This is a genomic window from Aeromonas sp. FDAARGOS 1418 (genome assembly GCF_019048585.1).
GTDB classification, from domain to species: domain Bacteria; phylum Pseudomonadota; class Gammaproteobacteria; order Enterobacterales; family Aeromonadaceae; genus Aeromonas; species Aeromonas caviae.
Map to the genome: position 1 here is coordinate 700,001 of NZ_CP077387.1, position 57,671 is coordinate 757,671.

A 57,671-nucleotide genomic window follows, 5' to 3' on the forward strand; every position below is an offset into this window, starting at 1 on the left:
CCGGCAACCCCGCCAGCTTGCGCTCGGCTTCGATAACCAGTTCGGTGGCCCCCTTCAGCAGCACATGCTTGCCCGGGGCGAACTGGGCGATGAGTTCATGGGTATAGTCACGGCTGACGGTGCCGGGCGTTGCCAGCAGACCGATGTAGCCGTTACGGGTCAGGGCGGCGGCAGGCTTGATCGCGGGGACCACGCCGACCACGGGAATGCTGAGTGCGGTACGCAGGGATGGCAGGGCAATGGTGCTGGCGGTATTGCAGGCGATCACCACCAGATCGATGGCGTGCTCGGCCACCATGTGGCTGACCAGTCCGGTACAAGCCTCGATGAGGGCCGCCTCACTCAGCTCGCCATAGGGAAAGTGGGCATTGTCGAAACTGTAGAAATAGTTGTGCTCCGGCAGAGCGCGACGGATCTCCCCATAGACGGTCAGACCGCCCATACCGGAGTCGAACACGAGAATATTGGCCACCTGAGCTCCCCCTTGAATGCGAGGCCGCGATCATACTCCCGCCCGGCGCCAATAGAAAAGGCCCTGCCAATGGCAGGGCCCCTGATTTTTCAGATCCAGACAAGGGGATCAGAGTGCGTAGTCAACCGTCACATAGTAGGCACGCTCGTCAGCCGGGTAACCCACCGAGGTCTGGTATTCCTTGTCCAGCAGGTTGCTGATCTTGCCGGAGACCTTCCAGGACGGTGCAACCTGGTAGCCCACCGCCAGGTTCCACACGCTGTAACCGCCCAACTGGGTGGTATTGGCCGCGTCACCATAACGCTCACCCTGGTAGATCCAGCTCAGGGAGCCATCGAACTGCTGCCACTGCGCCTGGCTCACCCACTTGGCCCCCTTGCGGGAGATCAACTGCAACTGCTTGTCGGTGACCTTGTCCTTGGGATCCTTGTATTCGGCGGAAACGCGATGGCTCAGCCAACCGGTCTCGAACTCCCCTTCCAGCTCAACCCCTTCAATCCGCGCCTTGCCGACGTTTTGCGGCGTCCACATGCCCTGGCTGTCCGGTGCCCACTGGATCATCTGCTCGAAGTCGTTGCGATAACCGGTCAAGCGCCACTCCACACCAGCGGTCTGTCCGTCCAACATCAACTCGTGGCTTTTCGACTCTTCCGGCTTCAGGTCAGGATTGCCGGACCCCGGGTAGTAGAGATCGTTGAAGGAGGGGGCACGGAAACCGGTGCCGTAACGGGCACTGAGCCGATAATCCTCAACGAAGCGCCAGCCAGCGCCGGTTTGCCAGGTGTTGTGACGTCCGAACTGCTCGTTGTCATCGCTGCGACCGCTCAGCTCGGCCTGCCAGACCTGGTTGTCAAACTGGGCCAGGGCATAGAGCCCGGTGTTGTCACGCTCATCGGCGTCACTCGGGAAGGCGACGCCAGAGGAGCGGGAACTATCGTCCAGCATGTCGCGCTGCCAGTCGGCGCCCCCCCCCAGGGTCCAGCTCTCGTCCAGTTTGACGCTGTTGACCCAGTTCAGGGTGTATTGACGGGTATAGAGTCGATCAGCGGACTGATCGCGGCCGCTGGTATCCGGGTAGTCGTAGGCATCCTGTTTGGAGAAGGCGCCGCGCAGTTCGCTCAGGTAGCGCTCGTCGTGATAGCGGGAGCCGAGCTGGTAGCTCTGGTTCTCGGTCCAGGTCTCGTTGCGTTGATGAAACGCCGGACCCCAGGCGGAAGCGGCAGAGGATCTGTCGTACTGGGCAATGTTGCGGAACCAGCGGGTCGTACCGAACAGATCCCAGTTGCTGGCCAGCGCCTGCTGATAATCCACCATGGCGTTATAGCCCCGGTGTCCATGCTTGTCGCCATCGTTTACCCCGACGATGGGATGCACGTTGTAGCCGGTCTCGTCATCGAAACCACCAGCGACCTTGATCTGACCCGCATCACCCACCTGGCTGGCGCTGCTGAAAGCAGCCTGACGCTGCTTGTGGGAGCCCGCGCCCAGGTTGAACTTGTGCTGATTGGTCCCCTGGTCCGGGCGAGTGATGATGTTGATGACCCCACCGATGGCATCGGACCCATAAATAGTGGCGCGTGCACCGCGGATATATTCGATCCGCTCCACCTGGTTGAGGGGCAGGTTGTTGAGCTCGGTCATCCCGGCGGTCAGAGAGGCGCTACGCACCCCGTCCACCAGCACCAGGGTCTGGGAAGAGGTGCCACCACGTACCCGCAGCGAGCTGAGCTGGCCACGGCCGCCGTTGCTGACCACTTCCACGCCGGGCAGGGTCTTGACCACGTCTGTCACGGTCTGGGCTTGCAGGCGATCGATCTCGTCACGGGTCACCACGTTGACGGGAGCCAGCACACTGGAGGCAGGCTGGGCGACACGGGTAGCGGTCACCACCATGGTGGGATTGACGGGGATGGTCAGTTGTTGGGCAAAGGCAGCCGTTGGCAACAGGGCAGCCGCCAATAATGTCTTGGACATGAGAGATCCTTAAGTTCGCGTAAGCATCTACTTCGTGGCCGGTTTCTCTCGGCCCGAAATACGAACTTTGGCAGGTCTTCGGGCTTGGGGGCTGATGGCCTACGGCGACGGCTTCCCACCTGACGGCAGTGCCCTGATGTCGCTTCGTTCCCCCTTACCGCTGCGCGCCAGCTCCGGATTCTCACCGGATTCCCTTTTAAGCATGATGCGCCAAAGCGGGGGGATTATAGGCAGAGCTGTCTTGGATGTATAGCCATCTGGATTTCTAATGTCGTTTTTACCCAAAGCCGGTGCCAAGTGGCGCAGATCCTCGCCCCCTCTCATACCTTGAGGCTCGTTGACCGTCATTCGAGAGGGTCAAAAACAAGAAATGTTGAGCCAGATCCCACGGCTTTTTGGTAACATGCGGCAAACGTTTGACATCCGAGGAAGCCGTAATGACGACCCCCCCTATGATCGGCCTGGTAATGGGCTCCGACTCTGACTGGCCCGTGATGCAGGCCGCCGCCCGCATCCTCAAGGAGCACGGCGTGCCCTATGAAGCGCGCGTCGTATCCGCCCATCGCACCCCGGATCTCCTGTTTGAATATGCCGCCAGTGCGCGCGATCGCGGTCTGCGCGCCATCATCGCCGGCGCCGGCGGCGCAGCCCACCTGCCGGGCATGCTGGCCGCCAAGACCACGATCCCGGTGCTGGGCGTGCCCATCCCCACCCGCCAGCTCAAGGGGATGGATTCCCTGCTATCCATCGTGCAGATGCCCAAGGGCGTGCCGGTCGCCACCTTCGCCATCGGCGAGGCGGGTGCCGCCAATGCCGGTCTGTTCGCCGTGTCCCTGCTCTCTGTCGCCCAGGATGGCGACGCTCCCCGTTATCACCAGCAGCTCGACGGCTTCCGCGCCAAGGAGCGCGACCGGGTGCTGGCGCTCACCCTGGAGGAGCCGGCATGATACTGCCCCCCGCCACTTTGGGTATGCTCGGTGGCGGCCAGCTCGGCCGCTACTTCGTGATGTCTGCCCACCGTCTCGGCTACAAGGTGATCGTGCTGGACCCGGACCCCATCAGCATCGCCGGTGCAGCCGCCGACGAGCAGATCGTTGCCGCCTATGACGATGCCGATGCCCTGCGCGATCTGGCCAGCCGCTGCGACGCCATCACCTGCGAGTTCGAAAACGTGCCCGCCGCCTCCCTGGCCCTGCTGGAGCAGTACAAGCCGGTGCGCCCGGCCGCGAGCGCAGTACGTGTCTGTCAGGATCGCCGGGAAGAGAAAGCCTTCCTGACCCGCGCCGGTGTACCGGTTGCCCCGAACCTGACCCTGCTGCCGGGCGAGCCGCTGCCCGCCCTGCCCGGCGACCTCTTCCCCGCCATCCTCAAGACCGCCCGCGAGGGCTACGATGGCAAGGGGCAGTGGACTATCCACAATGCGGGCGAATTGCCAGCGGCCCTGGCCGCCAGCGGTGTCCCTTGCGTGCTGGAAAAACGCCTGCCACTGGAGGGGGAGTTTGCCCTCACCCTGGCCCGCAGTCCGAGCGGTGCCATCAGTGCACTGCCCCTGGTGCAGAACTGGCACAGCGGCGGCATCCTGGATCAGACCCGCTCCCCGGCCAATGTGCCCGCCCTGGAGCGCGAGGCCCAGCGCATCGCCGAGCACATCATCGCCGCCCTCGACTATGTGGGCGTGCTGACGGTGGAGTTCTTCCTGGTCGGCGGTGAGCTACTGGTCAACGAGATGGCCCCCCGGCCCCACAATTCGGGCCACCCCAGCATCGATAACGCCGGTTGCAGCCAGTTCGAGTTGCAGGTGCGCGCCCTGTGCGATCTGCCGTTGCCGGTACAGGCAGAGGTTCAGCCCTCCATCCTGCTCAATCTGCTCGGGGATCTGTGGCAAGACGGCACGCCGGACTGGGCCGGCGCCCTGGCCCTGCCCGGGGTGCACCTTCACCTCTATGGCAAGGGCGAAGCCCGCCCCGGCCGCAAGATGGGCCACGTCACCGTCACTGGCCGCGACTGGGCGGCGGTCGAGGCCACCGCGCACCAGCTGCGCGCCCTGCTGGGTCTGCCTCCGCGCTGAGTCCACCCCTTGACATGCAAAGACCCGGGCCAAGGCCCGGGTCTTTTTTTATGACTTGAGAAGCGAGAGGGGTCAGGCCCTGTCGACAGCCGCAACGGGAGCCGGTAGGCGGATGGTGAGGGAGAGCACCAGGGCCACCACCAGCAACACCAGAATGAGGTTGAAGGTCGCCATGAAGCCGCCGAACAGGGAGGCCACGATGGAGCCGATGATGCTGCCCAGACCAAAGCCCAGGTAGATGACGCCGTAGTTCTTGGTCAGGTTGTTGAGGCCGAAGAAGTCGCTCACCAGCGAGGGGTAGACGGTGATCGTACCGCCGAAGCTGAACGCCACGCAGGCCACTGCCACGAAGAAGAGGTTGGCATTGAGCGGCACGAACAGCAGCAGCGCCATGCCCGCCAGGGTAATCAACTGGGCGATGGTGATGACCCGGATACGGGACATCTTGTCGGAGAGGATGCCCAGCACCAGCCGGCCGCCCAGGTTGGCCATGGCGATGATGGCGACGGCGTTGGCGGCGACCACGGCCGGCAAGCCCACCATCTTCTCGCCGATGTCCTTGGCTACGCCGATGACGTAGAGACCGCTCATGCAGGCGGTGAGGAACATCAGCGCCAGCATCCAGTACTGCGGCTTGCGCATCGCCTCGGCCAGGGTGAAGTCGCGATTCTCGCTCTGCTGCACGGCGGAGGCCTGCTGGGGCGCATCCTTCATCAGCATGCCACCCACCAGCACCATGGACATGGCGATCAGCCCCCACAGCTGGAAGGTGGTCTCAAGGCCATTGCTGGAGAGCAGCAGCAGGTTGATGTACTTGAAACCCAGGCTGCCGAGGCCATAAGCACCGATGGAGCAGGCGGAGATGAGCCCCTTGCGCTCCGGGAACCACTTCACACAGTTGGAGAGGGTCATCAGGTAGCCGGTACCGTCGGCAAAACCGACCAGGATGCCGGCGCAGAGGTAGAGCATCGCCAGGTTGCTGGCATGGGCGGTGAGGAAGAAGCCGATGCCGAGCAGCACGCCGGCGCCCAGGGTGACGTTGCGCACCCCGAACCGCTCCTGCAGCTTGCCTGCCAGGGAGGAGGCCACCGCCAGGGAGAGGCTGAGCAGGCCGAAGGCGAAGGCGACCTGGCTCACCGGCTCGTCCAGCTTGTCAGAGAGCTGGGCGTTGAACAGGCTCCAGGTGTAAACGGATCCCAGCGCGAACTGGGTGATGATGGTCCCCAACAGGGTGAGGTAGCGGGTGCGATTCAGATCGATGGTCATGATGCGTCTCGAGGAATGGCCTTAAGGAAACTGGGGCCACTATAGGCAAGACGCCGCTCCCGCCGACCGATTACGGCATGAAATGCAGATCGGCGGGAATGAATGACAATCAGAGCCGCATCAGCTGACGGAACGCCTTGATGTTGCTGCGGCTGACCGGCACCTCGAACGGCAGGTCATGGAGCCGGATGAGATAGGTGCTGTTGAACCAGGGCACTATCTCGCGGATCTTGTTGATGTTGACGCAGTAGGAGCGGTGGCAACGAAAGAACCCCTCGGCAGGCAACCGACTGACGAACTCGCTGAGGGTCATGGTCATCACGTAGCGATCGGTACGGGTGTAGACATGGGTCAGCTTCTCGTCGGCTTCCGCGTAGTAGATCTGCTCGCAGGGGGTGACGATGATGCGCTCCCCCTTCACCAGATTGACGGTGCGGTTCTGTAGCGTCCCGGGCTCCGCACCCTGGGGCTGGGACTTGCCCGCCAGTTCGAGCTTCTGCAGCAGATTGATGAGGCGCGGCTCGTTGTAGGGCTTGAGGATGTAGTCGAATGCCTCCAGCTCGAACGCCTCCACCGCAAACTCCTTGTAGGCGGTGACGAAGACGATGTGGGGCGGGTGGCTCGACTTGTGCAGGTTCTTGGCCAGCAGCAGGCCGTCGATGGCGGGGATCTGGATATCCAGAAACACCACGTCCACCTCGTGATCCTGCAGATACTTGAACGCCTCCAGCCCGTCTTCGAAGCTCGCCACTATCTCGATGTTGCTGTGCTGCCCCACCAGAAAGGCCAGCTCCTCGCGGGCCAGATACTCATCTTCCACAATGATCGCTTTCAGCATGGCATTGCCTCCTGATCAGGCAGATAGAAACAGACTTCGGTCCCCGGCTCCAGCCGCTTGAGGTGCAGGCCGTCGCCATAGAGCAGCTTGACCCGCTGATGCACGTTCATCAGACCGATGCTGCGGCTCTCCACCCGACCGGCGGCGACCCCGTCGATCACCGCTTGGCTGATGCCGTAGCCGGTGTCGCGCACCGCGACCCGGATGCCGCCCGCCAGCTGCTTCACCTCGATGGTGACCCGACCCGGCGCACTGCGGGGCTGGATGCCGTGCAGGATGGCGTTTTCCACCAACGGCTGCAACAGCAGGCTCGGCACCTGGATATGCACGTCGTCCACCTCGAACACCACCTCCAGCTTGTCGCCGAAGCGGGCCTGCTCGATGGCCACGTAGTCGCGCACCTGCTGCAGCTCCTCCTGGATGTCGATGAGGGTGTCCCCCTTGTTGAGGTTGTAGCGCAGGTAATCCGCGAGGTTCGCGATCAGCTGGCGTGCCTGCTGGGGACGGATGCGGATCAGCGACGAGATGGCATTGAGGGCGTTGAACAGGAAGTGGGGATTGATCTTGCTCTGCAGCGCGGTGAACTCCGCCTTGCGGGTCATCTCCTTGAGCTGCTCGATGCGCGACACCTCCATCTGGGTGGAGATGAGCTGGGAGAGGCCCACCGCCATCTCCTTGAGGGAGCTGGTGATGCTGTGGGTGCGGCGGTAGTAGATCTTGAGGGTGCCGCTGACGGCGCCGTTTTCCCGCAGCGGAATAATGATGACCGAATGGAAATCGGAGAGGTGATACTGGCGCAGATCGTTGTTGATGATGATCTGGTCGAGCAGCACCGCTTTGTGGGTCATGTCGCTGATGGCGTGGTGCTCGTCCAGCTCGTAGTAATCCTTGCCCACCCCCACATAGGCCAGCACGTCGCGGGTATCGGTGATGGCCACCGCATCGGCGCTGATCTCGCTGCGAATGATGCCGCACACCTGGCTAAGGGAGTGGCGATCGATGTTCTGGAAAAACGGCAGCGTCTTGTTGGCGATGTCGAGCGCCAGCTTGGCCTGCTTGGCGGCAATCAGCTCCTTCTCGTCGTCCAGGTCCTGCACCAGCTTGATGATAAGCCCGATACAGAGCGCCCCGGCGATCATCGGGTAGGCAATATGACTGACAATCTCCACACCTACCGCATGGGGCTCGGTCAGTTGCCAGATAAGCAGCATGGTCAGCCCCTCGCAGGCCATGCCCGCCAGGATGCCATAGAGCCAGAGCCGCGACTTGCGACAGCGCAGGTGCAGCCAGGTGGCGAGCAGGCCGGCGATGATGCTGGCGATGAGACAGGGAATGGAGGTGTGGCCATCCATGTCGATGAGGTAGCGATGCAGCCCCGAGATGACCCCGGCCGGAATGCCGACCCAGGGACCGAACAGGATGCCGCCCGAGATGATGGCGATGATCCGCACGTTGATGAGGGCCCCCTCCACCGGAATGCCGGTGTAGGTGCTGAACACCGCGAACAGACAGAAGATGGCCGCCACCAGCACCAGCTCGGCCGGAGTGTGGTCACGCTTCTGGAACAATCGCTGAAACGGCCGGGTGCGGGTGAGAAGAAAGAGCGTCATCAGCATCAGCGCCGCCCGCTCAAACACCGCCAACAACATCATCTGATTTTCGAGCATGGCTCTCCTCCGTCAATGGCATGGCGCCAGGGGGCGGATCATACCCCTTATCTGCCGCCGACTCATGGGCGAATCCGGGGAGAGCGGTTCAGCTTTCGGGGAAAGCGCCGATAAGAGGAGGCCCTCGCCAAGGAGGGCCCAGTCCGACAAAGGAGATAACTATGTTTCAAAAAAGCATGGTGCTGGCAGTGATGATCGGTTGCAGCAGTGCCGCCGTTCACGCCAATACGCAGGTGAGCCAGCTGAACTGGCGGGCCACCGCCAGCAAAGAGACCAACATGGAAGTAGCGCTTACCCACCCAGGCCTCCAGGCCATCAATTCGGATCCGGCACAGGCTCCCGTCCAGATCCTCGCAGCTGACCTGGGCCACCCGGATTTCAACACCACCTATCGCTTGCAAGCCCGCGCACTCTACGGCTCCCTGCCACAGCAGGATGATCTCCGGATCACGCTGGCGCTCAACGGACAACCCCTCGAAGCAAGCCGCGCCCTCCCCCTGGCGCAGGCGACCCGCTATTACCTCAGCTATCAGGCCCCGTCAGCCAGACCGGACCAGGTGGGCGACGCCGCCTATGAGTTGATGGTGTACTGGCTGGGCTGACCACAGGATCCGAAGGCATGTTCCCATGCCTTCATTCCTCCCCGTCCATCACCTGCAGTTGGGTCGCTGCCAGCCGAACGACCTCGTACTCTTGCTGCAAACGGGCCAGCGCCTCGGGCAGCCTGGCCTGATCGAGCTCCCAGGATTCTATTTCGCTGCAGGTCGCCACCAGTTTCAGAGTGCCCATTATTCTGGCGCCCCCTTTCAGGCGATGTATGCGGTCGATGAACTGGCCAACATGCCCCTCCTCCGCAGCCCGTTGCAATCCCGCGATATCGTCGTCACTGGCCCGCACGAACTCGGCTAACAGAGGCACCATCAGGGTCGACTGGTGTGCAGTCAGCGGCCCCAGATACCGCCGGATCTCCTCCATGCAGGCGGGCATCTCACTCTGCTCTTCCCGCTGCATGTGCCGACGCAGGCAGTGATCGAGCGCCTCCAGTCCGACGGGCTTGAAGAGACAGTCATCCATCCCTGCCGCCTGCCCTTCATTGATCTGCTCCTGCCGCGCATCGGCCGTCAGCCCGAGGATCACGGTGCGTCGCCAGCCGTGCAGCCGCTCCAGCTCCCGGCACTGACGAGCCAGCTCGAATCCGTTCATACCGGGCATGTTGAAGTCGGTCATGATGACATCCACCCTGGCTCCGATCAGCAGCCGCAACGCCTCTTCCCCCGACTCGACGGCCGTGGCGTCATGGCCCAGATAGGCCAGCTGCTGGCTGACCAGCAACCGGTTGGCTGGATGATCGTCCACGACCATGATCTTCAGTCGCCGCCCCGGCTCCACCACCGGCTCCTGTGCAGGCGTGGCGGGCATCGCCACGGCATCGGCCACCGGCAGCTTGATCTCGATACTGACCCGGGTCCCCTGCCCGGGCGCACTCTCCAGTTGCAGGGAGCCGCCCATCGTCTCGCACAGGGAGCGGGAGATCATCAGACCCAGCCCAGTACCCGACTGCTGGATTTTCTCGGGTTGGCTGGCCTGGCTGAAGGGCTCGAACAGCCTGGCCTGCTCGGCCTGATCGATGCCGATTCCGGTATCCAGAATGGTGAGCTGCACGGTACACCAGCCATCGCTGACCCGGGAGGCCAGCGTCACCGTGACCGACCCGCGCTCGGTGTACTTGATGGCGTTGCTGATCAGGTTGGAGACGATCTGCTTGTAACAAAGACCATCGATCTGCACCCAGGAAGGATTGCCCGTGACGAGCTCCAGCCGCAGGTTTTTCTGCCTCGCCAGCGCAGTGAATACGGTGATGACCGACGCTGTCAGGGTCACGATGTCATGGGGCTCGGGAGCCAGTTCAAACCGGCCAGACTCGATCTTGGAAATATCCAGGATGTCGCCGATGAGGCTCAGCAGATCGCTGGCCGAGCCATGGGCAATGGCGAGGGAGGCCTGATCCTCCTCGTGCAGCCGACCCCGCTTGAGCGCCAGTTCCAGCAAGCCGATGATGGCATTCATGGGGGTACGGATCTCGTGGCTCATGGTCGCGAGGAAGGTGCTCTTGGCACGGTTTGCCTCTTGGGCCTCCTGGCTGGCCACCGCCAGCTCATCGAGCAGGCGTACCCGTTCGCTGACGTCGATCCAGCCTCCCACCCCCCCCTGCACATTGCCGTCCAGATCGTAGTAAGGCTGAACCCAGTGATAGACGTCGACCCCGCCCGTCGGCAGGACCAGACGGTGATCCCCCTCCTGGGCGCGGCGGCTGTCACAGGAAAGCATCAGATCCCCGTGCAGGGGAGCAAGAAAAGGCCAACGCGTGCGCGCGTCGTCCAGGCCCGTGCCGAGCAGACCGACCTTGGGCTCGCCAAGGAAGCTGGCATAGCTGCTGTTGCACAGCACAAGGGTCCCGTTCAGATCCCGCGCATAGATGGGGTGAGGTGTCCCGTCCACCAGATCGGCGATGAACTTGAGCTGGGTGCTCAGCGCCCCCTCCACCAGCCGCCGCTCGCGGATCTGCTTGCGCAGGGACAGGCCCCACAGGCCAACCCAGATGGTCAGCAGCAGGATCAAGGCGATAAAGGCCCCGAACTCCTGAATCAACTCCTGCCAGGAGACACTCTCCTGTTTGACATTGACCCGCCAGCGGTTGGAGAGCCCTTCCAGCTCATCCGGCGGAATGATGGCAATCACCTTGTCCAGAATGTCCCGCAGTACGGGATGCGCGGGGGTGACCGCAAACGCGGCACCGATGGGGATGGAATCGAACAGCTCTCCCGTGATGAGCAGGCTATCGGGGAATTTGCTGTTGACGTAGTACTTGGCCACCCGCAGCGGCAGTATGGTCACATCGCACACTTCCGTCGCCACACAACGCATGGCGTCTTCAATCGTATCGAACTGCCGCGACGTCAGCTTGCCGTATTCCGCCTCGATGGCCTGGGTCGAGATAAAGCCCCTGACCATGGCCACGGTACCGGTCTTGAGCAGCGATGCAGGGGGGACCTCCCGGTGGCGCAGCCCCACCACATAGGAGAGGGGATCGAGGACAAAGGCCCGGCTGAACAGATAGCGGCTCCTGCGCTCGGCAGAGGGGCTCAACACTCCCGCATCCACCTGGCCGCTATCCAGCAACTGGGTCATCTGCTCCGGTGTCTTCACTGGCACCACCTCGAGCTCCACTCCCAGCTTGGCCCGCATGACCTGCAGCAGATCGGCGACCACGCCGTGCATGGTACCGGTGACGTCATAGAAACTGAGGGGCGGGATGCCGCTGTTCACCGCAATCCGGATTTTCTCCCGCTTGCCCAGCCATTTCCATTGCTCGCGGCTCAGGTCGATCCTGCTGGCACCGATGGAGAGACCGCCCCCATTCCAGCGTTTGGCCACTTCCGCTCGCTTGCCATCAAGGATCTCCCCCAGCGCGATATCCATGATCCTCTTGAGTCGTCGCTCCTTGGGGTTGAGGGCAAAGGCAAAACCGGCGGTATCGATATAGAGCGGCTTCAATAATTGAATGCTGTTCTGATAGAACTTGTTGACGATGAAATTGCCGGAGATCATGTCCACCATGACGGCATCAACCTGACCATATGCCACCGCGGACAATGCACTATAGCGGGACGGGTATATTTTAATTTTGTAGTCAGATAGATAACGCATGATATCCATGAACGGCAAATAATACTCCGGCACGGCTATTGTTCTTATTTCTCGCTCTTTGACCTGAATGTTTTTATAGATGGCAGGGTCGTCAGCAATATATTTGTCAGTCAGCAGAAGATGCTGTTCCCGCTCATAGGAATTGGAGGTACTCAGCAGATCGATCTCCCCCCGCTGGAGCGCTTCAATGGCAGCCGCCCTGGAGGGATATCCCTTCACCAGGATCTCGATGTGCAGCAGATGGGTCAACATGCCGACGATGTCGGCCGTCACCCCTTCATAAGCATTCGCCCTCAGGGTGATGTCCATAGGCGGGTTGTCAGGTCTGGGCACCCCCAGGATCAGCCGCTCGCGCTCCTGCAACCAGCGCCACTCCTCCCCATGCAGCGGCAAGGGGCTGGCATCGAGGTATTCCCCGCCATCCCGCGAATAGACTTGCAGCAGGGGCTCTTCCGGTTCCCGGGCCGCCAGCGGCCACACCCAGACCAGCGCCAGCAGAAGCAACAGCAATTTCGCCCTGTTCACAGCAGTTTCTGCCGTCTGGCCAGACTGATCAGATCAACGATGTTGGTGATGTTGAGTTTCTTCATCAACCGGGTCTTCTAGGTACTGACGGTTTTCTCGCTCAGCAGCATGCTTTGGGCAATCTGCTTGTTGGCATGGCCCTGACAAATCTGCAGCAGCACGCTCATCTCGCGGGAAGAGAGGGTCGACAGCAGATCTTCCCGATCGACCGTATGGGCATGCCTGGCGCCGGCGATGACGTCACGGGGGTAATAGAGTTGCCGCTTCTCTATTTTTGCGATCGCATCCTTCAGCAAATACAAATCATCCAGCTTGGACAAGAACCCCTCGGCGCCAGCTTGCAGGCACCGCACCATAATATGGTGGGTGGACTGTGCAGACAGCACCAGAATCTTGGCACCAATATCCAGCATCTTGATTCTCTTTATCACTTCGATGCCATCAAGCTGAGGTATTCCAATATCAAGAATGACAATATCTGGATGGGTGTTCCTGGCCATGGCGATAGCATCGACACCATTATCAACCTCGCCTAACACATGATGTTCTTCCTGTTTCAACAACATGTTCACGGCCATTCTTATTGCTGGATGATCATCAACTATCAATACCTTCGCCATATATAGATCCGTTATTCAGCCCTGTCCGACGAGCATATTAACTACAAAGCAAGCAACGACACCATACAGCTTGCTCTTGTTTTCAATATGTTAAATAAATATAAAAATGGCATTCTCAAGTTAATCACCATTATAGCTTCATTTATTTTCTATATATTTATCAATATATTGCATTTTATTTGCTTCGTATGGAGCCTGATGGTGGCCGGGTCCCCTCCCTCGTTGATGTCCCCTCCTTCCCGGTTTTTCCTGTGCTCTTCCTCCCGCAATAAAAGACCGAAAAAACATATAAATCAAATACATGAGACACGACAAGCCACTGAAAGGAAAGGGAAATCAATTATTTTATAAAGTTTGCGCCCCATCATCCTTTGAGATTTTTCCTACACAGCATTCGATCGATCCAGGCAAGTCCTATCGCTATCTTAGTCGACGAAAAAACGAGCTGGTCCGAGGAACAACATGTTCCAGGGCCGGCTGCCTCCCTTGGTCAAATCGTCACCGGGGGCAACGACATGCCCATGGCGGGCAATGAATCAACCGGGTGGCCTGCGCCACCTATCGAGAAACGTGTAGGAAATACCAAGATGAAAAAGACTTTGATTGCACTGACAGTTGCCGGTCTGGGCTTTGCCGCTACCGCTCATGCCGCCGTGGAAGCCTCCGCCGTGGCTACCTGGCAGGCCACCGCCAAGAAGGACACCACCTCCGAGTTGATTGTCACCCCGCTCTCCAGCCTCTCCTTCCAATATGCCGAAGGGATCAAGGGGTTCAACACCGTCAACGGCCTGTTCGATGTCAGCATCAAGGGAGATGCCAGCGCCACCTCCTTCACCCTGAAGGCGAAGAAGCTCAACGGCACCCTGAATCACCTGAGCGGCGACTCCACCGTCGACGTGGGCGTGCTGTGGGGCGGCGCCCCGGTCGGCACTACCGCCTATACCACCCTGATCGACACGGCGGCCGGCATCACCGGGGGCAATATCTCCCCCCTCGCCAACGGCTTCCAGAACGATGCGCAGCGCACCACGGCCCAGGGCTCTTTCACCTTCAACATCGAGAGCGCCACCGCCAACGGCAGCAGCACCACCTTTGACGCCCTGCCGGATGGCCTGTGGAGCGGCGAAGTCAACGTCGAGTTCGTGGCGAACTGGGTCTGAGTCATTCACCGCATACCATTCGGGGCCCTGCGGGGCCCTTTTTACTCTCGAGACATCCCATGAATCTGAAAATCATAGCCATATGGTTGCTGCTCATTCCCGGCATCAGCCAGGCGATCAATGTCGGCGCCGTCACCACCTTCATCGATGCAGGCAGCCAGGAGGTCGCCAAACAGATTGAAAATGGCAGCGACCAGGCCAGATTGGTCACGATCAGCGTGACACGCATCACCTCACCGGAAGAGGGAGGGCAGGAGATCCCCATGGAAGTCAGCGGCGAGCTGATGTTGTCACCCAGTCGGCTGATGCTGCCCGCCAATGCCAGAAACAACGTGAGGTTCTTTTACAAGGGCCCGCAGGATGACAAGGAGCGTTACTACCGCATCCGCTGGCTGGACACAGCGCTCTCCGTCGACGATCAGCGCAACGAACGCCGCCAGGCGGTTGCCACCACGTCAGCACAGATAGGCACCATTCTGGTAGTAACACCACGCCAGCACCGGTTCGCCTACGACCTGAAGGACGACACGCTCACCAACCAGGGCAATGCCTCCTATCGCACGGTAGCGTATGGCCCCTGCCTGAAAGGCGAGGAGCTGTGCAAGGAAACCTACTACGACCTGCCGGGCAAGCAACGCCGGTTCAAGCAGGTCAATATGCGCGATCCAAAGAGCCACCTGGGGCTCTGGTTGGGTCAGGAATTCGTCGTCGTCAAATAACCCCCGGAACGGTACTGCCCTCGCCCTCTTGCAGGGTGACGCTCCCCCGTTGCCCACATCTGGAACCATGGTGCTCGATATGTTGAAGAAAGCCTGGCTGCTGCCGCTCTCATGGCTGATCGTGCTGTCAGCCCCGGCCAGCGCCACAGCCCCCCTCAGGATCGCCAACGTCATCATTCCCGCCAGCTTTGCCAGCGCACTGGAAGAGGGGCTGGCGGTGCCGGTGCGCCTCCAATACACGGATGAGGACCATCGGATCGACACCCTGACCGATGACGCCATCGGCAACGCCACCCTGTTGCTCCAGGACGGCGAACTGCATTTGCTGCACCTTGATTTCAGTGCCGGCCAGCAGCAAGGCCTGCTGAACGAAGCCCTCACCGCCATGCTCTCCAGCAAGCAGCAACGCACCTTTTCTGCCGATGGCAGCCTGCGGCTCGATGCCAATGCGAGCATGCAGCTGGACCTCGTCGCCATGCTGTTGACCATTCGGGTGTCACGGGAAGCCTTTGGCCGGGCCAGGCAGCCAGACAACCGGGTGGCATTGACCCCGACGGTCGATACCTTGACGGGGGTGCATCGCTACAATCTGGGCTACTCCTTCATCAACAACCCGCAAAGCGGTCACAGCGACTCCAATTTCCTGCAACTGGACAGCACAGTCGGGCTGGGTGCCCATCATGTCGCCATGGATGCCTCCCTTTACAACCTGGGTGAGCCGGAGCAGAGCGGCGATATCTACCGCGCCATGTACGAACGGGATCTCGATGATCGCCGCATCGCAGCAGGCATGGTCTCGACATGGGACCTGCAGACCCTGGGGGTGGTGACGGGCCTGACCACGGGCCGTATCTACGGGGCATCCTATGGCAACCAGGCGCAGTCTCGCAAACAGACGGCCAACGAATCGACCACGCCGCTACAAGTCTTCATGCCCGCCAATGGCGAGGCCAGAGTCTATCGGGATGGACGCCTGATCGGCCTGCAAAACCTGGCGATAGGCAACCAGAGCCTGGATACCTCAGCTTTCCCCAACGGGGTCTACAACGTCACGGTCGAAGTCCATGTGGACGGACGGCTGACCAGCACGACCACCCAGCGTGTCACCAAGCTGGGCGGCAACCCGGGTTTTACCCGGGAGTGGGGCTGGCAATGGTGGGGAGGCATGATGGAAGGTACCCAGAACAGCGGCGATTCCCCCCTGTTTGGCGTGTCGCTGGCGCGTTCGCTGGACACCCTTGAACTGGCCACCACTACCTATGCCTTCGAGGATGCGGCGGTAGGCGAGGCGCGCGCAAGCTGGCAGGTCACCGATCGCCTCGGCACCCAGTTGCAAAGCATGCTGTCCACCGATCACTCCTGGCGGCTGGCGTCCAGCCTTTCCTTGCAAGCCCATGACAATGCCTCCCTGTGGGTCAGCCAGGAAAAACTGAATGCAGGCGGTGCCCTGGGAGTGAGTGCAACCGAGCTCTACTCTGCCGGCATCACGATCAATCTGGGTGGCTGGGTCAGCGGCATGGGCCAGCTGACCTTCAACACCCTGCACGATCGCCAGATGAACAGCGATCGCAGCTATATAGATTACTACCAGCACCTCTATGCGGGTCGATACGGCAACCTGTCGCTGCGCGCCAGCCTGCAGAGCGACAGTGGCACACTCAATGGATTCAGCAACAAGAGCATCACCCTGGACTACTCCATCCCGTTCGACAATCTGTTCAGCTTTGGCATGAGCAGCAACGAACAGGGTCAGACAACGGCCAACCTCAACTACCAGAAACGCATGGAGGGGTTCATCAATACCGCCACCTTCCAGGCCACCAAGGCGCTCCAGGACGCACAAGGCAGTGACCTGAGCCTCTCCGGCACTCTGGGCTTCGAGAACAAACTCACCGGGGGCACTTTGACCATGGGCCGTAACCAGGGTGGGGATGTGAGCGGTAACCTGATCGCCCGAGGAGCCATCATCACCACTGGAGACGAGATCTTGGCCTCGAGTCAGAGCCACGCCGGCTCTGGCCTGCTCATCGATACAGGTATTGGCAAGGAGGGGCAGATGCTCGCCAGAATCAATGGCCAAGAATACCCCCTCAAAGGTGACAAAACCTTCGTCGCCCTCTCGCCTTTCCAGGAGTATGAAGTCGAGTTGCTCAACAGCAAGACAGCCAAAGACAGCTACGAGATCAATACCGGCAAGCAGAACTACACCCTGTTTCCCGGCAATGTTGCCCGAGTAGATGCCTCCCACTCGGTCAGGGAGATGGTCACAGTGTTTGGCATTATTCGAGCCGAAGACGGTAGCCTAATTGCCAATGCTAGGATCGATAACCATATTGGGACCACGATCACCAATGATGCTGGTGAATTCTCGTTGGATGTAGACAAAGCCAACCCAGTCCTGAGTTTCCGACAGGGCAACAACACCTGCGAAGCAGAACTGGATCTGGCCAAGCAAAGTGGAGCCGCTTGGGTGGGGGATGTGATCTGCCTCGGTCTGCCGACTTACATCATTGCGATGAACTAATCAGAAATACTTGCCATTTTTGACAACCGATTAACCAGATAATGATTACACATCATATATCAGTTATCGATAAAGTATTTCGCCATTCAGGAATGAAATATCTTATCGCTTTTTACACACTATAGTATTGCTACCTGTCTATGGAGAACATGAAACTGTGAACCCTCTGAGAAAACGAAATTTAACGGCTCTGCTGTTTGTCTTTTTCACATTTCCTGTCATGGGGCTTACCGTCAAGAACAGACCGGCTACCGGTGCTGACTTTCTCGTCATGGATAATCTCATTGAGGGGAATGTATATTTTACTACATTCACCAATGGAACAAGGGTGACTGGCTCTACGGCTTTCACTAGTGCCCCAGAACATAGTGGCTTGGTGTATATATCAGATGGTGGAGACCAGTCATTCCCACCAAGAGGTAATTATCGAATATCAGTATGGAGCGAGTCTTCACCGGTAGACAGGCCGTATGATGGTCTGCACTGCTGGAAATACTTGTCTGACTGCATTGACTCTATCAGATACCCCAACTCCACAACTAGAACCACGTCAGGCTTTACAATCAACAGTGCCGTATCCATGGGTGGAAATACCGATCACGCCCTCAACCCAAAAATAAGCATGGCACTGGCGAATTATCTTTTACAGCTGCCAATTGGTGCTTCATATACTGATACGATGAATCGCTGCTATACAACCGTTACCGGGAACACCCCCTGTAAAGATGTTAATGGTGGGACTTCCTTATGGGAAAGAACTCAAGTGACCCTCACCAAGAAAGCACATTTAAAATTCGCCCCCGTGAACTCAAGGTCTGTATTGATGTTGACAAGTAATGGGGAAACTATCCTGCTGCCGGGCTCACAAGACTGTGAGGTCCAGCAAGACGGTGTCGTATGCAAACATATAAACCTGGACTACCAGAATGGAGGAATTGCGGGGATAGACAATTTATCTCTTATTGCTTCAATAACTGATGGAAATATCTCATCAAAAATGTCACCTGGTGACATCAAGGTCAGTTTCAATAAAACCACTTGGTATAATATAGGTGCTCAACTACCTTTTCGTGAACTACTTAATGGAAATAATGTAGGAATCCATGTATATCTTTCTAAAAAAATGCTAACTATTCTCCTCGCTAATGGATATCAGGACAAGTTATCAAAACTAATAAAATTCAATGTTCGGAATGCGGTTTCACCAGGTAGCGGATTTTATGAATTTTTTGGCTCTTCTAATATAGAGTTGGTAAGCAGAAAGCCTCACATAGCAATTTCATCTGCAGATGGACAACTTCACCCGCATAAAGTCGCTACTGTAGGAAAAGAGAATCTCTCATTTGAGTATGTAATTACTGAAAGTGGCTATTCTAATGCAGAATCCATTGACATTTCTCTCCGACAAAATACAGGCCTCACATACAATGGACTCTGTACCTTTTATCCGAGCTACGATAGCGATATAAGAAATGCCGTTGCCATACATTCCAAAATTGTATTACAAGGTAATAATGGCGTTATCAATGCACCAATAAAATGTGATGCAATACCAATAAACATGAGAGAGCTTGGAATGAAATCGTCCACCCCACCAATACTTTGGACAGACCTTGATGGCAAGGGTGGTCTCACACAGAGCTATGATATAAAGCTAGAGTTTGACCTGAAATCGCCTTCGGCAAGAAGAACCACTGAGGGCTTTGAATGGGAGGGAGAGGTTCATCAAAGCGGAACCATTCAAGTAAAGGGAATTTGGAAATGATATATGACTAAACATCCCCCATATCTAAAGAGAAAATGTTCTATAAGAAGACAACTATATGCACTTATTAATTATATTTATTTTTCTTTTTCCACTGCCTGTCTTGGCCCTTGATATCGGGCATATGACAGCAGTATTGGAACCCTCTGACAAGATGCTCTCTCGTACCATCAAGAATGATGGTACTACGCCCAAAATTTATGAGGTTCAGGCGAACAGGATCAGTAATCCTACGGCCAACGGCAAGTTCCAGCCCATGCCCCCTGGAGAACTGCTCTATTCACCCAAGCGTTTTGTGCTGCATGCCAAGCAGCAACAGAACGTGAAGTTTTACTACAAAGGGGTATCTGACGCTCAAGAGCGCTACTACCGCGTGACATTTGTTGAAACACCGGCTGCATTGGCTGGCAGCGACAAGAATGGACACCATAAGGGTACAATGGACATCAAGATTGAACTGCAGTCCATCCTGGTGGTGCGCCCGCGTCAGTCACGTTTTGCATACCAGCTGGACCCGGCACAGAGCACCATCACCAATACCGGCAACACCTATTTCGAGTTCATGGTGAAACGGGGCTGCCAGCAGGCGGACAGCGAGGCGGACAGCAAGTACCTGCTGCCCGGGGAGACCTACCACAATCCCCGGCTCAATCAGCCGGGCAACCAGAAGCTCATCGTCTACCAGTCCCGCTTCATCCCGGTGGGCAAGGATTGCTGGCCAGACTAGGTGCCCGACACCGGACGGTCAGCAATCCCCGGGGTCAGGAGGAGAGCGTCGCCAGCCTGGCCGCAAACCCCATGAAGAAGAGGCCGATAAGGCCGTTGCCGAGACGGGCCGCCGTCTGGCGCTGACGGAAAAAGCGGGCCATCAGGGTACCGCCGAAGATCAGCAGGGTCAGGTAGACGAAGCTCATCGCTTCCAGCATGCCAGCCAGCACCAGGTAGGAGATCCAGGTGTGGGCATAGCTGAAGTCGATGAACTGCACGAAGAAAGAGACGTAGAACAGGATCGCCTTGGGATTGGTGAGGCTCAGGGTGAGGGCCTTGGTAAAATAGCGCTCACCGGGATCCATCTCGGACGCCGGTCCCGCCTTTTTGGCGATGAAGTTCGCGTGCAGGATCTTCACCCCCAGATAAAGCAGGTAGATGGCGCCCAGATAGCGCACCAGGGTAAACAGCAATGGGGTAGTGCGAATGAGGGACGCGATCCCCAGATAGGCGCAGAAAATGAGGATGGCATCGCCGACGAAGACGCCGAGGGCGGCGCGATAACCCGGGCCTATGCCGCGCACGGCACCGGTTCGCAGCACGTAGAGGGAGTTCGGGCCCGGGGCGATGATGATGAAGAAGAGACCGACCAGATAGGTCCAGACGTTGATGACACCCAGGCTTTCGAACATGTTCCCTCCATGGCGGGTGATGAGCCGGATAACGGCGGCAGGCCTTCTATACTAATCCGCCCCGCGCCAAGCACAAGATCTGACCAGCCATCCACACGCCGTCAGCATGAACGGCCTGCGCGCCACGCGAACGCAATCCGGGCGTTCGCCCACTTTGGTTATGTCCAGATACGCCGGGATAGGGCATGGTAGAGGGAGTGATACCCCAGCCATGGACAAGACCTTGAGTACCGACACCCCGATCACCGCCCCGCCCGCGGTGGACAACCCGACTACCACCGCTTATCCGGTGATCGCCGCCATCAGCTTCTCGCACCTGTTGAACGACATGATGCAGTCGGTACTGCTGGCCATCTATCCCCTCCTGAAGCTGGGGCTCGATCTGTCGTTCACCCAGATAGGTCTCATCACCCTCACCTACCAGTTCACGGCCTCGCTGCTGCAACCCCTGATCGGCCTCTATACCGACCGCAGACCCATGCCCTACTCCCTGCCTCTGGGCATGGGCTTCACTCTGGTGGGGCTGCTCTACCTGTCGCAGGCAGGCAGCTTTGGCGCCGTGCTGTTGTCGGCCATGCTGATCGGCATGGGCTCCTCCGTCTTCCACCCGGAATCTTCCCGGGTCGCCCGCATGGCGGCCGGCAACCAGCCCGGTCTGGCCCAGTCTCTGTTCCAGATCGGCGGCAATCTGGGATCGGCCATCGGCCCCCTGCTCGCGGCGCTCATCATAGTGCCGAAGGGACAGGGCAGTGCGGCCTGGTTCTCGTTGTTCGCACTCATCGGGGTCATCGTGCTCAGCTTCGTCGGCCGCTGGTCCAGCCACCATGCCGCCAGCTTCCATCGGCGGATGAGGGCCCATGCTGGCACCGGCCTGAGCCGCCGCCAGATTGGCTGGTCACTGGCTATCCTCGGTCTGCTGATGTTCTCCAAGTTCTTCTACATGGCCAGCCTGAGCAGCTATTACACCTTCTACCTGATGGACAAGTTCCACCTGTCGCTGGAGAGCGCCCAGCTCTATCTGTTCGCCTTCCTGTTTGCCGTCGCGGCAGGGACAGTGCTCGGCGGGCCGCTCGGCGATCGCATCGGTCGCAAGCGGGTGATCTGGATCTCCATCCTCGGCGTCGCTCCCTTCACCCTGCTGCTGCCCCACGTCGACCTGTTCTGGACCTCGGTGCTGTCGATCGTCATCGGCCTCATCCTGGCGTCGGCCTTCTCCGCCATCCTGGTCTACGCCCAGGATCTGGTACCCGGCAAGGTCGGCACCATTTCCGGCCTCTTCTTCGGCTTCGCCTTCGGCATGGGAGGGATAGGGGCCGCCCTGCTGGGCAAATTGGCCGATGCCACCAGCATCGAAACCGTCTATCAGGTCTGCGCCTATCTGCCCCTTATTGGCCTGCTGACCGCCTTCCTGCCCAATATCAGGAGAGGCTAGAGGCCAAGCGGCCGCCAGCGTCGACGGACGAGTCGACCGACCATAAAAAACGCGGCCTGAGCAGGCCGCGTCTGGTTCCATCACTCGGGCCGCCTGACACGGCCCGATCCGCTCGGACTCATCCGCCGAGCCTCTTTGTCAGCACCCCAGCCCGACGACCGGGCCCACTGGAAGTTGTCACCCGAGAGGCCGCTGACGGGGCCGCCGCGGCATCCCTCAGCAGTACTGGCCTGCCACCCAGCCCGACGACCAGGCCCACTGGAAGTTGTAACCACCGAGCCAGCCGGTCACGTCCACTACTTCGCCGATGAAGTAGAGGCCGGGCACGGTGCGCGCCTCCATGGTCTTGGAGGAAAGCGCGTTGGTATCCACTCCCCCCAGGGTCACTTCGGCGGTGCGATACCCTTCGGTGCCGTTGGGCAGGATCTGCCAATCCCCCAGCAGGGTGGCCACCGCCTCCAGCTCCCGTTCGTTGTACTGGCGCATCGGCTTGCTCACCAGCCATCCCAGCTCCACCAGCTTGTCGACGAAACGCTTGGGCAGCTCGCGCCCCAGCACGGTTTTCAGCTCCTGGGCAGGATGGGCCTGGGCCCAGGTCTTGAGGGTCTCTGGAATGTCGAGATCCGGCAGCAGGTTGATGTGGATCTTCTCCCCCGCCAGCCAGAAAGAGGAGATCTGCAGGATGGCGGGGCCGGAGAGGCCGCGATGGGTGAACAGCATGGCCTCCTTGAAGCGGGTGCCGTCCTCGGCGGTCACTGCCACCGGCAGGCTGACCCCCGCCAGATCGGCGAAGGCCTCCTTGTCGGCCTGATGCAGGGTAAAGGGCACCAGCCCGGCGCGAGTCGGCAACACGGTGAGGCCGAACTGCTCCGCCAGCTTGAAGCCGTAAGGAGTAGCACCGAGTTTCGGCATGGAGAGGCCGCCGGTGGCGACCACCAGCGACGAGCAGGCGATCTCCCCCTTGCTGGTGTCGAGCACGAAGCCTTCATCTGTCTTGCTGACGGTGAGGATCTCGGTCTGGAACTGCAGGGTCACGCCAGCCCAGTCGCACTCGGTCAGCAGGATGTCGACGATATCCTTGGCGCTGTCGTCGCAGAAGAGCTGGCCCAGGGTCTTCTCGTGGTAGTTCAGGCCATGCCTGTCCACCAGATCGATGAAATCCTGCTGGGTATAGCGCGCCAGCGCCGATTTGCAGAAGTGGGGGTTGGCCGAAAGGAAGGCATGGGGACCCGCCTGATGATTGGTGAAGTTGCAGCGACCGCCGCCGCTGATGAGGATCTTGCGGCCCGGCTTCTTGGCGTTGTCGAGCACCAGCACGGAGCGACCCCGGTAGCCAGCCTGGGCCGCACACATCAATCCGGCCGCCCCGGCACCGATCACCACCACATCCACCTGTTTCATCGTCACTCACCCATCAAAAGAAAAACGGCCCCTTTACCTTAAAGGACCGTGATTGTACCCGGCAGACACCAGCACAGCGGTACAAGGACACCTGCAAATAGAAAACGGCCCCTTTACAAGGGGCCGTCATTGTACTGACTGAACACTAAGTGTCCACGACTATCAGGCGTTGCCGTCCATGATGCTGGCCGGGGCGCCCTTGGCCAGCTCGGCCAGCTCCTTGTCGATGAAATAGAGGCCCTTGCCATCCTCGCCCACCAGGCTCAGACGGTCGACGATGCTCTTGAACAGCTTCTCCTCTTCGTGCTGCTCGGCCACGTACCACTGCAGGAAGTTGAAGGTGGAGTAATCCTGGGTGGTGAAGGCGACGTGGGCCAGACCGTTGATGCACTTGGTGATGTGATACTCGTGCTCCAGGGTGGTGCGGAAGATGTCACCCAGGGACTTGAATTCGTGGGGAGGCGCTTCAATAGCCCCCAGTACCGGCATGGCGCCGGTCTCGCTCACGTAGGTGAACAGGCGCTCCATGTGCTGGCGCTCCTCGACCGCATGCTGGCGCAGGAAGGTGGCGGCCCCCTCGAACCCCTTGTCCTCGCACCAGGCGCTCATCTGCAGGTAGAGGTTGGAGGAATAGAATTCAAGATTAATCTGCTCGTTCAACTTCTCGATCATGGCTTTGGCCAACATGATGATTCTCCACTGTGATTTGCCCACGATTGTCGCCACTGTTGCATCCTGACGCAACTAGAGACAACCGACGCACCCCGCAGTTGCGACGACTTTTCACCTCATCCTCTCCCCCATACGGTTATAGAGAAGCAAAGAAACATGGTGTAGGTGACATCAGCCATTATGATGGCGCCATTGGTCGGGGAAAGGATTCAATGAGATTCATAATGGCACTGGCGCTGCTCTGGATGACCCAGTTGCAGGCAGCTCCCTCCTTGCTGAAAGAGGCTGAATTGCAGGCGGCGCGCGATCCCGTCGGCTATCTGCAGCGCCTCGACGCCAGTCCCCAGCAGGATATGGAACTGTTCTACGCCAGGTCCCTGGCCCAGGCAGCCCTTGGCCGCTATCCACAGGCACAGCGCGACAATGCCCGCGCCCGCGGTCTGGCCAATGCCCAGCAGGAGACCCTTCGCCTGCTCGACTTCCGGTTGCAGCAGATTGCCCTGACCCTGGATGCCGATACGCCGGATCAGGCGCTCGAGCTGCTCACCCAGCTCTGGCCAGCGGTCCGGCATCACCCCAGGCAGGTCTCGGAGTGGCATGCCCTCAACGGGCTCGCCCTCTACCGTACCCAGCAGATGAAAGAGGCGATCCTCGAGCTCAAGACCGCCTATCACCTCAAGCAGAAAGAGCCGGGTTCCATCCTCTCCACCTTGCAGTGCGGCCGTCTGCTGATGACCCTCGGCAACCTCTATGCGGACCTCAATCTCTACCGTGAGGCCGAGACCTATTATCAGGATGCCCTCGGCCAGATGGTGCAGCTCAACGAACCCAACAGCCAGGCCATCATCCGGGCCAACATGGCCAGGCTCTACATCGACATGGGCCAGCCTGCCAGAGCCAGCCAGTTGCTCGATACCCTGCTGGCCACGCCGAGCCTGTCACCCCACTATCGTGCCATCGTCCTCGGCTACCAGGCCATGGTGTTCAACGCACGGGCGGACTGGCACTCAGCCTGGCGCAGCCTGGAGGAGGCACAAGCCATCTATGACAGGCTGGATAGCCCGCAGGCGGCCTCCCGTCTGACCGAGATCCGGGCAAGAACCCTGCTGGGTCGTGGCGAGAAGCAGCTGGCCCTGCAACTGCTGATGGAGCACACCGCCCCTCTCTCCATGGATGGTCGGGCGATGCAGGCCAGGTTGCTGGCCGATCTGGGCCGCTACCCCGAGGCCTACGGGGCCATGACCCGCTACATGCAGTACTACAAGCAGCACTTCAACCAGACCCTGAGCCAGCACGCGGCTGCCTTCCAGGTCGAGATGGATCTGGCTCGCAGCGAGGCCAGCAATCGCGTGCTGCAGCAGGAGAACGAGAGCAAGCGCCAGCAACTGCTCTACCAGCAGAGTGCCCGCTACTACCAATTGCTGCTGCTGGTGCTGCTGGCCGTCGCCCTGATCCTGCTCGGGCTCACCACCCGCAGGCTCCACCGCAGCTCGCGCCACCTCTACAAGCTCGCCACCTTCGATCAGCTGACCGGTCTGCCCAACCGGCGCGCCCTGCTGGAGAGACTGGGTCAGCAGTGGCTGCACGAAACGCCCCTGACCCTGCTCATCATCGACATCGATCACTTCAAGCAGATCAACGACAAGCATGGTCACCAGGCGGGGGATCAGGCTATCCGGCAGTTGGCCAGGGAGCTCAAGAGCTGGGCGCCGGACCAGCAATTGACCGGGCGCTGGGGCGGGGAAGAATTTCTGGTGGCCATGACCCAGGACGGGGCCACCTGCTGGCGGCTGGCGGAGCAGCTGAGAAGCCGGATCGCCTACCTGGCCGCCCCCCACATGACCATCAGCATCGGAGTGGCGGAACGCTCGACGCAGGATGACAGCCTGAGCCAGCTCATTCATCGGGCCGACATGGCCATGTACCAGGCGAAACGCCAGGGGCGCAACCAGACCGTGCTGGCCCAGTCTCCCCACCTTTCCCCTGAACTGGCCTGCAACGTCGCCTGATGCCCCTCGTGCGGGTGTCAGGGCGTCAGCTCAGTGAGTGACGCCACGTTCACCGGCGCACCGTAATCCACCCCCGGCAGCTCGAAGCCGTTGAGCTGCATGAACTCCTGGCGCAACCCGGCAAAATCCCCCAGGGTGCGGAAGTTCTCCGGCGTCACCTTGGGCCAGAGTGCCGAGACGGCGGCCTGCACCGCTGGCTCAAGCTCGTGGTCATCCATCCGGATCAGCCGGTTGCCATCGGCGACGACCCCTCTGGGCCCGTACATCTTGTCGGCAAACAGCCGCTGCATCTGCTCGATGCAGCCCTCGTGGACACCACGCTCCTTCATCACCCCCATCAACAGGCCCAGATAGACAGGCAGCACCGGAATAAACACGCTCGCCTTGGTCACCAGCGCCTTGCAGACCGACACCCAGGCATGACCGCCAATCCCGGCAAGTTGCAGGTTGATGGTCTCGGCGGTGGCGTGCAGGTGCTCCTTGGCATAGCCGATGGTGCCGTCCCGATAGAGGGGATAGGTGGACTCGGGGCCAATGTAGGAGTAGGCGACGGTCCGGGCACCGGGGGCCAGGCAATCCGCCTGCTGCAATGCCTGCATCCAGCGCTGCCAGTCCTCGCCCCCCATCACGGTGACGGTGTCGCGGATCTCCTCCGGGGTGGCTGGCACCAGCGACTGCTGCACCAGCGCATCGTGCTCCAGATCCAGCCCCCAACCTTGCAGCGGCTGGCCTGTGGTCTTGAGCACCGAGCGTACCTGTGTGCCATCCGGCATCACCCTGACTCCGCTCGCCAGCGAATAGACCACCAGATCCACCTGCCCGAGCTGCTGGCGGATGACGTCGATGGCCTGCTGGCGCATGGTGTCGGAGAAGGCATCCCCAATCAGGTTGACGGCGATGCGACCGGCTTGCTCCGCCGCCTGACGAAACCAGATGTTGTTGTACCAGCCAGCACTGCCGAGCCCCTTGTCGGAGGGACCCCGCTCGAACGAGACGCCCAGGGTATCGGCCCCGGCGCCGAAGGTGAGCGCGATCCGGGACGCCAGCCCGAAACCGGACGATGCCCCCAGCACCAGCACCCGTTTCGGCCCGTTGAACGGCCCCGCCGCCCGCACCTGTTCGATCTGTTGCAGCACGGCGGCGCGACAACCCATGGGGTGGCAATTGCGTGCAACACAACCCTGGATCTGGGGATGAATGATCATGAAGGACTCTCCGGTGCATCGGTGGGACATGAGAAACGGCCATGACAGCGTCACCCGGTTGCAGGTGAGGAGCCCTGGCCGTTTTGCCAAGGGAACTGGCTACAGCATAACCAAGGGGGGCGGGATTACCTTGATGTCGGACGGGATATGGGCTGGAAGAGGGCAGAAAAACAAAAGGGAGCGCGAGGCTCCCCAAAGCGGTATTCAGATGCTTTTTGTTGTTTTGTGTTCATTGCGAAGCACGGGCACATCCTATTCCCCCACCTTCCCGAGGGCAATAGCACGCCTGTGACCGGCGTCAAACTCCTGTTCAAAATATGCACTCCCCGGCCACCTGCACCTCTACGCCTTCCGGTTCGGGGTCAGGCAAATCCTGAAACTGTGGCGACGATGCCGTTTTAGTTTCAGCAGACATTGGTATAGTGGACCCAGGATCAGTGAGGAGAACCCCCATGAATGGAACCTATTACAAACACGTACTGGCCGCGATCGACCTGTCGGAAGACAACCGCAAGGTGATCGAGAAGGCAGTCGACCGGGCCCGCTCCAACGGCGCCAAGCTGTCGGTGATCCATGTGGATGTGGACCTCAAGGATCTCTACACCGAGATGATCGATATCGACATCGACAACGTGCAGGACCAGGTGATCGCCGAGGCGAAAGAGAAGCTGGAAGCCTTCCTGGCGTCGGTGGACTACCCCATCGAGAAGAAGCTGGTGATCTGCGGCGATTTGAGCGAGCGGGTCAACCAGGCGGTCAGGGATTATCAGATCGACCTGCTGGTGTGCGGCCACCGCCAAAGCTTCTGGAGTCTGCTCACCTCGAGCGCGCGCCAGCTGATGAATACCGTGCCCTGCGATCTGCTGGTCGTCCCCTTGCAGAAGTGACCGAACAGGCGTAGTTTGATTTGCCATGAATATGACCTCGTTCAATCACAACTACTGGTGGTGCTGCTCTTAAACAGGCGGCACTGCTTTTCTATGTAATATTTCCCAAAGAAAACACCGTGACCGCCGAGAGGCGGTCATTGTTTTCATCCCTTTGTCGCTTCCCGGCTCACCCAACTGGAGAGAGTGACATGCACAACCCCGTGATCCTGACCGGCGACCGCCCCACCGGCAAACTGCACATCGGCCACTACGTCGGCTCCCTGCGCCAGCGCGTGGCCGCCCAGCACCATTACCGCCAGTTCGTCATGATCGCCGATCTGCAGGCGCTGACCGACAACGGCCACAACCCGGCCAAGGTGACCGATCACGTGCTGGAGGTAATGGCCGACTACCTGGCCGCCGGCCTCGACCCTGCCAAGACCACCTTCTGCCTGCAGAGCGCCCTGCCCGCCCTCGCCGAACTCACGACCTACTACCTCAACCTGGTCAGCGTCGCACGGCTGGAGCGCAACCCCACCGTCAAGGCCGAAATCCAGCAGAAAGGGTTCGAGCGCAGCCTGCCCGCCGGCTTCCTCGTCTATCCGGTCAGCCAGGCCGCCGACATCACCGCCTTTCGTGCCACTCACGTGCCGGTGGGCGAGGATCAGCTGCCCATGCTGGAGCAGACCAACGAGATAGTGCGCCGCTTCAACACCCTGGTTGGCAAAGAGGTGCTGACCGAGTGCCAGCCCATCCTGAGCGACACCGGCCGCCTGCCCGGCATCGACGGCAAGGCCAAGATGTCAAAGTCCCTTGGCAACACCATCGAACTCGGCATGTCGAGCGACGAGATCAAGCAGGCGGTGTTCGCCATGTATACCGACCCCAATCACCTCAAGGTGAGCGATCCGGGTCAGGTGGAGGGCAATACGGTGTTCGCCTATCTGGATGCCTTCCACCCCGACAAGGCCCTGGTGGCCGAGATGAAGGCCCACTACCAGCGCGGTGGTCTGGGGGACATGCGCTGCAAGCAGGTACTCAACGACTGCCTGCAGACCCTGCTTGCTCCGATGCGGGAGCGGCGCGAGGCAGCTATCGCCGACAAGCGCCAGCTGCTGCGCCTGTTGCAGCAGGGTACCGAGCAGGCCCGGGCCCTCACCGACGAGGTGCTGGCCGAGGTGAAGGGGGCGATGGGGCTGGACTACTTCTCCGGATTGGCGTGATCTGCCCCCTGCGGCGCGGGATGGCCGAGCGCATCCGCGCCGTAGCGCTCCCTCGCCAGCCGGTGCAACAACCCCTTGAACCAGCCGATCGCCTCGTCATGGGCACTGAGCGGGTGGCCCGCCATCAGGTAGACGATGGGGATGGCGGGTTCCAGCTGGTGCAGGCGCAACGGATAGTGGCGACAGAAGTGGCGCCCGATCATCTCGGGCACCACCACCAGGTAGCGGCCGGTCGCCATCAGCGGCGGTACCGCCATAAAGCTCGGCAGCCTGACCCCCAGCTCCCGCTCCACCCCGAAACGGGCCAGCCAGAGATCCACCATGGCCTGGCTGTGGCCCCAGCTGGAGGTGTGGATATGGGGGCGGCTGACCAGTTCTCCCGGCCCCAGCATGTCGGGCAGAGCGCTGCCGAGGGGAGACAAACAGACCAGCGGATTGCTGAACCACTCCTCGCGCCACAACCGGGGCGAGAGGTGGTTGGCACCGGCGAAACCGATCACCAGATCCAGTTCCCCCTTCTCCAGCTCCCGCTCGTAGTCGCTGTCCGCCAGCTCGCACACTTCCAGTCGGCAGTGGGGAGCCTGCTGCACCATCCACTCCACCAGCACCGGCACCAGGCCGTGCTCCACCGAGCCCGGGGTGGCGATGCGAAAGATCCGCCGCGCACTTGCCGGGTCGAATCCCTTGGCCTGACGCAGCCCCTGCTCCAGCATGGCCAGCGCCTGGCGCACCGGGCTCGCCAGCGCCTTGGCCCGTTCGGTCGGCATCATCTCGCGCCGACTCATCACGAACAGCGGGTCATCCAGCGCCTGGCGCAAGCGCCCCAGCGCATGGCTGACGGTGGATTGGGAGAGGTGCAGCCGTTCGGCGGCACGGGTGACGTTGCGCTCCTGCATCAGCATGTCGAACACGGTGAGCAGGTTGAGGTCGAGGCGGGAGAGAGGCAGTTCCATCGATATTGGCCATAGTTGAATGACGACAATTCATTTTTGGCATAGTAGCAGATTGCATAGAATGCGCAGGCGAATTACATCGGAGATTCAAATGCGTAGCTATCTGTTGTTGCTGGCGATCGGCCTGTTGTGGGGCTCCCAGTTCATTTTCATGCACCAGGCCGTGGCTGAACTGCCCCCCATCATGGTGGCCGCCGGACGCGCCCTGTGCGGCAGCCTGACCCTGGGTCTGCTCTGCCTGTTCATGCGCCTCAAGAGTGAACACACGCCCTGGCGAACCTATATGCTGATCGCCCTGCTCGACGCCACCATCCCCTTCATCATGGTGGCCTGGGGACAACAGTATGTGGACAGCGCCATCGCGGCCGTGGTCATGGGTTGTATCCCCTTTGTGACCATTCTGGCGGCTCCCTTGTTTATTTCTGGTGAAAGAATCACCAAGGGCGGCCTCGTCTCCGTGATCATCGGCTTCATCGGCGTGCTGGTACTGTTCTGGCCCAAGCTGACCAGCGGCATGAATGCCGGCCTGCTCGGTGCCATGGCCATCCTGTTCGGTGCCAGCTGCTTCGCCATCGGCCTGCTGATGATCAAGCGCTTCGCCAAGGACCATCCTGTGGTCGTGGCCCGCAACATCCTGATCTCCTCGGCCATCCAGCTGCTGCTGGCCGCGCCCTTCGTTGCCGACCTGAGCAGCCTCACCCTGCCGAGCCAGCAGGCCATGGGCGCCGTCGCCATGCTGGGGATCTTCTGTACCGGCCTGGTCTACTTCCTCTACATGGCGCTGATCCAGAAGGCGGGCCCGACCTTCGCCTCCTTCAGCAACTACCTGGTGCCGCTGTTCGGCGTCATGCTGGGAGCCCTGTTCCTCGGCGAGCAGATCCAGTCCACCACGGGCGTGGCGCTGGCCCTGATCCTGGGTTCGGTCGCCCTCAACCAGTGGGCACAGCAGCGCCGCCAACAGCGGGAGGCTGCCTTATGTCAGGCATCCTGACCACCCTCTGCGGCGGTCTGGTACTGATAGCCGGCTGGCAGTATCGCCACCGGCTGGCCGGGGTGCTGGGTCTGCTGATGCTGCTGCTGCCCTGGTTCTTCGACAGCAAGCTGCAAGCCATGCTGAACTATGCACTGAATGCCTGAAGACCCTCTCTGCGTGTGTGACGAGAGTGTATCTCTCCTGTTTTTGGGACCGTTTTAACAAAACCTCCGATTTGTCCCCTCTACCGGCGCCCTGCGCCGGTTTTTTTATCTCTGCGCCTCTGGTCCGTAGCGATAACTCAACCGCTCGTTCTTGCGCGGCCCCGTTATCTGCCAGGCGAGCAGGAAACCCTCGCCGGTTTCGGTCAGCTCGGCGCTGTAGTGATCCTGCCCGCACAGGTGAGGCTCGGCCGTGACCCAGTACCCGTCCCCCCGGGGCAACAGCTCGAACAGCATCACCGGCTGCTCGTAGCGCAGGTGGGAGAGCATGATCCCCCGTGCGGTGCGCTGCCACCAGAAGCGGTTGTGCATGGTCAGCTCCCGGCCATGGGGCGTGGTGTAGCGACCCGTCTCGGCATACAGCCACCCCCCATGGTGATCGGTCACCACCACGACCCCCTCCCCGCGACCGCACCAGTCGGTGGCGGATCCGGCCCCGTTGCTCGCCTCGAAGGCAAATGCTCCGATCTGTGACAACCCTTCCCATAAACGCTGGATCGCGCCTTCCAACTCGGCCATCATAGCGCCCTCCAAATTGACAACTGACGACAATTCAATCACATGAACTACTTGATAGGGGTTACCCTGCTCTGGTCCTTCTCCTTCAGCCTGATCGGGGTCTACCTTGCCGGTCAGGTGGATGCCTACTTCTCGGTACTGACCCGCATCGTGCTCGCCAGCCTGGTGTTTCTGCCCTTCCTGCGCCGTCGCTGGCTGCGCCCCGATCTGGTGGCCAAGCTGATGGCCCTCGGTGCCATCCAGCTCGGCATCATGTATCTCTTCTACTACCACTCCTTCCTGCTCTTGACTGTACCGGAAGTGCTGGTGTTCACCATCTTCACCCCCATCTATGTCACCCTGATCCACGACCTGCTGGAAGGGCGCTTCAAGCCTGTCTATCTGTGGGGGGCCCTGCTGGCGGTGCTGGGGGCGGCCGTCATCCGTTTCGACGGCCTGACCGAAAGCTATGTACTGGGATTCCTGGTGGTGCAGGGCGCCAACGTCTGCTTCGCCCTGGGTCAGGTAGGCTACAAGGTGCTGCTGGCCCGGGAGGCTGAGCAGCCGCCCCAGCTGGCGGTGTTCGGCTGCTTCTATCTGGGCGCCCTGGTGATCGCCCTGCCCGCCTGGTGGCTGCTGGGCAAACCTCAATATCCCGCCAGCCCCCTGCAATGGGGCATCCTCTTCTGGCTGGGGGTCGGGGCATCCGGGCTCGGCTACTTCCTGTGGAACAAGGGGGCGACTCTGGTCAGCAGCGGCGTGCTGGCCATCATGAACAACGCCTTGATCCCCGCGGGTCTGCTGGTCAATCTGGTGCTCTGGGGAAAGGATACCGACCTGCTCAGGCTCGGTCTGGGCGCCCTGCTGATGCTGGCTTCTCTCTGGGTCTGCCAGCGTCAGCAGGTCAGTGAGCGCTGACTGAAAACCATTGACGCTGATGGGTCCATCGGCGTCAATGGGTTCGCGGACAGTGACTGGCCGTCAGCCGACCACGGCGTTGTGTTCCCGCTTCGCCTGACCGTGGCAGGAGGCCAACCGGGCCAGCAGGTGATCGAGCTGCTCGGCACTCTGGCTCTGCACCAGGCCGATGCTCACGGTCACCGGACGCTGGGGCAGCAGGCTGGCGTCGGCGATCTCGAGACGCAGCCGCTCGGCAATCTCCAGGCCGCTCAACCGATCGGTCTGGGAGAGCATCAGGATGAAGCCGTCTTCGTCCCAACGGGCGAAGGGATCTTCCCGGCGCAGCTCGCGACGCACGATGCGGGCCAGCTTGGCCAGCATGGCGTCGCAGGCCGCCTCCCCGAACAACTGCAGGATCTTGCTGCGGTGATCCACGCTGAACTGCAGCAGACAGAAACTGCCGCTCTCGCTGGCCAGCCGTTCATCCAGCAACAGCTCGAAGTGGCTGCGGCTCTCGAGGCCGGTGAGGGGATCCGTGTCGTGGCGATCCTCCAGGGGCGCCATGGCGGCATCCAGATGGCGAACCACCCCCAGCAGTTGACCCCCTTCGTCGCGACGGACCCGCTCCTCCAGCCGGATGTAATGGCCCTGATGGTGCAGGATGCGGTACTCGAGTCGAAGCCCGTTGCTGCGCCCTTGCTGACAGGTCTCCAGGGCCTCTGCCAGACGGGGAGCATCATCCGGATGTACCCGATCCAGCCAGCCGAGATCCCCCAGCTCGCCCCCCTCCAGACCCAGCAGTTGCAGACAGGAAGGGTCCCGCCTCAGACCCTGCCCGGCCGACCAGGTCCAGATCCCGGCCTCCAACATCGCCATGGCCTGTGCCATCAGCGTCACCTCAAGGGGAGTGGTGACCTCAACCCCGGCAGTCTCATACCTTTCCATCACGCGCCTCGAAACCGGATCTGAATATCTGTCCAAGCAATCACACTCAATAAGTAACATTGGTGCTGGCGCCGAGCAACCGCGCCAGCATCGCTGGCCTCGCACCTCTCGCTTCTGGTGGTCCGCCATCAGGGCTTGCCAGCCTCCAGATACGAAGTGAAGCTCGACGTCACGCCACCTTGCCCTGATAGCCTGCCATCAGCGCCTGCCAGTTCTCCGGCACGAAGTGGAAGCTGGTGTGCAGTTGCGACTCCTTGTTGAAGGAGCGCAGCAACCGCTCCAGGTTGGCCTGCTGCCAGTTGCCGGGGGAGCGGATGGCACCTTTGTCGAAGTCGATCACCCACACCTTGCCCTCCTTGTCGAGCAGCAGGTTGTGGCTGTTGAGATCCGCATGATAGACCCCTGCATCGTGCAACTGGCGCACCGTTTTGCCTATCTTGTGCCACACCTCACCGGCGATCGGCCCCTGCTTGAGCAGGGCCACCAGATCCTTGGCGCCGCGAATGCGCTCGATCAGGATGTCGGCCCGATAGAAGGGCCCCTGCTTGACCATGCGGGCCGCAAAGGGGCGCGGCACCGGCAGCCCCTGTTCACTCAGGGTCGCCAGCAGACGATATTCAGCCATGGCCCGGCTGCTCTCCACCCCCTCAAACCAGAACCGGTCACGCACCAGCTTGCCCACCATGCCGCCACGGTAGTAGTGACGCAGCACCAAGTGACGGGATTCATCCTTCACGAACCAGGTCACCCCGCGGCCGATGGAAGAGCCCACCACCTGGCGATGGGTCTGCCACCAGACAGGATCGAACAAGGCAGGGGAAGGGTCGCGGAAGACTCCGTCGGCATACCAGCAGACCTGGTTGTGGGTGGTGTGTGTCAGCATGATGAGAATTCCGGTCGATAGTGGGTGCAGGGCATCCTTTCAGAAAGCCGTGCCGGTCGGGCAACCGGCGCAATTTTACAATCCACAGGGGAGTTTGCATAATGCCATCCATCCATTTTGCCATCGTTGCGCCACATCATGCCGCTGTTCCAAACGCCGCCCTCCTCCATCTGCATCCTGCGGCTCTCCGCCATCGGAGATTGCTGCCACGCGCTGGCGCTGGTACGCGTCATCCAGCGGGAGTGGCCCCAGACCCGCATCACCTGGATCACCGGCAAGATTGAGGCGACCCTGTTCGCCGATCTGCCGGGGGTCGAGGTCATTCCCTTCGACAAGAGCAAGGGGTGGCGCGGCTATCGCGATCTCTGGCAGACCCTCAAGGGGCGCAGGTTCGATGCCCTGCTCCACCTGCAGGCCGCCATGCGCGCCAGCATCGCCACCCTCGGCATCAAGGCCAAGGTCAAACTCGGGTTTGATCGGGAGCGCGCCAGCGACGGTCAGTGGCTGTTCACCAACCATCGAGTTCCCTCACCCGCCTCCCCCCACGTGCTGGACGGCTTTCTCGCCTTCGCCAAAGAGCTCGGGATAAAGGATCTGACCCCGGACTGGCAACCGCCCATCAGCGCCGAGCACCAGGCCTGGGCGAAGGAAAAAATTGGCGGCAAGCCGACCCTGCTCATCTGCGCCGCTGCCAGCAAGGCATTCAAGAATTGGACTGCCGCCGGCTATGCCGCGCTGGCGGATCACGCCGCAGACAAGGGCTTTCAGGTCTATCTGTGCGGCGGACCGGCCAGGCTGGAGCGGGATCTCGCCGCCGAGATCCAGCGCCTCAGCCAGAGCAAGCCGGAAGATTTGGTGGGGCAGACCAGCCTCAAGCAATTGATGGCGCTGATTGGCGAGGCGAGCCTGGTGCTGGCCCCGGATACCGGCCCTGCCCACATGGCCACCCTGGTGGGGACACCCGTGATCGGCCTCTACGCCCACCACAACCCCGCCCGTACCGGCCCCTATCTGTGCCGGGATTATCTGGTCAGCGTCTATCAGGAGCTGATTGAACAGGAGACCGGCAAGCCGCTGGCCGAGCTCGGCTGGCGCACCCGCCTCAAGGATCCGGACGCCATGGCCAAGATAAGCCGCGAGCGGGTCATCGCCGCCTTCGACCGCCTCTGTACCGACAAGCATCTTCTACCGACCCAGGGCAACTCGGAAATTCCGAGCCCTGGCGCAGGGATAATCTGATGGCCCGGCCCCGGCTCCGTGGGCAGAATGGCCCTCTATGCGGGTAACGCCCGCACAGCAAGCTACGGATATTTTGATCGGCTGGAATATGATTCCGGCCGTTTTTTTATCCGCCCCCATCTGCTAACATTCGCCGCCTTTACATCCTCCTGACTCTGATTCCTCCGCGCATTGCGAGCAACCGTCTCCCTTATCGGGCACAAGACGGCGGCCTCTGCTACAACCAAAGCGCGGATCATCGCTTAAAGGTACAGACATGGCGCAACAAGGCACTCTCTATATCATCTCTTCCCCGAGCGGGGCCGGTAAGTCCAGCCTGCTCAATGCCTTGCTGACCCAGCACAACGCCGCCGGCAAGATGCAACTCTCGGTCTCCCACACCACGCGCGCCACCCGTCCCGGTGAAGAGCACGGGGTGCACTACCACTTCGTCAAGGTGGAAGAGTTCAAGGCGCTGATCGAGCGCGGTGACTTTCTGGAGTGGGCAGAAGTCTTCGGCAACTACTACGGCACTTCCCGCGCCGCCATCGAGGCCTGTCTGGCACAGGGCATCGACGTCTTCCTCGACATCGACTGGCAGGGCGCCCGCCAGATCCGCGAACTGATGCCGACCAAGTCCATCTTCATCCTGCCCCCCAGCCGCGAGGAGCTGGAGCGCCGCCTGATCGGCCGCGGCCAGGACAGCGCCGAGGTGATCAAGGGCCGGATGGAGAAAGCCATTGCCGAAATGGTGCACTATGACGAGTATGACTATGTCATCATCAATGAAGACTTTGAGCTGGCACTGTTCCAGCTCAGGGCCGTCATCGAATGCCAGCGCCTGGAAATGCGTCAGCAACAGCAGGCCCAGCAAAACTTGCTGAAACAGCTACTGGCAGAGTAAGCCAAAAACAAGTAAACTTTTGCGTCATTTTTAAACACTGCTTTTTCAATCACAGAAAGCCCAAACACTGGAGTCCCGCATGGCCCGCGTTACTGTAGAAGATGCTGTAAAACAGGTAGGTAACCGTTTTGACCTGGTGCTGGTCGCCGCGCGCCGCGCTCGTCAAATCGCGGTACAAGGCAAGGATCCCCTGGTCGACGAAGAGAACGACAAGCCGACCGTGATCGCCCTGCGCGAGATCGAACTGGGTCTGGTCAACAACCAGGTGATGGATACTCAGGACCGCTACGAGCAGCAAGAGCAGGAAGCCGCCGAGCTGGCTGCCGTTGCTGCCATCGCAGAAGGTCGCGGCTAAGTCAGTCGCTTCCCATAGTCGGCGCCCGCCCGGGTGCCGGCTGTTCTCCCCATTTACAACCGCTCGAAAACCTCGCAAACTCGAGGGCATACCCTCAATTTCACGGATTGCCGTTTAACCGCTGCGGGGACTGTCTTGTATTTATTTGAAAATCTTAAAGAAATAGCCAGTTCCTACCTGCCACCCGAGCAGGTTGAGAAGCTCAGGCAAGCCTATGTGGTAGCCCGTGATGCTCACCAGGGACAGATGCGTTCCAGTGGTGAACCCTACATCACTCATCCCGTTGCCGTGGCCCGCATCCTGGGCGACATGCGCCTCGATCACGAAACCCTGATGGCTGCCGTGCTGCACGACGTCATCGAAGATACCCCTGTCACCAAGGACGATCTTGCCGAGCAGTTTGGCAACGCCGTCGCCGAGCTGGTCTCCGGTGTCTCCAAGCTCGACAAGCTGAAGTTCCGCGATCGCAAGGAAGCCCAGGTCGAGAACTTCCGCAAGATGATGATGGCCATGACCCAGGACATCCGGGTCATCCTGATCAAGCTGGCCGACCGCACTCACAACATGCGTACCCTCGGCTCCTTGCGACCGGACAAGCGCCGCCGCATCGCCCGGGAAACCCTCGAGATTTTCGCCCCCATCGCCAACCGCCTCGGTATTCACACCATGAAGAACGAGCTGGAAGAGCTCGGCTTCGAGGCGCTCTACCCCATGCGCTCCCGGGTACTGCGGGAATCGGTACGCCGCGCCCGTGGCAACCGGCGTGAAATCATCGACTCCATCCAGAGCGAGATTGAGGGGCGTCTGCGGGAAGCCGGCATCGATGCCCAGGTAAGCGGACGCGAGAAGAACCTGTTCTCCATCTACAACAAGATGGAGAAGAAAGAACTGCAATTCCACGAAGTGATGGATATCTATGCCTTCAGAGTGAGAGTGAAAGACATAGACACCTGCTACCGGGTGCTTGGGCAGATGCACAGCCTCTACAAGCCGCGCCCCGGTCGCTTCAAGGACTACATCGCCATCCCCAAGACCAACGGCTACCAGTCCCTGCACACCTCCCTGGTGGGCCCCCACGGGGTACCGGTGGAGGTGCAGATCCGCACCGAGTTCATGGACCAGATGGCCGACAAGGGCGTCGCCGCCCACTGGGCCTACAAGCAGGATGGGGACAGCTCGGGTACCACGGCCCAGATCCGCGCCCAACGCTGGATGCAGAGCCTGCTGGAGCTGCAACAGAGCGCCGGCAGCTCCTTCGAGTTCATCGAGGGAGTCAAGACCGACCTCTTCCCCGACGAGATCTACGTCTTCACACCGGAGGGCCGCATCATGGAGCTGCCCGCCGGCGCCACCCCGGTGGACTTCGCCTACACGGTGCACACCGACATCGGTCACGCCTGCGTCGGTTCCCGGGTCGACCGCCACCCCTATCCGCTCAGCAGCCCGCTGCACTCCGGTCAGACGGTGGAGATCATCACGGCCCCCGGCGCCCGCCCGAACGCGGCCTGGCTCAACTTCGTGGTGACCACCAAGGCGCGCTCCAAGATACGTCAGTTCCTCAAGAACCTGCGCACCGAAGAGTCCGTGGTGCTGGGCCGCCGCCTGCTCAACCATGCCCTCGGCGCCAAGAACATCGAAGACATCCCGGAAGCCCGCGTCAAGCAGGTGCTGGCCGATACCAAACACGAGAACCTGCAGGGGCTGCTGGCCGACGTGGGCCTTGGCAACGCCATGAGCGTCATGGTGGCCCGCCGCATGCTCGGGGATGAGCTGCCGCCGGAAGAGCAGCCCAAATCCACCAGTAAAAAGATGCCGATCAAGGGCGCCGACGGCATGCTGGTCACCTTCGCCAACTGCTGCCGCCCCATTCCTGGGGATGCCATCATCGCCCACATCAGCCCGGGCAAGGGACTGGTGATCCACCAGGAGTCCTGCCGCAACATCAAGGGCTACAGCCGCGAACCGGACAAATACCTGCCGGTGCAGTGGGAGGTGGACAAGGAGCAGGAGCAGGAATTCCGCACCGGCATCAGCATCGAGATCGTCAACCACCAGGGCGCCCTGGCGGAGCTGGCCAACGTGATTGCCGCCACCGGCGCCAACATCCACGCCATCAGCACCGAGGAGAAAGATGGCCGGGTCTATGTGGTCACCCTGCTCATCACCACCAAGAGCCGGATCCACCTCGCCAACATCATGCGCAAGATCCGGGTCATGCCCAACGTGCTCAGGGTGAGCCGACAGAAAAACTGAACACAGGCGGCGCAAGCCGCCTGCTGCTTTTCAAGAGATACCCAGGGCCCCATGCCGCAGGCCACCAGCCTTGTTGCATGCACCGGCCTCACGACATAGAAACCGACATGACTCCTGAACGCTTCAAACGCATTTCCGACATGCTGGCCCAGCGCCAGCTCGACCTGACCGTCTGCATGGAAGAGGTTCATAAACCTCACAACCTGGCCGCCATCGTGCGCACCGCCGATGCCATCGGCATCCACCGGGTGCATGCGGTCTGGCCCAAGAGCTGGATCCACAAGCGCAAAGGCACCGCCCGCGGCAGCCAGAACTGGGTGGACGTGAAGCTGCACCCGGACATCGGCAGTGCCGTGACCGAACTCAAAGCTTCCGGCATGCAGATCCTGGCGACCCACCTCTCCGACAGCTCCGTGGACTTTCGCGCCATCGACTACACCAGACCCACCGCCATCCTGGTGGGCCAGGAGAAGCACGGCATCGGCGAAGAGGCGCTGGCCTTGGCCGATCACCATATCGTCATCCCCATGGTAGGCATGGTGCAGTCCCTCAACGTCTCGGTGGCCGCCGCCGCCATCCTCTACGAGGCCCAGCGCCAGCGCGAACTGGCCGGCTGCTATCAGCGCGGCTGCCCGCTCACACCTGAAGAACAGAACACCATCTTGTTCGAGGGGGGCTATCCCGTCTATGCCCAGCTCTGCAAGGAGAAAGAGATGCCCTACCCCCAGCTCGGTCCGGCCGGCGAGATCCTGGCGGACGAACGCTGGTGGCAGCAGATGCAGCTGACGCGCAAAGGGTGGGCCGCCCAGCAATCGGATGATCCTTCGGAAGAGTACACTGATGAAGCTTAACCACCTGCCCCTGCTGGCCCTGACCCTGTTTTCTGCCGGAGCCCTTGCCGTGAGCAATCCTTACCAGCTGACCACTGAAGCCGACGTTCCCGCCCTCTATCAGCAGACCCTGCCCGACTTCTGGCGCGACCATGCCGCCCCGGGGGAGTTCAAGGGCAAGGACGGGGTCACCCTCCGCTATGCCGCCCTGCGCCAGCCCAAGATCGATCGCGCCATCCTCATCGTCAACGGCCGGGTCGAGAGCTACCTCAAGTATCAGGAGCTGGCCTGGGATCTCTGGCGCCAGGGTTACAGCCTCTACCTCATCGATCATCGCGGCCAGGGAATGTCAGACCGCATGCTGGCCGACAAAGAGAAGGGATATGTCGACCAGTTCGACGACTATGTCGCCGATCTCAAACAGTTTCATGACGAAGTGATCGCCCAGGACCAACCCGCCAAGCTGTTCCTGCTGGCCCACTCCATGGGGGGGGCCATCTCGGCCCGCTATCTGGAACGCTGGCCGAACGACATCCAGGCGGCGGTGCTCTCCTCCCCCATGATGGGCATCAACCTCGGCGGCCTGCCCAAGTGGCTGGCCAAGGGGTTGGCGGCCACCATCGGCACGGTCGGCGGCTGGGTGGGCGAGCCCCCCTACGGCCCGGGTCAGGGACCCTATGAGGATCACGGCTTTGCCGACAACGAGCTGACCCACAGCACGACGCGTTATCAGGCCTTCCGCCAGATCTACGAACAGCGTCCCCAGGTCAGGCTGGGGGGCGCCACCGCCCACTGGATCCATCAGGCCATCACAGGATCGGACGCGGCCGTAGCCGACGCAGGCGCCATCAAGACGCCCCTGCTGCTGCTGCAGGCCGGCGAGGACAGCGTGGTGGACAACGCCGCCCAGGAAGCCTTCTGCGCCAAGGCCCAATGTGATGGGAGCAAGCCGCTGCGCATCGAAGGGGCCTGGCACGAGCTCTTCATCGAGGCGGATCCCCAGCGCCAGGTCGCGCTCAATGCAACCCTGGCCTTCTTCGCACGCTACTGACGCGACCAGAAGGGGCTGGTTATTTTTTGGATCCCTAAATAAATGGGGTGACGGCAGACGCTGGGGTACACTCCCCCGGCGTTCAATTGAAGTCGAGGTAATGATGTTCAAGGTAGTTGTGTCCGATCTCGATGGTACCCTGCTCAACGGGCAGCACCAGATCTCCTCCCGCACCCGGGATACCCTGCACCGTCTGGTCGATCAGGGCGTCAAGTTCGTGGTCGCCACCGGCCGTCACCATGTGGATGTGCGCAGCATCCGCGATGCGCTGGGGCTGGATATCTACCTCATTACCTCCAACGGCGCCGTGGTACACGACAAGCAGGATCAGCTGGTCTACAACCAGGCGTTGCCGAGCACGGTGGCGGCCGAGCTGATCGCCATGGAGCGCGACCCGTCCATCCACATCAACGTCTACTACGGCGACGAGTGGCTGGTGGAAGAAGAGCTGCCCTGGTTGCTGCAGTTCCATCACGACTCCGGCTTCAGCTACCGCCTGGCGGATCTGGCCAACCACCCGAAGGACAGGGTCAACAAGGTGTTCTACATCGGCGACCACGACAAGCTGCTGAAGATAGAGGCGCACCTCAACCAGCAATATGGTGATCGGATCAACGTCACCTTCTCCCTGCCTGACTGCCTCGAGGTGATGCACGCCGGCGTGCACAAGGGCAATGCCGTGCGCGCCGTGCTGGAGCAGCACGGGCTGGAGATGTCCCAGGCCGTGGCCTTCGGCGATGGCATGAACGACTTCGAGATGCTGAGCATGGTGGGCCGTGGCGTGGTCATGGGCAACGCCCACGATCGCCTCAAGCAGGCCCTGCCAGAGCACGAACAGACCCTCACTTCCGATGAAGATGGCGTTGCCGTCTATCTGGAGAAACTGTTCGCCTCCCAGACCCGCTGATAAGGCATCCCCATCGCGGATCGAAAAAGGGTGGCCCATGTGGCCACCCTTTTTGTTTCTCGCTCTCTTGTCACCACGCCAGTGCCGGGTGCATCAGACGGTTCAACAGCGTGCCGGATGGCGTCCACTCAAAGCTCTGGTTGGCGCCGCCATAGCATTCGGCGAGGCGCAGGGGGACGGCCGGCTTATGACGGCGACCCGCCACATCCAGGCACAGCGACATCTGCCGATTGAACAGACGATCCCCCTGCCACTGCCATTGATGGCTCTCCTCCCGGCACGCCTCCATCCCCAGACCATCTTCCCCTCTGGCGACCAGGCAATCCCCGGCCAGTTGCAGGGCACCGACATCCCAGCTGAATGACTGGTTCGGTTGCTGATCGCAGGGCTGGGTCAGCAGACGGCCCTGCTCGCTCAGGGTCACGCAGAAGCCACCACTGGTTACCAAGGTGGCCTCGAGTTCGGCCTTTGGCTTGGGGGCGGCACCCATCAGAAGATCTTCCGGTTTCGGCTGCAGGGCACAGCCGCCCAGCAGCAGTGCGGCCATGGCCAGCACAGAGAGTTGAAGAGAAGTGATATGGTGATGCATAGGCCTTGTATCTGGTCCGTGCCCGAGCGTCCCCTGTCTCGCGGCTCCGGGCCCAGCATACCGAACTCGTGGCGAACAGGCGCCTGAAGAAGTGTAAAAAGACGTGACAGGAAAAAGCGGAAGAGAAACACCAAAAAGCAAAAACCCCGCCTGAGCGGGGTTTTCAAATGTGGTCGGTGATAAAGGATTCGAACCTTTGACCCTCTGGTCCCAAACCAGATGCGCTACCGGGCTGCGCTAATCACCGAGGGGGGTATTCCAAAAACACAAAGATGACCATCTGGTCATCCTCGTCATACAGCAAGTATGGTGCGAAGAGAGGGACTCGAACCCTCACACCCGGGGGGCACTAACACCTGAAGCTAGCGCGTCTACCAATTCCGCCACCTTCGCGTACCTGACAAGCTGTAAAATGGGGTGGCTGATGGGGCTCGAACCCACGACAACCGGAATCACAATCCGGGACTCTACCAACTGAGCTACAGCCACCACAGCTGTTTTTGTTCTTCAACACGCCCGTTTAACCGGCGCACTTTTGATGGTGCGCCCGACAGGATTCGAACCTGTGACCTCTGCCTCCGGAGGGCAGCGCTCTATCCAGCTGAGCTACGGGCGCTACGCTGTCGAACGGGGCGCATTATTGATGATGATGCCGACCTTGTCTACTCTTTTTTTGACACAAAGAATCAAGTGCCTGTTTTTCAATCACTTCCGACCCTTTTCAACTATTTTTGTTTTGTTCAGGCTGGATCCAGCAATTCCCCACTACTTTTTGAATCCCTCACCCCATAGGGTCAAAGATGATGGGCAATGCTTGACTTGCCTTTGCGCCCACCTAGAATGAATGAACGTTCATTCAGTCGTTGACCTCTGATAACCATGGATAAGAAAGAACGCATTTTCGAAGCAGCTCACGAGATCCTCGGCGAGCAGGGCTTCTACGGCCTTTCCATTGCCGTGGTCGCCAAGAAAGCCAAGGTGGCGGCAGGTACCATCTATCGCTATTTCAGCGACAAGGATGACCTGATCCGCCAGCTCTATCAGCACACTATCCTCAAGTGTCATCCCCTGGTCATGGAAGGTGTGCAGATAGAAGAGGTGTCCTATGAGCAGTATCGGCGCCTCTGGCTCAACATCGATGCCATCTTCACCAGCTACCCCAATGCACTCAAGTGCAAATTGCAGTACGAAAGTTCTCCATTGGGGGCTGAATTGGAGCGGGATCCGGTCATAATGGCGACGTGGGCGCCACTTGAGCGCTTCTTTGAGCAAGGACGCCAACAGGGACTCTTCATCGATCTCCCCATTCTGGTGTTGCAAGCATTGAGTCTGGATTGCGTGGCCAACCTGGCACAGCAGCGCCGGGTTCACGATTTCGAATTGACGCAGGAACAGCTGGAGACGGTCATCCGGGCCAGCTGGAATGCCATTTTAAACCCTAATGTTTCCATCACAGGAGCCTGTTCATGAAAAAGTGGATGGCCATCATGTTGCTGATAGCACTCGCCCTGTTTGGCAGTGTCATCGGCTTCAATATGTTCAAGCAGAAGAAGATTGCAGAGTTCATGGCCAATCGGCCCGAGCCCGAGTTCCCGGTCACCGCCATGGTCACCAAGGCGCAAGACTGGGTCCCCACCATTGAAGCCATCGGCTTCATCGAGCCGAACCAGGGGGTCACCCTCTCCAGCGAGCTGTCAGGCACCATCGACAGCATCCGGTTCGAATCGGGGGCACATGTCAAAGCGGATCAACTGCTGCTGAGCCTGGACTCCAGTGTGGAAAAAGCCAATCTGAACTCCTCCCAGGCCAGGCTGCCGGCAGCCAGGGCCAAGTTCGAACGCTACAAGAACCTCTATCAGAAGAACTCCATCTCCCGGGACCAGCTGGATGATGCCGAGGCAAGCTACCGCTCCCTGGAGGCGGACATCGACAGTCTGAAGGCCACCATCGCCCGTCGTGAGGTGCGAGCCCCCTTCAGCGGCGCCGTGGGCCTGCGCAACGTCTTCCTCGGCCAGTATCTGGAACCGGGTACCCAGATTGTGCGCCTCGAAGACACCAGCGTGATGCGCCTGCGCTTCACCGTGCCCCAGACCGACATCTCCAAAATCACCCTGGGACAGACCATCAAGATCAACGTGGATGCCTATCCCCAGACCCAGTTTGACGGCCAGATCACAGCCATCGAGCCCGCGGTCAACTATCAGAGCGGCCTGATCCAGGTGCAGGCAGACATTCCGAACAACGACGGCCAGCTCCGTTCCGGCATGTTCGCCCGCGCCAGCATCATACTGCCCACGGTGAAAGACCAGATCGTGATCCCGCAGTCCGCCATATCCTTCACCCTCTATGGCGAGAACGTCTACGTCATTCACGAGGCTGACGGCGTGAAACGCGCCAAGCAGGTGGTGGTCAAGGCAGGTGAGCGTCGCGGCAACGATGTCCATGTGCTGTCCGGCATCAAGGCTGGCGATCAAATCGTGCTGTCGGGTCAGGTTCGCCTGAGCAACGATACCAAGGTGCACGTGGTCGAGAACGATGCCCTTGCCGTTCCGGCACAAACCCCGATGCTGTAAGCGCGGAGAGCTGCGATGCGATTTACTGACATATTCATAAAACGGCCTGTGCTGGCGATCTCGCTCAGCTTCCTGATAGCCCTGCTGGGCTTCCAGGCCATCTTCAAGATGCAGGTGCGTGAATACCCCGAGGTGATCAACACCGTCATCACGGTCAACACCAGCTACTATGGCGCCAGTGCGGATCTGATCCAGGGCTTCATCACCCAGCCCCTGGAGCAGGCGGTCGCCCAGGCCGACAACATCGACTTCATGACCTCCTCGAGCCAGCTGGGCAGTTCCACGGTGACGGCGTACATGAAGCTCAACACCGATCCGAACGCCGCACTGTCCGACATCCTGGCCAAGGTCAACTCGGTGCGTTCCCAGTTGCCCAAAGAGGCGGAAGACCCTTCGGTCACCTCCTCCACCGGCTCCACCACGGCGGTGCTCTACATGGGCTTCACCAGCCCGGAGCTCAATTCCAGCCAGATCACCGACTACCTGGAGCGGGTCATCAAGCCCCAGCTGTTTACCGTGGGCGGGGTCTCCAAGGTGGATCTGTATGGCGGTGTCGAATTCGCCCTGCGGGTGTGGCTGGATCCGGCCAAGATGGCCGCCTTTGACCTGACCTCAAGCGACGTGATGACGGTGCTCAACAGCAACAACTATCAGTCCGCGACCGGCCAGGCCACCGGCTATTTCACCCTGTTCAACGGCAACGCCGAGACCCAGGTCGGCAACATCGAAGAGCTCAAGCGTCTGGTGGTCGCCACCCGCGACAGCAAGGTGATCCGTCTCTCCGACATCGCCAAGGTCTCCCTGGAGAAGAGCCACGACATCTATCGCGCCAGCGCCAACGGCCGCGAGGCCGTGGTTCTGGCCATCAACGCAGCCCCGACAGCCAACCCCATCAACATCGCCCACGATGTGCTGGAGCTGCTGCCGAGCCTGAAGCGCAACATGCCGAGCACCATGCAGGTGAACGTCCTGTATGACTCCACCATCGCCATCAACGAATCCATCCACGAGGTCATCAAGACCATACTGGAGGCGGCCGCCATCGTACTGGTGGTGATCACCCTGTTCCTCGGTTCGTTCCGGGCGGTCATCATCCCCATCATCACCATTCCCCTGAGCCTCATCGGCGTGGTGATGATGATGGACATGTTCGGCTTCTCCATAAACCTCATGACCCTGCTGGCGATGGTGCTGGCCATCGGTCTGGTGGTGGATGACGCCATCGTGGTGCTGGAGAACGTCGACCGTCACATCAAGGAAGGGGAAGAGCCGTTCCGGGCCGCCATCATAGGTACCCGGGAGATCGCCGTGCCCGTCATCGCCATGACGGTCACCCTGGCGGCGGTGTATGCGCCCATCGCCCTGATGGGGGGCATCACCGGCTCCCTGTTCAAGGAGTTCGCGCTGACCCTGGCGGGTGCCGTGTTCGTCTCGGGCATCATCGCCCTGACCCTGTCGCCCATGATGTGCGCCAAGATGCTCAGGGCCAACGAGGAGCCCGGCAAGTTCGAGCGTACCGTGCACGATCTGCTGGACCGGATGACGGCCCGCTACGACGCCATGCTCCATGCGGTGATGCAAAAGCGCATCGTGGTCATCCTGTTTGCCGTCATCGTGTTCGCCAGCCTGCCGCTGCTGTTCAAGTTCATTCCGAGCGAGCTGGCCCCGTCCGAGGACAAAGGCGTCATGGCGGTGCTGGGGACGGCGCCTTCCAACGCCAATCTGGACTACATCGAAAACACCATGGCGGACGTGAACAAAGTCCTGGACGACCAGCCGGAGATCGCTTACTCCCAGGTCTTCTCAGGGGTGTTCAACTCCAACCAGGCGTTCGGTATCGCCTCCATGGTGCCATGGAGCCAGCGTGAAGCGAGCCAGAAAGAGGTGCTGGATCGGGTTGCCGGTCTGGTGAAGGACATCCCCGGGATGGCCATCACCACCTTCCAGTTCCCGGAACTGCCGGGGGCCTCGAGCGGTCTGCCCATCCAGTTTGTCATCACCACCCCGAACAGCTTCGAGAGCCTGTTCCTGATCGCCGGTGAGATGCTGGCGGCAACCCAGACCAACGGCCAGTTCGTCTATTCGGATCTCGATCTGAACTACGACTCGGCCACCATGAAGATCAGCATCGACAAGGACAAGGCGGGTGCCTACGGCATCACCATGCAGGACATCGGCATCACCATGGGCACCATGATGGCGGACGGTTACGTCAACCGTATCGACCTGGATGGCCGCTCCTACGAGGTGATCCCGCAGGTGGAGCGCAAGTTCCGTCTCAACCCCGAGTCCATCAAGGGGTACTACGTGCGTGCCGCCGACGGCAAATCGATCCCGCTGGGCAGCCTGATCAAGATTGAAGTGAAGGGAGAGCCCCGTGCCCTGCCCCACTTCAACCAGCTGAACTCCGCCACCATCGGCGCCGTGCCGGCACCGGGCGTGGCCATGGGGGATGCGATCAACTGGTTCAAGGCGACCGCGGAAGAGAAGCTGCCCCAAGGCTATCGTTACGACTTCATGGGGGAAGCCCGCCAGTTCGTGACCGAAGGGAATGCGCTCTACGCCACCTTCGCCCTGGCCCTGGCCATCATCTTCCTGGTGCTGGCGATCCAGTTCGAATCCGTGCGTGACCCGCTGGTCATCATGGTGTCGGTGCCGCTGGCCATTAGTGGCGCGCTGATCGCCCTGGCGTGGGGCATGGCCACCATGAACATCTACTCCCAGGTCGGTCTCATCACCCTCGTCGGTCTGATTACCAAGCACGGTATTCTGATCTGCGAGGTGGCAAAGGAGGAGCAGCTGCTCCATGGTCTGAACCGGATGCAAGCCGTAATGCAGGCTGCCAAAGTCCGTCTGCGCCCCATCCTGATGACCACGGCGGCGATGATCGCAGGCCTCATCCCGCTGCTCTATGCCTCGGGTGCGGGGGCGGCACAGCGCTTCAGCATCGGCATCGTCATCGTGGCGGGTCTGGCCATCGGCACCCTGTTCACCCTGTTCGTGCTGCCGGTCATCTACACCTTCCTGGCATCCGAGCACAAGCCGCTGCCGGAATTCGACGAATCCATCCCGGCAAAAGCCAAGGGCGGTCACTGATCCCAGCCCACACAATAAAGGCCCCGAAAGGGGCCTTATTTTTATCCATTGGATGACACACGACATAAGTCCATGAAGCAGTTAAACTAAACCGCACTCAATCCAGACCGCAAGGACGCCATGTCAGGAATCTTCTCCAAGGCCGTCGGCCTTAACGGACTCTCTTATCGTCTGCTTTCCTACATTCTGATCTGCAGTACGGTGCTGGCACTGCTCATCACCGTGCTTCAGCTCGCCTGGGACTACAACAAGGATGTGACCGTCATCGAGGCCAGCATCGGCCAGATCGAGGCCTCCTTCCTGCAACCCATCTCGGCCAGTCTCTGGAATCTGGATGAAGAGCAGGTGAAGGTGCAGATCGAGGGCATCATGAACCTGCCCAACATGCAGTTCGTCATGGTCAAGGAGATGCTGGGCAATTCGGAAGTGCCCCTGCTCACCCAGGGGGTGGAGCAGCCCCAATACGACATCTCCCGCGAGTTCACCCTGAGCTATCAGGGGGAAGTGGTCGGCAAGCTGTTCGTCGCCGCCTCTCTGGAGCAGGTCTACCAGCGCCTCATCGAGAAATCCGTGCTGATCCTGGTCAGCCAGACCATCAAGACCCTGGTCGTCTCATTCTGCATCCTGGTTATCATCTACTATCTGGTGATCCGTCATATCAACCGCATCGTCAGCTATGCCCAGAAACTGAGCCTGGATCGCCTCGCGGTGGAGCTGACCCTGGAGGGTCGCCCCCTGCCCCGCAAGTCCCCTGACGAATTCGATACCCTGGCCGCCACCCTCAACCAGATGCGCACCCGGCTGAACGACGAGTTCACGGCCCGCCATCAGGCCGCCGATCAGCTCCAGCAGGAGCGGGACTTCTCCGCCACCCTGATCAACTCCGCCAACATGGTCATCTGCTGCATGGAGCCGGATCTCAACATCGCCAGCATCAACCCGGCCGCCATCCTGCTCACCGGCTATCACCACCAGGAGCTGTTGCAGCACAACTGGCTGGATCTCTTCGTCAGCAAGGAGCAGCGTGACGAGCTGGCCGCCACCCTGGCCGAGCAGGGCGCTCTGGAGGACAGGGAGATCACCATGCACGACCAGCAGGGCAACGAGCTGGTACTGCAGTGGACCTTCGCTCCCTTTTACGAGGGGCCCAACCTCAAGTACCTGATCGGCTTTGGCTATGACATCACCCCCCTCAAAAAGGTCGAGCGGGAGATCACCCTGTTCAACGAGCAGCTGGAAGGCAAGGTGGCGGAACGCACCCGCAGCCTGAGCGATGCCAACGACCAGCTGGGCAAGGCCTATGACGATCTCAAGCAGGCCCAGCAGACCCTGGTGGAGTCGGAGAAAATGGCCTCCCTCGGTTCCCTTGTTGCCGGCGTGGCCCACGAGATCAACACCCCCATCGGCATCAGCGTTACCGCCTCCTCCTACCTGCAGGAGCGGGTGGCCGACTTCAAGCAGCATATCGAGGCCAAGCAGCTCTCCCGCACCTACCTCAACGAATTCACCCAGAATCTCGACGAGTCGATGCAACTGCTACAAGGCAACCTGCGCCGCGCTTCGGAGCTCATCGCCAGCTTCAAGCAGGTGGCAGTGGATCAGTCCTCCGAGGCCCGATACAACTTCAGCCTCGCCGACAACCTGCATCAGGTGGTGGTCTCCCTCGGCTACAAGCTCAAGAAGGCCCAGTGCGAGGTGGACATCCAGTGCGATCCCAAGCTGAGCATCTACTCCTTCCCGGGCAGCTTCACCCAGATCTATTCCAACCTGATCCTCAACTCCATCCATCACGGTTTCGATGGCTGGGACAGGCCCAGAAAGATCACCATCCAGGTGGCGCAGCAGGGAGACGAGCTGGTCATCGACTACAGTGACAACGGCCGCGGCATCCCCCCGGAGATACTGCCGCGCATTTTCGATCCCTTCGTCACCTCCAAGCGGGGCCAGGGTGGCAGCGGGCTCGGCACCCATATCATCTACAACCTGGTGGTCCAGCTGCTGCGCGGCCGCATCCACTGCGCCAGCGAACCGGGCCAGGGCGCCCAGTTCCACATTCGCCTGCCCATCCAGCAGAACTGAGCACCGGCTCTTGTGGGCCGGCCGCTTTGTCCCCATCATGCTGTGACTGCATTCTTAACGAGCGGAGAACCTCGCAATGGCACAGCATTTTGACTACATCGCCATCGGTGGCGGCAGCGGCGGCATCGCCTCGGCCAACCGGGCAGCCATGTACGGCAAGAAAGTCGCCCTGATCGAAGCCAAAGAGCTGGGTGGCACCTGCGTCAACGTCGGCTGCGTACCGAAGAAGGCCATGTGGTATGCAGGCCAGATCGCCGATGCCCTGAAATATGGCGCCGACTACGGCTTCGACACCACGCTCAACCACTTCAGCTGGGCCAAGCTGGTCGAATCCCGTCAGGCCTATATCGGGCGTATTCACCAGTCCTACCAGAACGTGCTGGGCAAGAACCAGATCACCGTCATCAAGGGCTTCGCCCGCTTCGTCGACAGCCATACCGTCGAGGTGAACGGCGAGCACTACAGCGCCGATCACATCCTGATTGCCACCGGCGGCCGCCCCGAGGTCCCGACCATTCCGGGCGCCGAACTGGGTATCGACTCCGACGGTTTCTTTGACCTGCAAAGCCAGCCCAAACGGGTTGCCGTGGTGGGTGCCGGCTATATCGCCGTGGAGATCGCAGGCGTGATGCAGGCACTTGGCTCCGAGACCCATCTGGTGGTGCGCAAACATGCGCCGCTGCGCAACTTCGACCCCATGATCCACGAGACCCTGGTGGAGATCATGGCGCAGGAAGGGCCCAAGCTGCACACCCACGCCATTCCCAAGGCCGTCATCAAGAACGCCGACGACAGCCTGACCCTGCAACTGGAAGATGGTCGCCACCTCACCGTCGACTGCCTCATCTGGGCCATCGGTCGCGTGCCCGCCACCGACAACCTCAATCTGGCTGCCACCGGCATCACCCTGGACGAAAAGGGCTTCATCCCCACCGACAAGTTCCAGAACACCGCCGTCGCCAACCTCTATGCCGTCGGTGACAACACCGGCCGCATCCAGCTCACCCCGGTGGCTGTCGCGGCAGGCCGCCGCCTCTCGGAGCGGCTGTTCAACAACAAGCCGGGCGAGCACCTCAACTACGATCTGGTGCCGACCGTGGTGTTCAGCCACCCGCCCATCGGCACCATCGGCCTGACCGAGCCGGAAGCCGTCGCCGAATACGGTGAAGATCAGGTGAAGGTCTACCGCAGCCAGTTCACCGCCATGTACTCGGCGCTGACCCAGCATCGCCAGCCCACCCGGATGAAACTGGTCTGCGTCGGGCCGGAAGAGAAGGTGGTCGGCCTGCACGGAATCGGCTTCGCCATGGACGAGATCCTGCAAGGCTTCGGCGTCGCCATGAAGATGGGCGCCACCAAGGCGGACTTCGACAACTGCGTCGCCATTCATCCAACCAGTGCGGAAGAGTTTGTGACGATGCGCTGATGGAGTTGGGGCATAGAGGTCAAACCGACCACTGCATCCCCACTCCCCATCCGACCTGCACAGAAGAGTTTGTTACTATGAGGGGTTAATATAGAAATCCACCTACACACGTTTTTACTCTAGAAAAACTGAGAGGCCAGAGCCTAGTTCTCTGGCCTTCATTTATCGACTCATCGATACACAGCCTCTTCTAAAACGTTTATGCCCCGAAACGTGTTTCGAACATCTGCCCCGTTGACCCAAGAGCTGAACATTTTCACAAATTTGAGTAATGTTCAATTAGAGCGCACTTAATTTTACAAAGTGTTGAGAGAATGCTATACCAAAACTTGAAATATTTGTTAATAGAATAGCATTTTTCGTTTAACTATAATAAGTTTACAGTATCTTCTAACAGAGACCAAAACCTTCGATTTAGCTAAACCTATTGTAGAAAAATGATTAAGTGGGGTTTTTGATGAAAGTACCATCAATAATAACTAATGAAGAAATAGAGAAGCTTTATGAAAATATTGGCGATAATGTAATAAACCTACCACAGAAATTTAAAACGTTGCGCTTAGGTTTATTACCTCGGATTTGCCAATTATTTATTACTACGCTCAAGCCTAACCCAAATAAAAAAGTTAAGTTTTTTCAATTTGAATCATCAAAAGAAAACAGTGTTGCAGATTTGCTAAGTTCGCCGCACTCTTTAACTTCGATATTAATGTCTGATGAAGTATATGAAAAGGATATTGTTTTAGATGACCAAATAATACCAGTAGAACTTAAATCTAGAATTAATGCTGAATTACAAGCGCGGCTAAACAAATCGATATATAGAAAAGGACAAAGAGTTCAGCTATTTGCAGTTGATCACTCGATAAAAAAATACGCTTTTCCAAGTTGCTTTTATTCACCCGAAGGGACTAATTCTCTAAAGAAAAGCGAGTTTTATACAAGAATACTTGAACGCATTGTTGAGCTTAGCCCAACTAAATCTGAAATGACAGAAGTCCATCTTAGTGATCTAGGGCATGCAATTTACGAACTTATTGAAAATACCGAGCAACATGGAAAGCTAGAAATTAATACAGGTAAGGTGAGCAAATCAGTTAGAGGTCTGATAATTGATTACAAGCTTATTACCAAAGAACAATATTCAGAAAGTATTGGTGGGGAAAATACTGCGATTACCGATTACTTAGAAGGCATTAGAGCGAATAATAGAACTGTACATATGTTAGAGATATCAGTCTTCGACAGCGGAGAAGGTATTTTCAAAACTCTTGCATCAATGAATAACATAAATATTAGTATTCAAGATGAAGTCAATGTGGTTAAGAAGTCATTTGCTAAAGGTTCTACGTCAAAATCTGATTATCGTGGTGTTGGTCGTGGTTTAAATAATGTGAAAAATGTATTGGCACAAAGACATGGTTTTATTTCGTTTAGAACTGGCCAAATTGGTGTATACCGAGACTTTAACTTGCAGCCTTTGATAGAAGGTGAATCAGAACCTCTTTCGCTATTTGACGAAAACAACAAATCAGAAAACAACTTTAGTAAGCTTGCTTCAGTTGAAGGTGTAGCTTGCAGTATTTTGGTGCCTTTGTGATGAAAAACTTTTATTTTTACAAAATGGATCTTAATTCAAATAAAGCAAATGTTATGGTTTGTTTCTATGCAGGAGGCGCATTTAATTTTGAAGAGTTTTGCGATGACGTGGTAACTCAATTTAAATCATCAATTTTTACACGTGACATTGCCTTTTTTACGCCTGAATATAATAAAGAAGATATTACTGAACGGTTATTAAATGCTAAAGCACAATCAACACTTAAAGACCGAGTAAATAGTTTCCAAGAAATAAATTTCCATACATGTTTTATCAATCGCAATGGTGAATTTGATATATCCATTTTTGGTGATTCTAAACAGCCATTATCTAACGCCAATGTTGTTCAGTTGTTTGAGTTTGGTATGTATAACATCATCACTAGCCGAAACTTGATAATTGAGGCTCATTCAAATATTCACTTCATTAAGCCCTCTGGAAAACATACAAATAAATTCATTGATGTGAAGAATTTACTTGAGTCATCTGCTGAAATTACTTTTATTTCTGCTAGTTTGTTAAAACTAATACCTGCCAACGTAAATAAAATTTACGTAGATACCTCTGGTATATTTCCGCTGGCCTATGAACTCAGCAATATAATTAGGGCTTTTGAAAATAGTACAAAAATTATATCAATAGATTCTTTTGGAAGTTATGGTGGTATTGAAGAATACGAATTTAGTTCCGATGCAAACACGCTAGTTTTAATATCAGCTTCTACCAGCAATAACTTATTCGAAGAGTTAAAAAGAAACTCTTCATTGGAGCAAGCCTCGCTAGTTTCAGTGATTATGACACAGGTTAATGATGCTGACCAAAAAGTCCTAGTTGAATTTGATAAATATAAGGACAAGTTCTGCAAAAACTACTTTCAACACTTTGAGTCATACGACGAAAATGAATGTCCAATGTGCTTAAGGGAATATTCTGTTCCGATTGCGCTTGATAAAAGCCGATTCGTATTCGAAGCACCACGCACTGAGAGCTACTTACCTTTAGCTATTGACTCTGACAATAATTTAAGAAATCTTATTAATCAATATAAAGATCTAAATGCTTTTAAGTGTTTATATGATGGTGTAGATGGCACCAAGACACCTACGCCAGAATATTTTATCGACGTTAGTAAGGTTATCGAGCAAGATAAATTTAAGGAAAAAGTTAAAAACATCATCCATCGGTTTTTTCCTTTGAACACTGATTGCTTAATCCATTGTAAAGATGAAGGAGCAAAAGAATTAGCAGAACTTATTAAAAGTAATGTATCAAATTTAAATTTAGACGTTAATGTTTACGATAGTGAAATCCCTAATGACGTAACTCCGAGTAAAGGAATAGTCGTTGTAGCAGGCTCTTTAGAGTCAGGAAAATCTCTTTTAAATATTAGCAGAGCGCTGCGCAAATATAATGACCTACCTATTACATATATTGTAGGATTCGCAAAATATAATAGTGAAACTGAATTTAAGAAACTTGAAATTAACTTAAAGTTTTCTGAAGGTCCATGTGGGCATCACCAATTCCATGTTATTGAAAAGATGCTTTTACCAATAAATGAGCATAAAGAAAACAGCTGGGAAAAAGAACTTGAACTTCTGAAAGAGCTTATAGCCAAACATTCAACTGATGAAATCTTATTGAATGAGCTTAATGCCAGAGACAAGCTATTGAGAAGTGCATCATCTATTGATAGTCAGGGATTAGGAGAAGAGCTATTCCTTAAATCACCTAAGAATCAACCACTCGTATTGGGGCCGACATTTGCTTTTTGGAATAAAGGTGACAATGACGGTTACTTTAAACATCAGGCCACAGTGTATTTCACTATTTCTTCTGTCTTGCAGCGGTTACGAACTGTTGCAAAAAACAATGGAAGAGTTCCATTAGGTATGGGCTACATAATTCGACAACTAGATCCTTTACTATTTGATAGGTTCAATGAAGGAATTATCCAAGCAAGTATTCTAAGGGCTGCAAAATCAAGAGAGCTTGATTATAGTGCCGCTGATGACAAAAGTAGGATTATTGGTTCTTTGATTGAGAGAATGCTTAAGTTTCCTGAAGCTGAAGATTCAAAAGGTCTTCCAGAAATCTTACTTGCACTATGTACTAAAAAGTTGCGTGTAAAAAAAGACCATTTAAAAGGATTTGATTGTCATCAGGTTGAAAAAAATAACCACCCTATGACTTGGATGTTAGTCGAATATGTCCGCCAATTATTGCTTTCTCAAAATAACGAATCAGAGCAAAGTATTCCTGTAGTGAAATTTTAAGGTGATTTGGGTTTAATGAGCTATTTTTGTAGTCAATAAAACTCGGACAAAGTGTATAGATCTAATTATCACAAGACACCGGCCTCAAACCGGTGTCTTGTTTACGCTACTTTAGTGCGCACTTCCATCGGTATCAATTTCAGACCCTTCTTGAACATGCTGTTGGGGATCTGTCCCTCCATCATTCTGCCCTGATGTGACCGCTGGACATTGTAGTGCTCCAGATAGCTATCCTGGTTTGTCTGCATCTGCTCCACCGACTCATACCAGGTTCTCCTCCCCTTGATACGGAAGTGTTCATCCAGCAGTGTACGATGTAGTCGCTCGATAAAGCAGTTGCTCTGCGGCCTGCGTACCTTGGTGGCCAGGTACTCAATCCCCTCCAGCTGCAGGAACCGCTCGTAGGGGGATGGTCAGGACGTCAGCAGAACTCGCGTCCGTTGTCCGACAGGATGGTATAGACCCACGCCCAGTGAGTCTCGAAGAACAACCGCACCATTTCATTGAGCACATGAACCGAGGTCACCGGCAGCTTACTGGTGTAGAGCCGCCCCCAAGCGTGGCAACTGTAGCAGTCCAGAACAGTTTGTAGATACACTCTGCCAATTCCCTCCTTTTTACGCCGATTTTACGCCAGCCAAATTGGGCTTTATGGCGCCTTTACGCCCGTTTTACATACCCTTTCAGCGTCAATGAGACCCATGGGATCGACACGGATATGCATCGATCCCTGACGCTAATTACCTCAACGGAGTCGTTATGAATTGGCTATATCTGCTGCTGGTCCTCGCCCTCGCGGGCTATCTGCTGCGCGCCCTCGCGCGCACTCATGAGTGAGGAACCGGATATGTGGCAAGAGATCATCTATCCCGTCGCGTTCGTGCTGCTGGTGCTGCTGCCGGCGCCTCTGCTTGGCAACTACCTGTATCGGGTGTTTGAAGGCAAGAGTCGCTGGCTGGCCCCGCTTGAGCGCGCCACCCTGGCCTGCTGCGGCACGGACGGGCGCGAGCAGGACTGGAAGTCCTACGCCCTCAGCCTGCTGGCTTTCAACGGCACCGGTTTCGGCCTGCTGTTCCTGATCCTGATGGCGCAGGGGCTGCTGCCCCTCAACCCGCAGCAACTGCCAGGGCTGAACTGGCAACTCGCCTTCAACACCGCGGTCAGCTTCATGACCAACACCAACTGGCAGGCCTACTCCGGCGAAGCCAGCCTCTCCTACTTCAGCCAGATGGTGGGGCTCACCACCCAGAACTTCGTCTCCGCCGCCACCGGCGCCGCGGTCGCCATCGCCCTGTTTCGCGGCATCGCCCGCCAGCAGACCACCCACCTAGGCAACTTCTGGCAGGATCTGGTGCGTTTCTGCCTCTACGTGCTGCTGCCGATGGCGCTGATCCTGGCGCTGCTGCTGGTATGGCAGGGGGTGCCCCAGAGCCTGTCGGCCTACCTGCCGTTCCACGCTCTGGAAGGCCAGGAGCAGCTGCTGCCGCTCGGCCCGGCCGCCTCCCAGATCGCCATCAAGCAGCTCGGCTCCAACGGCGGCGGCTTCTTCGGCATCAACTCGGCCCATCCGTTCGAGAACCCCACAGCCCTCTCCAACTGGCTGGAGATGGTCGCCCTGCTGACG

At 58.8% G+C, this 57,671-nt stretch carries 46 protein-coding genes, 4 tRNA genes, 1 pseudogene and 1 riboswitch (2 of these 52 running past the window's edge); of the genes and pseudogenes, 30 read left to right on the top strand and 21 right to left on the bottom strand.

Annotated features, from left to right (window positions below; genetic code table 11):
- Positions 1-472 carry the 5' portion of a glutamate racemase gene (gene murI / locus I6L48_RS03365; RefSeq protein ID WP_010672351.1) on the bottom strand. 317 nt of this gene lie to the left of the window's left edge, so the window shows 472 of its 789 coding nt (coding positions 1-472); it begins with the start codon at positions 470-472; the stop codon falls past the left edge of the window.
- A gap of 108 nt (positions 473-580) precedes the next feature.
- Positions 581-2,446: a TonB-dependent receptor gene (locus I6L48_RS03370; RefSeq protein WP_042879289.1), complete on the bottom strand. Its 1,866-nt coding sequence runs from the start codon at positions 2,444-2,446 to the stop codon at positions 581-583.
- A 51-nt stretch (positions 2,447-2,497) separates the two neighbouring features.
- Positions 2,498-2,676: riboswitch (cobalamin riboswitch) on the bottom strand.
- Positions 2,677-2,883: 207 nt separating this feature from the next.
- On the opposite strand from I6L48_RS03370, the gene purE reads away from it, so the two are divergent.
- Positions 2,884-3,393 carry a 5-(carboxyamino)imidazole ribonucleotide mutase gene (gene purE / locus I6L48_RS03375; RefSeq protein ID WP_029313402.1) on the top strand — a complete coding sequence of 170 codons (510 nt, stop codon included), beginning with the start codon at positions 2,884-2,886 and terminating at the stop codon, positions 3,391-3,393.
- Positions 3,390-4,514 (top strand): 5-(carboxyamino)imidazole ribonucleotide synthase, encoded by a 1,125-nt coding sequence (locus I6L48_RS03380; RefSeq protein WP_113069355.1) that lies wholly within the window; start codon positions 3,390-3,392, stop codon positions 4,512-4,514. Before purE ends, I6L48_RS03380 begins: the two co-directional genes overlap by 4 nt.
- A gap of 72 nt (positions 4,515-4,586) precedes the next feature.
- On the opposite strand, the gene I6L48_RS03385 is transcribed toward I6L48_RS03380, so the two are convergent.
- From I6L48_RS03385 to I6L48_RS03395, 3 genes are all read right to left on the bottom strand, one after another.
- Entirely contained in the window at positions 4,587-5,780 is a 1,194-nt protein-coding gene (locus I6L48_RS03385; RefSeq protein WP_069651565.1) for an MFS transporter, read from the bottom strand.
- A 109-nt stretch (positions 5,781-5,889) separates the two neighbouring features.
- Entirely contained in the window at positions 5,890-6,618 is a 729-nt protein-coding gene (locus I6L48_RS03390) for a LytTR family DNA-binding domain-containing protein (RefSeq protein ID WP_113069354.1), read from the bottom strand.
- Positions 6,612-8,285 carry a sensor histidine kinase gene (locus I6L48_RS03395; protein WP_042016184.1) on the bottom strand — a complete coding sequence of 558 codons (1,674 nt, stop codon included), beginning with the start codon at positions 8,283-8,285 and terminating at the stop codon, positions 6,612-6,614. Before I6L48_RS03395 ends, I6L48_RS03390 begins: the two co-directional genes overlap by 7 nt.
- Positions 8,286-8,446: 161 nt before the next feature.
- Here I6L48_RS03395 and I6L48_RS03400 point away from each other — a divergent pair, with 161 nt between their 5' ends.
- A complete protein-coding gene (locus I6L48_RS03400; protein ID WP_113069352.1) occupies positions 8,447-8,887 on the top strand; it encodes a hypothetical protein in 441 nt (146 codons plus the stop codon).
- A gap of 31 nt (positions 8,888-8,918) precedes the next feature.
- On the opposite strand, the gene I6L48_RS03405 is transcribed toward I6L48_RS03400, so the two are convergent.
- Positions 8,919-12,518, bottom strand: coding sequence for a transporter substrate-binding domain-containing protein (locus I6L48_RS03405; RefSeq protein ID WP_254203228.1), 3,600 nt, complete (start codon positions 12,516-12,518; stop codon positions 8,919-8,921).
- 77 nt (positions 12,519-12,595) lie between these two features.
- On the bottom strand, positions 12,596-13,138 hold the full coding sequence (locus tag I6L48_RS03410) for a response regulator transcription factor (RefSeq protein WP_254203229.1): 543 nt from the start codon (positions 13,136-13,138) through the stop codon (positions 12,596-12,598).
- 587 nt (positions 13,139-13,725) lie between these two features.
- On the opposite strand from I6L48_RS03410, the gene I6L48_RS03415 reads away from it, so the two are divergent.
- From I6L48_RS03415 to I6L48_RS03435, 5 genes are all read left to right on the top strand, one after another.
- Complete coding sequence (locus I6L48_RS03415) at positions 13,726-14,298, top strand: common pilus major fimbrillin subunit EcpA (RefSeq protein WP_113069350.1); 573 nt, start codon at positions 13,726-13,728, stop codon at positions 14,296-14,298.
- A gap of 59 nt (positions 14,299-14,357) precedes the next feature.
- The gene (locus tag I6L48_RS03420; protein ID WP_113069349.1) at positions 14,358-15,017 is read left to right on the top strand and encodes a fimbria/pilus periplasmic chaperone; all 660 of its coding nucleotides are present in this window, start codon (positions 14,358-14,360) and stop codon (positions 15,015-15,017) included.
- Between the two features lie 79 nt (positions 15,018-15,096).
- Entirely contained in the window at positions 15,097-17,541 is a 2,445-nt protein-coding gene (locus I6L48_RS03425; RefSeq protein WP_225159632.1) for a fimbrial biogenesis outer membrane usher protein, read from the top strand.
- A 157-nt stretch (positions 17,542-17,698) separates the two neighbouring features.
- On the top strand, positions 17,699-19,306 hold the full coding sequence (locus I6L48_RS03430) for a hypothetical protein (protein WP_162726131.1): 1,608 nt from the start codon (positions 17,699-17,701) through the stop codon (positions 19,304-19,306).
- A 154-nt stretch (positions 19,307-19,460) separates the two neighbouring features.
- Positions 19,461-20,033: a fimbria/pilus periplasmic chaperone gene (locus tag I6L48_RS03435; protein WP_367949433.1), complete on the top strand. Its 573-nt coding sequence runs from the start codon at positions 19,461-19,463 to the stop codon at positions 20,031-20,033.
- 34 nt (positions 20,034-20,067) lie between these two features.
- Here I6L48_RS03435 and leuE read toward each other — a convergent pair whose 3' ends face one another.
- Positions 20,068-20,706 carry a leucine efflux protein LeuE gene (gene leuE / locus I6L48_RS03440; RefSeq protein WP_010672336.1) on the bottom strand — a complete coding sequence of 213 codons (639 nt, stop codon included), beginning with the start codon at positions 20,704-20,706 and terminating at the stop codon, positions 20,068-20,070.
- 211 nt (positions 20,707-20,917) lie between these two features.
- Here leuE and I6L48_RS03445 point away from each other — a divergent pair, with 211 nt between their 5' ends.
- On the top strand, positions 20,918-22,138 hold the full coding sequence (locus I6L48_RS03445; RefSeq protein WP_039040678.1) for an MFS transporter: 1,221 nt from the start codon (positions 20,918-20,920) through the stop codon (positions 22,136-22,138).
- A 216-nt stretch (positions 22,139-22,354) separates the two neighbouring features.
- On the opposite strand, the gene I6L48_RS03450 is transcribed toward I6L48_RS03445, so the two are convergent.
- On the bottom strand, positions 22,355-23,539 hold the full coding sequence (locus tag I6L48_RS03450) for an NAD(P)/FAD-dependent oxidoreductase (RefSeq protein ID WP_045522679.1): 1,185 nt from the start codon (positions 23,537-23,539) through the stop codon (positions 22,355-22,357).
- Positions 23,540-23,701: 162 nt separating this feature from the next.
- A complete protein-coding gene (gene ftnA, locus I6L48_RS03455) occupies positions 23,702-24,226 on the bottom strand; it encodes a non-heme ferritin (RefSeq protein WP_010672333.1) in 525 nt (174 codons plus the stop codon).
- A 209-nt stretch (positions 24,227-24,435) separates the two neighbouring features.
- Here ftnA and I6L48_RS03460 point away from each other — a divergent pair, with 209 nt between their 5' ends.
- The gene (locus I6L48_RS03460; RefSeq protein WP_216988059.1) at positions 24,436-26,220 is read left to right on the top strand and encodes a GGDEF domain-containing protein; all 1,785 of its coding nucleotides are present in this window, start codon (positions 24,436-24,438) and stop codon (positions 26,218-26,220) included.
- Positions 26,221-26,237: 17 nt separating this feature from the next.
- On the opposite strand, the gene fabV is transcribed toward I6L48_RS03460, so the two are convergent.
- On the bottom strand, positions 26,238-27,425 hold the full coding sequence (fabV, locus tag I6L48_RS03465) for an enoyl-ACP reductase FabV (protein WP_045522675.1): 1,188 nt from the start codon (positions 27,423-27,425) through the stop codon (positions 26,238-26,240).
- 452 nt (positions 27,426-27,877) lie between these two features.
- On the opposite strand from fabV, the gene I6L48_RS03470 reads away from it, so the two are divergent.
- Both I6L48_RS03470 and trpS read left to right on the top strand, forming a co-directional pair.
- The gene (locus I6L48_RS03470; protein ID WP_042882110.1) at positions 27,878-28,312 is read left to right on the top strand and encodes a universal stress protein; all 435 of its coding nucleotides are present in this window, start codon (positions 27,878-27,880) and stop codon (positions 28,310-28,312) included.
- A 191-nt stretch (positions 28,313-28,503) separates the two neighbouring features.
- Positions 28,504-29,517, top strand: coding sequence for a tryptophan--tRNA ligase (gene trpS / locus I6L48_RS03475; protein ID WP_104455000.1), 1,014 nt, complete (start codon positions 28,504-28,506; stop codon positions 29,515-29,517).
- On the opposite strand, the gene I6L48_RS03480 is transcribed toward trpS, so the two are convergent.
- Complete coding sequence (locus tag I6L48_RS03480) at positions 29,496-30,470, bottom strand: LysR family transcriptional regulator (RefSeq protein WP_041212089.1); 975 nt, start codon at positions 30,468-30,470, stop codon at positions 29,496-29,498. The two genes, trpS and I6L48_RS03480, sit on opposite strands and share 22 nt — an antisense overlap.
- Before the next feature lie 91 nt (positions 30,471-30,561).
- Here I6L48_RS03480 and I6L48_RS03485 point away from each other — a divergent pair, with 91 nt between their 5' ends.
- Positions 30,562-31,461, top strand: a complete 900-nt coding sequence (locus I6L48_RS03485) for a DMT family transporter (RefSeq protein ID WP_041212088.1) — start codon at positions 30,562-30,564, stop codon at positions 31,459-31,461.
- Positions 31,446-31,607 (top strand): hypothetical protein, encoded by a 162-nt coding sequence (locus I6L48_RS03490; protein WP_103858752.1) that lies wholly within the window; start codon positions 31,446-31,448, stop codon positions 31,605-31,607. Before I6L48_RS03485 ends, I6L48_RS03490 begins: the two co-directional genes overlap by 16 nt.
- Before the next feature lie 105 nt (positions 31,608-31,712).
- Here the strand turns inward: I6L48_RS03490 and I6L48_RS03495 are convergent, their stop codons facing one another.
- The gene (locus I6L48_RS03495) at positions 31,713-32,183 is read right to left on the bottom strand and encodes a DUF6314 family protein (RefSeq protein WP_216988060.1); all 471 of its coding nucleotides are present in this window, start codon (positions 32,181-32,183) and stop codon (positions 31,713-31,715) included.
- Positions 32,184-32,225: 42 nt separating this feature from the next.
- On the opposite strand from I6L48_RS03495, the gene I6L48_RS03500 reads away from it, so the two are divergent.
- Complete coding sequence (locus I6L48_RS03500) at positions 32,226-33,080, top strand: DMT family transporter (protein WP_041212087.1); 855 nt, start codon at positions 32,226-32,228, stop codon at positions 33,078-33,080.
- 63 nt (positions 33,081-33,143) lie between these two features.
- Here I6L48_RS03500 and I6L48_RS03505 read toward each other — a convergent pair whose 3' ends face one another.
- Complete coding sequence (locus I6L48_RS03505; protein WP_216987774.1) at positions 33,144-34,007, bottom strand: sensor domain-containing diguanylate cyclase; 864 nt, start codon at positions 34,005-34,007, stop codon at positions 33,144-33,146.
- A gap of 169 nt (positions 34,008-34,176) precedes the next feature.
- Positions 34,177-34,890, bottom strand: a complete 714-nt coding sequence (locus tag I6L48_RS03510) for a 3-deoxy-D-manno-octulosonic acid kinase (protein WP_010672321.1) — start codon at positions 34,888-34,890, stop codon at positions 34,177-34,179.
- A gap of 138 nt (positions 34,891-35,028) precedes the next feature.
- Here I6L48_RS03510 and I6L48_RS03515 point away from each other — a divergent pair, with 138 nt between their 5' ends.
- The 7 genes from I6L48_RS03515 to I6L48_RS03545 all read left to right on the top strand — a co-directional run bounded on the left by I6L48_RS03515 (position 35,029) and on the right by I6L48_RS03545 (position 42,408).
- Complete coding sequence (locus I6L48_RS03515; RefSeq protein WP_216987775.1) at positions 35,029-36,129, top strand: glycosyltransferase family 9 protein; 1,101 nt, start codon at positions 35,029-35,031, stop codon at positions 36,127-36,129.
- A 256-nt stretch (positions 36,130-36,385) separates the two neighbouring features.
- A complete protein-coding gene (gmk, locus tag I6L48_RS03520) occupies positions 36,386-37,012 on the top strand; it encodes a guanylate kinase (RefSeq protein WP_041212085.1) in 627 nt (208 codons plus the stop codon).
- Positions 37,013-37,091: 79 nt separating this feature from the next.
- Complete coding sequence (gene rpoZ / locus I6L48_RS03525; protein ID WP_005307060.1) at positions 37,092-37,367, top strand: DNA-directed RNA polymerase subunit omega; 276 nt, start codon at positions 37,092-37,094, stop codon at positions 37,365-37,367.
- Positions 37,368-37,502: 135 nt separating this feature from the next.
- Entirely contained in the window at positions 37,503-39,620 is a 2,118-nt protein-coding gene (gene spoT, locus I6L48_RS03530; RefSeq protein WP_039040667.1) for a bifunctional GTP diphosphokinase/guanosine-3',5'-bis pyrophosphate 3'-pyrophosphohydrolase, read from the top strand.
- Between the two features lie 107 nt (positions 39,621-39,727).
- Positions 39,728-40,471: a tRNA (guanosine(18)-2'-O)-methyltransferase TrmH gene (gene trmH, locus I6L48_RS03535; RefSeq protein ID WP_164882621.1), complete on the top strand. Its 744-nt coding sequence runs from the start codon at positions 39,728-39,730 to the stop codon at positions 40,469-40,471.
- On the top strand, positions 40,461-41,501 hold the full coding sequence (locus I6L48_RS03540; RefSeq protein WP_113069338.1) for an alpha/beta fold hydrolase: 1,041 nt from the start codon (positions 40,461-40,463) through the stop codon (positions 41,499-41,501). The genes trmH and I6L48_RS03540 overlap by 11 nt, the downstream gene beginning before the upstream one ends.
- Before the next feature lie 103 nt (positions 41,502-41,604).
- The gene (locus I6L48_RS03545; RefSeq protein WP_042016195.1) at positions 41,605-42,408 is read left to right on the top strand and encodes a Cof-type HAD-IIB family hydrolase; all 804 of its coding nucleotides are present in this window, start codon (positions 41,605-41,607) and stop codon (positions 42,406-42,408) included.
- Between the two features lie 70 nt (positions 42,409-42,478).
- Here I6L48_RS03545 and I6L48_RS03550 read toward each other — a convergent pair whose 3' ends face one another.
- The 5 genes from I6L48_RS03550 to I6L48_RS03570 form a co-directional block, all read right to left on the bottom strand.
- Positions 42,479-42,997 carry a ricin-type beta-trefoil lectin domain protein gene (locus I6L48_RS03550; RefSeq protein WP_113069336.1) on the bottom strand — a complete coding sequence of 173 codons (519 nt, stop codon included), beginning with the start codon at positions 42,995-42,997 and terminating at the stop codon, positions 42,479-42,481.
- A 170-nt stretch (positions 42,998-43,167) separates the two neighbouring features.
- Positions 43,168-43,244: transfer RNA gene (locus I6L48_RS03555), tRNA-Pro, on the bottom strand.
- A gap of 60 nt (positions 43,245-43,304) precedes the next feature.
- Positions 43,305-43,390: transfer RNA gene (locus I6L48_RS03560), tRNA-Leu, on the bottom strand.
- Between the two features lie 20 nt (positions 43,391-43,410).
- Positions 43,411-43,486: transfer RNA gene (locus I6L48_RS03565), tRNA-His, on the bottom strand.
- A 50-nt stretch (positions 43,487-43,536) separates the two neighbouring features.
- Positions 43,537-43,613 (bottom strand) — tRNA-Arg (locus I6L48_RS03570).
- A 263-nt stretch (positions 43,614-43,876) separates the two neighbouring features.
- Between I6L48_RS03570 and I6L48_RS03575 the strand changes: the two genes are divergently transcribed.
- The 7 genes from I6L48_RS03575 to I6L48_RS03605 all read left to right on the top strand — a co-directional run bounded on the left by I6L48_RS03575 (position 43,877) and on the right by I6L48_RS03605 (position 56,047).
- Entirely contained in the window at positions 43,877-44,467 is a 591-nt protein-coding gene (locus tag I6L48_RS03575; RefSeq protein ID WP_042864666.1) for a TetR/AcrR family transcriptional regulator, read from the top strand.
- Positions 44,464-45,570, top strand: a complete 1,107-nt coding sequence (locus I6L48_RS03580) for an efflux RND transporter periplasmic adaptor subunit (RefSeq protein ID WP_039040661.1) — start codon at positions 44,464-44,466, stop codon at positions 45,568-45,570. The genes I6L48_RS03575 and I6L48_RS03580 overlap by 4 nt, the downstream gene beginning before the upstream one ends.
- A 15-nt stretch (positions 45,571-45,585) precedes the next feature.
- On the top strand, positions 45,586-48,666 hold the full coding sequence (locus I6L48_RS03585; RefSeq protein ID WP_113069334.1) for a multidrug efflux RND transporter permease subunit: 3,081 nt from the start codon (positions 45,586-45,588) through the stop codon (positions 48,664-48,666).
- A 120-nt stretch (positions 48,667-48,786) separates the two neighbouring features.
- Complete coding sequence (locus tag I6L48_RS03590) at positions 48,787-50,745, top strand: ATP-binding protein (protein ID WP_039040659.1); 1,959 nt, start codon at positions 48,787-48,789, stop codon at positions 50,743-50,745.
- A gap of 76 nt (positions 50,746-50,821) precedes the next feature.
- Positions 50,822-52,171, top strand: a complete 1,350-nt coding sequence (gene gorA / locus I6L48_RS03595) for a glutathione-disulfide reductase (RefSeq protein ID WP_048209396.1) — start codon at positions 50,822-50,824, stop codon at positions 52,169-52,171.
- Between the two features lie 457 nt (positions 52,172-52,628).
- A complete protein-coding gene (locus I6L48_RS03600; RefSeq protein ID WP_162726129.1) occupies positions 52,629-53,771 on the top strand; it encodes a hypothetical protein in 1,143 nt (380 codons plus the stop codon).
- A complete protein-coding gene (locus I6L48_RS03605; RefSeq protein ID WP_216987776.1) occupies positions 53,747-56,047 on the top strand; it encodes a hypothetical protein in 2,301 nt (766 codons plus the stop codon). The genes I6L48_RS03600 and I6L48_RS03605 overlap by 25 nt, the downstream gene beginning before the upstream one ends.
- Before the next feature lie 101 nt (positions 56,048-56,148).
- On the opposite strand, the pseudogene I6L48_RS03610 reads toward I6L48_RS03605, so the two are convergent.
- Positions 56,149-56,660 (bottom strand): annotated as a pseudogene (locus tag I6L48_RS03610) (integrase core domain-containing protein); the annotation flags it as partial.
- A 234-nt stretch (positions 56,661-56,894) separates the two neighbouring features.
- Here I6L48_RS03610 and kdpA point away from each other — a divergent pair.
- Positions 56,895-57,671, top strand: the beginning of a protein-coding gene (gene kdpA, locus I6L48_RS03615) for a potassium-transporting ATPase subunit KdpA (protein ID WP_113069332.1). 906 nt of this gene lie beyond the right edge of the window; the window shows 777 of its 1,683 coding nt (coding positions 1-777); the start codon lies at positions 56,895-56,897; the stop codon falls past the right edge of the window.

Excerpts from the sequence above, each read along its gene's own strand:
- purE (WP_029313402.1), top strand. The coding sequence starts at position 2,884 with ATGACGACCCCCCCTATGATCGGCCTGGTAATGGGCTCCGACTCTGAC.
- I6L48_RS03480 (WP_041212089.1), bottom strand. The coding sequence starts at position 30,470 with ATGGAACTGCCTCTCTCCCGCCTCGACCTCAACCTGCTCACCGTGTTC.
- I6L48_RS03470 (WP_042882110.1), top strand. The coding sequence starts at position 27,878 with ATGAATGGAACCTATTACAAACACGTACTGGCCGCGATCGACCTGTCG.
- I6L48_RS03445 (WP_039040678.1), top strand. The coding sequence starts at position 20,918 with ATGGACAAGACCTTGAGTACCGACACCCCGATCACCGCCCCGCCCGCG.
- I6L48_RS03390 (WP_113069354.1), bottom strand. The coding sequence starts at position 6,618 with ATGCTGAAAGCGATCATTGTGGAAGATGAGTATCTGGCCCGCGAGGAG.
- I6L48_RS03380 (WP_113069355.1), top strand. The coding sequence starts at position 3,390 with ATGATACTGCCCCCCGCCACTTTGGGTATGCTCGGTGGCGGCCAGCTC.
- gmk (WP_041212085.1), top strand. The coding sequence starts at position 36,386 with ATGGCGCAACAAGGCACTCTCTATATCATCTCTTCCCCGAGCGGGGCC.
- I6L48_RS03510 (WP_010672321.1), bottom strand. The coding sequence starts at position 34,890 with ATGCTGACACACACCACCCACAACCAGGTCTGCTGGTATGCCGACGGA.
- I6L48_RS03545 (WP_042016195.1), top strand. The coding sequence starts at position 41,605 with ATGTTCAAGGTAGTTGTGTCCGATCTCGATGGTACCCTGCTCAACGGG.
- I6L48_RS03600 (WP_162726129.1), top strand. The coding sequence starts at position 52,629 with ATGAAAGTACCATCAATAATAACTAATGAAGAAATAGAGAAGCTTTAT.
- ftnA (WP_010672333.1), bottom strand. The coding sequence starts at position 24,226 with ATGTTGGCCAAAGCCATGATCGAGAAGTTGAACGAGCAGATTAATCTT.
- I6L48_RS03425 (WP_225159632.1), top strand. The coding sequence starts at position 15,097 with ATGTTGAAGAAAGCCTGGCTGCTGCCGCTCTCATGGCTGATCGTGCTG.
- I6L48_RS03395 (WP_042016184.1), bottom strand. The coding sequence starts at position 8,285 with ATGCTCGAAAATCAGATGATGTTGTTGGCGGTGTTTGAGCGGGCGGCG.
- trpS (WP_104455000.1), top strand. The coding sequence starts at position 28,504 with ATGCACAACCCCGTGATCCTGACCGGCGACCGCCCCACCGGCAAACTG.
- I6L48_RS03500 (WP_041212087.1), top strand. The coding sequence starts at position 32,226 with ATGAACTACTTGATAGGGGTTACCCTGCTCTGGTCCTTCTCCTTCAGC.
- I6L48_RS03540 (WP_113069338.1), top strand. The coding sequence starts at position 40,461 with ATGAAGCTTAACCACCTGCCCCTGCTGGCCCTGACCCTGTTTTCTGCC.
- I6L48_RS03420 (WP_113069349.1), top strand. The coding sequence starts at position 14,358 with ATGAATCTGAAAATCATAGCCATATGGTTGCTGCTCATTCCCGGCATC.
- I6L48_RS03550 (WP_113069336.1), bottom strand. The coding sequence starts at position 42,997 with ATGCATCACCATATCACTTCTCTTCAACTCTCTGTGCTGGCCATGGCC.
- I6L48_RS03435 (WP_367949433.1), top strand. The coding sequence starts at position 19,461 with ATGCTCTCTCGTACCATCAAGAATGATGGTACTACGCCCAAAATTTAT.
- I6L48_RS03385 (WP_069651565.1), bottom strand. The coding sequence starts at position 5,780 with ATGACCATCGATCTGAATCGCACCCGCTACCTCACCCTGTTGGGGACC.
- rpoZ (WP_005307060.1), top strand. The coding sequence starts at position 37,092 with ATGGCCCGCGTTACTGTAGAAGATGCTGTAAAACAGGTAGGTAACCGT.
- I6L48_RS03400 (WP_113069352.1), top strand. The coding sequence starts at position 8,447 with ATGTTTCAAAAAAGCATGGTGCTGGCAGTGATGATCGGTTGCAGCAGT.
- I6L48_RS03370 (WP_042879289.1), bottom strand. The coding sequence starts at position 2,446 with ATGTCCAAGACATTATTGGCGGCTGCCCTGTTGCCAACGGCTGCCTTT.
- I6L48_RS03505 (WP_216987774.1), bottom strand. The coding sequence starts at position 34,007 with ATGGAAAGGTATGAGACTGCCGGGGTTGAGGTCACCACTCCCCTTGAG.
- I6L48_RS03585 (WP_113069334.1), top strand. The coding sequence starts at position 45,586 with ATGCGATTTACTGACATATTCATAAAACGGCCTGTGCTGGCGATCTCG.
- I6L48_RS03410 (WP_254203229.1), bottom strand. The coding sequence starts at position 13,138 with ATGGCGAAGGTATTGATAGTTGATGATCATCCAGCAATAAGAATGGCC.
- I6L48_RS03415 (WP_113069350.1), top strand. The coding sequence starts at position 13,726 with ATGAAAAAGACTTTGATTGCACTGACAGTTGCCGGTCTGGGCTTTGCC.
- I6L48_RS03485 (WP_041212088.1), top strand. The coding sequence starts at position 30,562 with ATGCGTAGCTATCTGTTGTTGCTGGCGATCGGCCTGTTGTGGGGCTCC.
- I6L48_RS03575 (WP_042864666.1), top strand. The coding sequence starts at position 43,877 with ATGGATAAGAAAGAACGCATTTTCGAAGCAGCTCACGAGATCCTCGGC.
- fabV (WP_045522675.1), bottom strand. The coding sequence starts at position 27,425 with ATGATCATTCATCCCCAGATCCAGGGTTGTGTTGCACGCAATTGCCAC.
- I6L48_RS03515 (WP_216987775.1), top strand. The coding sequence starts at position 35,029 with ATGCCGCTGTTCCAAACGCCGCCCTCCTCCATCTGCATCCTGCGGCTC.
- I6L48_RS03590 (WP_039040659.1), top strand. The coding sequence starts at position 48,787 with ATGTCAGGAATCTTCTCCAAGGCCGTCGGCCTTAACGGACTCTCTTAT.
- I6L48_RS03460 (WP_216988059.1), top strand. The coding sequence starts at position 24,436 with ATGGCACTGGCGCTGCTCTGGATGACCCAGTTGCAGGCAGCTCCCTCC.
- trmH (WP_164882621.1), top strand. The coding sequence starts at position 39,728 with ATGACTCCTGAACGCTTCAAACGCATTTCCGACATGCTGGCCCAGCGC.
- I6L48_RS03450 (WP_045522679.1), bottom strand. The coding sequence starts at position 23,539 with ATGAAACAGGTGGATGTGGTGGTGATCGGTGCCGGGGCGGCCGGATTG.
- I6L48_RS03580 (WP_039040661.1), top strand. The coding sequence starts at position 44,464 with ATGAAAAAGTGGATGGCCATCATGTTGCTGATAGCACTCGCCCTGTTT.
- I6L48_RS03495 (WP_216988060.1), bottom strand. The coding sequence starts at position 32,183 with ATGGCCGAGTTGGAAGGCGCGATCCAGCGTTTATGGGAAGGGTTGTCA.
- I6L48_RS03490 (WP_103858752.1), top strand. The coding sequence starts at position 31,446 with ATGTCAGGCATCCTGACCACCCTCTGCGGCGGTCTGGTACTGATAGCC.
- leuE (WP_010672336.1), bottom strand. The coding sequence starts at position 20,706 with ATGTTCGAAAGCCTGGGTGTCATCAACGTCTGGACCTATCTGGTCGGT.
- gorA (WP_048209396.1), top strand. The coding sequence starts at position 50,822 with ATGGCACAGCATTTTGACTACATCGCCATCGGTGGCGGCAGCGGCGGC.